Source organism: Prevotella sp. HJM029, assembly GCF_000599605.1.
Taxonomy (GTDB): Bacteria; Bacteroidota; Bacteroidia; order Bacteroidales; family Bacteroidaceae; genus Prevotella.
The window spans coordinates 81881-139551 of the sequence record NZ_KK082668.1 but is presented as its reverse complement, the minus strand read 5'-3'; the positions used below and the strand labels follow the sequence as shown (position 1 = coordinate 139551).

The window sequence follows — 57671 nt, the reverse complement described above, 5'->3', positions numbered from 1 at the left end:
CAGTTGCTTCCAAAAAGCCAAGAAAGAATATAACTTTCAGGCCGAGAATTTCATCATTTATCCTATTAAAGTAAACCAAATGCAACCCGTTGTTGAAGAGATTATCTCCCACGGACGCAAGTTTAATTTGGGATTGGAAGCTGGTTCTAAACCCGAACTCCATGCGGTTATTGCTGTGCAATGCCAAAGCGATTCGCTGATCATCTGCAATGGTTATAAGGATGACAGCTATATTGAGTTGGCTTTGTTGGCACAAAAAATGGGCAAAAGAATTTTTATTGTCGTTGAAAAGCTCAACGAATTAGAGGTCATTGCTAAAGCTGCCAAGAAGCTAAAAGTAAAGCCCAATCTTGGAATGCGCATCAAATTGGCCTCTTCAGGGTCAGGAAAATGGGAAGAAAGTGGCGGCGATGCTTCGAAATTTGGCCTCACCAGTGCTGAACTTTTAGAAGCGCTTCAACGGCTTGACGACATGGGGATGCACGATTGTTTACAGCTCATCCACTTTCATATCGGTAGCCAAATCACCAAAATCCGTCGCATTCAAACAGCTCTTCGTGAAGCAGCCCAGTTCTATATCAACCTCCACAAGATGGGCTATGATGTGCAATTTGTGGATTGTGGTGGCGGTTTGGGTGTGGATTATGATGGCACACGCTCCTCAAATAGTGAGAGCTCAGTGAACTATACCATACAAGAATATGTCAACGACTGCGTGTACACGTTTGTTGATGCTGCGGACAAAAATGGCATACAACACCCCAATATCATTACTGAAAGCGGGCGAAGCTTGGCAGCACACCATTCTGTTTTGGTCATTGATGTACTCGAAACGGCCAGCCTCCCCGAAATGAAAGAGGAGTTTGAGCCCAAAGAAACCGACCATCAGTTAGTAAAAGATCTCTACGATATATGGGACAATCTCAACTCACGCACGATGCTTGAGAACTGGCATGATGCCGAACAGATACGCGATGAGGCATTAGAACTCTTCTCACATGGTATTGTCGACCTTAAGACCCGCGCTGAAATCGAGGCCATGTATTGGAGCGTTTGCCACGAGGTGAACATGCTTTGCAAAACCATCAAGCACGTTCCCGAGGAACTTCGCAACTTAGATAAGACTTTAGCCGATAAATATTTCTGCAACTTTTCGCTTTTCCAAAGTCTTCCCGACAGCTGGGCTATTGACCAACTTTTCCCGATTATGCCCATACAACGGCTTGCAGAACGTCCTAATCGCCAAGCAACATTGCAGGATATCACCTGTGATAGCGATGGGAAGATTGCCAATTTTGTCACCGATGGACACGTGAGTCACGTACTCCCCCTGCACACCTTAAAGAAAAACGAACCCTATTACTTAGGCGTTTTCTTAGTCGGTGCTTATCAAGAAATCTTGGGAGACATGCACAATCTCTTTGGCGATACCAACGCTGCCCATATCTCTGTGAAGGATGGAAAATATCATATCGACCAGATTTTTGATGGAGAGACTGTCGAAGAGGTGCTCGATTATGTGCAATACAATCCCAAAAAGCTCGTCAGACAATTAGAACAATGGGTGACCAAGAGCGTCAAACAAGGGAAGATTTCGCTTGAAGAAGGTAAGGAATTCCTCAACAACTATCGTTCAGGTCTCTATGGTTACACCTATCTTGAATAGGATATGGTGATCCATCCCCGCCAACTATTTTAAGGATGTGCCGCATGTGCATCCTTAAAATAGTAACCCTTAGGGATAAAAGTCCATGCCATCTATCGCGGACGCACCTTTTTTTCGCCTCCTTCCCTATTTTTTTTCATACAGCTCACAATACCTTCTGATTTTAATAAGTGTTAATATTAAAATTAATCTGTAACTTCTCCCATTCCCAATCGTCATCCTTATAGCGCGCAAATGAAACATATCAGTTTTAAAAACGATATTCTTCCGCTGAAGAATCAGCTCTTTCGCCTTGCACTTCGCATCACAATGAATCGTGCAGAAGCAGAAGATATTGTGCAAGAAACGCTGATAAAAGTGTGGAATAAACGCGGTCAATGGGAAGAGATAGCATCAATGGAAGCTTTCTGTTTCACCATCTGTCGCAACAAAGCTTTAGATAGCATTAAGAAACAGAGTGCGCATGATGTGCCGCTCGAGGAGCAAACACACAGCACCTCGCCACAGCATTACAACCCCTACGATGACATTATTCACAAAAATCGCTTAGACCTTGTGAAGAAAATCGTAGCCGAACTGCCCGAGAGACAACGCAGTTGCATGCAACTACGCGACTTCGAAGGGAAGACTTATAAAGACATATCGCTGTTGCTTGAACTGACAGAAGAGCAAGTAAAAATAAACATCTATAGGGCAAGACAGACAGTGAAACAACGATTTTTAGAACTCGAAAATTATGGACTATAAATACATATCACAATTATTAGAACGCTACTGGAATGCGGAAACCACCCTGCAAGAAGAGGAAATCCTTAAGGCTTTCTTCCAACAGGACAATGTTCCCGCCGACTTGTTGCGCTATAAAGCCCTCTTTAGCTATGAAGCGCAAGAGGTAGAAGACGACCAATTGGGTGCCGACTTCGACGAGAAGATAATGTCCATGATTTGCGAACCTGAGACGGTGAAAGCTAAAATTATCACCTTCCAGCAAAAGCTTAAGCCACTATTCAAAGCGGCTGCCATTGTGGCAATCATGCTTACTTTGGGCAATGCTGCACAAGTTTCGCTCAAATCAAACTCCAACACTGTCCCCACTGCAGGCACTCCAGCCTTGCAACATGGACAATCGGTAGCGATAAGTGACTCCGCTGCTGTTGACACTTTACAACATAGTTGTATTGAAACGCCACAACAGCCCACACCATCGCTCATCAAATAAGAAGTATTTCTATGCTTTCTCTATAAATCATTTTACATTAAAACAAAAACCGAAGCTGGGAAGTTTCATTTCTCTCAAATGTTTCATAACAGACAACAAGAAAGGCTTGCACTCCACAATGAGTGCGAGCCTTTTGATTTTTTGTAGCTATCATTTTCCGTAAAAGTGTTAGAGCGCCCATAACATCCTATCAAACGCCTCACGATGTACAACCACGACTACAACATAGCACACAGACCGCTTCACAATAGCATGCAAATTAACCCATAAAAGCAATGGAATTAGCCCACAAAGTGGCTTACTTTGCGATGTAATCTCACAGCTTTTACACGATATACCCTTGCTAAAAGACACATAACCTCATCTCACTTCATCCCAATCCCCCATCAACCTCGCTCTCCATGCGCTTTATCTGGCAACGATAGGAACAACCATCTCACCGAAAACAGCGCAGGCTATGCCAAGAGATGAAAACAGACAAGATGCCAACATACACCAGAAGATTGGTAGGAAACGACAGGAACGACATAAAATGATGATAGCAACAAACTTTATCATCAGGCCAGAATAAAACTAATAGAATAACACCTAAAACCTCATTTTATTTACAAAAATCGTTATTTAAACCTCATTTTATTATTAAAATGATAGTTTTTCTTCAAAATGTTTGGTTATATTTTACACATTCATTAACTTTGCACTCTGGATAACGAAACTATCGTTAATAAGATTATAAAATTACTTTTTGAAAGAAGTGATGTTTGTTGATTTCTAAGTTAAATTTTAAAAGAGAAAGATTATGGGAAAAAGACTCTGCTTGTTTCTGGCAGTGCTATTCGTAAGTGTAGGAATAGCGTTCGCCCAAACACAGGTAAATGGAACCGTTGTCTCTGCTGAAGACAGAGAACCTGTTGTAGGTGCTTCGGTGATTGTGACAGGGACAAAAACAGGAACCGTGACAGATGTTGACGGGAAATTCAGCCTCAGCGTGCCCACAGGTGGCAAAATCACGGTGAACTACATTGGCATGCAACCCCAAACCGTTGTGGCAAAACCCAACATGAAGATTACAATGAAAGCTGAGGCCAAAGCCTTAGAAGAAGTCATTGTAACGGGTTATGGCAACGTAAAGAAATCGTCTTTTACGGGTTCCGCAGCGACAATGAACACCAAAGGGCTTGAAGATGTCCCTGTTGTATCAGTAGAAGATAAATTAGCCGGTGGTGTTTCGGGTGTAACCATTACGTCAAAATCGAGTTCTCCCGGCGGAACAAGCAGCATTCGCATTCGTGGAATGGGTTCTATCAATGCAGGAAACGATCCGCTTATCGTGATTGATGGTACACCTGTAAACTCGGGTAATCTCAGTGAATTTGACTATTCTTCTGCAGGAACAAACATTCTTTCGACCATCAATAGTAATGATATTGAGAGCATGACCGTCATTAAAGATGCTGCAGCTGCTTCACTTTATGGGTCGCGTGCAGCCAATGGTGTTATCGTTATCACGACCAAAAGTGGAAAAACGGGTAAGACTCAAGTTGACTTCCGCAGCGATTGGGGTTTCTCCAATATGGCTATCAACTATCGTCCTCAACTCAATGGCGATGACCGCCGAGCAGTATTACTCAAAGGTTTAGAAAACTATTATATCTATAACCAGGGGCAAACGGCAGCGCAAGCAGCAGCTTCTGCCGCTGGTGACATTGATGATTATGCGCCACTTCCTGGCAATGGACAGACCTGGACTGATTGGAAAAAGTTGCTTTTCCGCACAGGTCATCACCAAAACTATCAGGCAAGTGTCTCGGGAGGAAGTGAAAGCACGCGCTTTTATGCTTCATTGGCCTATACCAATCAAGATGGTATCGTAGCTAATACGGGGTTAAAACGTTATACAGGTAATGCCAACCTCTCACATAAGTTTGGCCATTTCAATGTAGATGTAACTACCTTGTTCTCAAAGATGAAACAAAGCTTATCCAATGAGGGTCTCTCTTACATTGCACCTATCATTAACTATGCTTTCCTTCAGAACCCATCTACAAGACCATTTAACAATGATGGGGGTTATAATTTGAAGATTGGCCGTGTACAACGTAATCCTCTTTACGAGCAATTACACACCAGCGACGTGAACAATGTTATTCGTGCATTGAACACTTTAAAGTTGACTTGGCACATTTGGGATGGCCTTAGTGCCAGTGGCAAATTGGCTTATGACTACACCGCAGGTACAGAAGATGTGCTTTGGGATCGCTATTCAGGTGATGGCGGAAGTGTGAATGGCTCGTTACAACGATTGAAGAATGAAGTTAGACAACTAAATTCGCAATTCCAATTGAACTACATCAAGTCGTTTGGCTTGCACAATGTGGATGCTTTAGTAGGCTACGAGACAGAAAACTATCAGTATGCTTATAACTATATGAAAGCTCAAGACTACCCTGGCGACTTGTATGAGATAGGAAATGCTGGTACGACAAATGCTGGTTCCAACACTCAACAATCTAAATTGCTTTCTTATTTAGGACGTGTGAATTACAACTATAACAACCGCTACTATGCAAGCGTCAGCTATCGCCGCGATGGTAGTTCTCGATTGAGTAAAGATAATCGCTGGGGTGATTTTTGGTCGTTATCGGGATCATGGCGTTTCGGCGAAGAAAAGTTCATGGAACCTGTGAATGGTGTAGTCACTGATGGAAAGCTTCGCTTGTCGTATGGTGTGAATGGTACACAACCTTCCTCATACTATGGCTATTTAAACACCTATAGTTATGGCGAATTTTATAATGGAGTATCAGGTATTGGTATCGTAGGCGTAGCTAACCCCGATTTGAAATGGGAGAAGAATAAGACCTTCAACGCAGGGTTAGATTTGACATTCTTAGAGAAATACAACCTAACGTTTGACTATTACACGCGTACAACATCAGATTTGATTTACAATATGCCTATCTCGGCTATCCCAGGCTATTATAGTAAGTCTTATCAAACCGTTATGCCCACCAACATAGGTTCGCTGAGAAACAATGGCTTTGAGCTTACCTTGTCGGCAAACTGGATGAACAAGAAAGATTTTTCTTGGACAACAACGCTCAATATGGCACACAATAGCAACAAAGTGGTTAAGCTCAATGGTTCTGACCGAGTAATGGATAATAGCAATAGCGTGTTGGTTCACCAGGTAGGCTCTCCTTATTATTCTTACTTTGGTTATGAATATGCTGGCGTTGATGCACAAACGGGTAAGGAGCTTTATTACATTAACGATGGTACGGCCAATGCCCGTAACACAACAACGAATGCAAGCCAAGCACAAAGAGTAGTTATAGGCAACAATCAAGCAACTTTACAAGGTGGCATTTCGAACACCATGCGCTGGAAATTTATCGATTTTGGCTTTACATTCACCTATCAACTTGGGGGTGATGCCTTTGATTATACCCGTTGGCAAGAGTCGAATGGTGGCTCAGATTTGTATTTAGGATCGGTTCCAGCCTACTATAAATTGAGTGACATGTGGACTGGCCCTGGTGATACACGTGCAAAATTGCCTAAGTTCCAATATGGAAGCGTATATCAATATTCATCACGTTGGCTGATGCCTTTGGACTATTTACGGTTGAAGAATCTATCATTAGGTTTCTCTGCTCCACAGCAATATCTCCGTTCATTAGGACTCAATAAGGCACGTATTTATTTCTCTGCAGCCAACCTCTTCACGCTCAAATCAGAGAAGTTACGGGTTGATCCAGAAGTACCTGTTACTGGTATTGCAATTTTCCAAACACCAAATTTGCGTACATTCACCTTTGGTGTAGAACTTGGTTTTTAAAAAAGAATGGTTATGAAGATTAGAACATTAATATATAATATAGGTATTGGTGCAGTTCTTACAACAGGATTGACTGCTTGTGGCAGCGACTGGTTAGACGTATCTCCAAGTGATGGTGTGCCCGCAGATGGGGCATTAAAGAACTCTGCTACATTAGAAAGTGCACGCGTAGGCTTGTATAAAGCACTCAAAGGCACTTCGGACATGTCTGACTATTATGGAAGAAACATGTTCGTGTATGGTGAAGTGCGTGGTGAAGATATGCAACATAGCATCTATGGTAGCAACAGAGCTGACTTTTATTATAAGATGGAATATAGCACAGCAAATGATTTCTCGCGTGCAAATTCTGTGTGGCAGTCTCCTTATGTTGTTGTAAGCCGTGCTAACCGAATCATAGAAGCAAACGATTTAAGTGATGCCTCGACAAATGCTGCTACCATCAACCGCATCAAAGCAGAAGCTCGTGTGTTACGTGCCTTAGCTATTTTCGATGTTACTCGTGTCTATGGTAAGCCTTATCTGCAAGACAATGGAGCTTCTTGGGGGGCAGCTTTACCCACGCAAACACTAAATCCTGCAGCAAAAGTCAAACGTAGTACTGTCGCAGAATGTTATACCTTTGTAGAGAATGAACTAAAGGCTGTCATTGCATCGGGCGCTTTGTCGACTGAAAAGACTGAGGGTTATGTGAATCAATGGTTTGCAAAGGGACTGTTATCACGTGTCTATTTAACAAAGGGAGATTATGCCAATGCATTGACATTAGCGAAAGATGTTATTGACAACTCGCCCTATCAGCTTTGGACTCGTGACCAATATGTGCATGCGTGGTATAAAGATGATGCGGCACATGGTAATGAAATGCTGTTTGAAATAGCAGTTAGTAATACGAATGACTGGAATGATCGCGAAGGCTATCCTTACTTAGTAACCGAAGATACGGACAGAGGACCTTCGGGTTATGGTGACATGGTTATCACCAAAGCCTTTTCAGATGCATTGCTTTCAGATGCTAACGACATTAGAAATAATATTGTTGTGGCTCCCACGTCACAAAAAATCATCACTGCAAACACATTCCTTGGCCGTAAAGTCTATTTGCGTAAGTTCGTTGGTTCGACCACACAAACCGACCCTCGCTATTCAAACGTCCCACTGATGCGCTTGTCTGAAATGTATTTAAATGCTGCTGAGGCTGCTTTTAAATTAGGTAACACGACAGATGCTGCAACCTATTTGAATGCAATTATCAGTCATAGAACGACCAGTGCAACAACGGTTACAGCAAGTTCTATCACGGCTGACCGCATTTATATGGAGCGCCGAAAAGAGTTAGTGGGCGAAGGTCATCGTTATTTTGATGCATTACGCAGAGGAGAGACCATCACTCGCTATACCAATGCAACAAATCAAGGATGGCACCAAGTATTAAATGCCGACGTACAATCTTTTAATACGTGGACATTTAAAAAGGAACTCCCTTTAATTCCTTCCATAGAACTGAATGGAAATGATATTCAACAGAATCCTTCCTATTAATTTTTTATGCACACAATAAGTCGTGTGCACCAGGAAGATATCATCAAAAGACTGCCTTTGCGGGCAGTCTTTTTTGTTGTTTTTGGCGACCTTATGACCCAGAACTAAAAAATTTTGGCGAAAAACTGTGTTTTTTCTGAATAAATAGCTATATTTGCAGCCGACAACTAAATACGAAGATAAGGACAAAGAGACTATGGAGCAGAGACAAGCTATACACGACTATACCACAAAACGATGGTTTGGAACGTTGTGGTTGGGTGCTATGTGCACTTTTATGTCAGCACAAGTGAACAATAGTGTTGCTATTTTGCCCACCGACACACCCGAAAAGATTGTTGAAAAGGCGGCCAACGTGCGCCCTTCTGACCGACAATTCCGCTGGCAACGGCAAGAATTGACGGCTTTTCTGCATTTCGGCATGAACACTTTCACTGGAAAGGAATGGGGAGATGGCAAGACTCCTGCCGCAACCTTTAACCCTTCGGGGCTTGATGCCGACCAATGGATTAAAGAGTTAAAGGCTGCTGGGTTTAAAAGTGCTATTCTTACCTGCAAGCACCACGATGGATTTTGCTTGTGGCCATCAGCCTATACTGACTACAGTGTGAAGCAATCGCCTTGGGAAAACGGGCAAGGTGACGTGGTGAAAGCCGTGAGTGATGCCTGCAAAAAATATGGAATGGGCTTTGGAGTGTATCTCTCTCCATGGGATAGGAACTCTGTTTTATATGGCACAGACGCTTACAATGATTACTTTGTAAACCAACTCACCGAACTGTTGACGCACTATGGTGCTGTGAACGAGGTGTGGTTTGATGGTGCCTGCGGTGAAGGTCCGAATGGAAAGAAACAAACTTATGACTTTGTTCGTTGGTATCGGCTCATTCGGAAGCTGCAACCCGAGGCCGTTATTGCAGTGATGGGACCTGATGTGCGCTGGGTTGGAACAGAAACAGGGCGTGGAAGAGACACCGAATGGAGTGTGGTTCCGATGAATAACCTTGACCAAACGGCGATTATGGCCAACTCACAACAGGAGCAATTGCATCAACCTGTGGGGGACATGCGTGGGCAAGATTTGGGCAGTAGGCATGTTATTAAGGATGCCAAGGCATTGGTTTGGTACCCCGCAGAGACGGATGTGTCGATTCGTCCGGGCTGGTTTTATCATCAAGATCAAGATAACAAGGTGAAGACAGCTAAAGAATTGATGGATATTTACTTCACTTCGGTGGGGAAAAACGGCGTGTTGTTGCTCAATGTTCCACCCAATAAGGCGGGGCGATTTGCTGAAGCCGATGTGAACAGTCTGCGTGGATTTGCACAACTTCAGCAACAGATTTTTGGGCATAACCTGCTGAAAGGAGCTACAGTAACGTGTAAGACGATTGCAGGAAAAGGCGCTGCTGTCATCGATAACAACTATGACACAGGCTGTGAACCGAAAGCCATTCAAGGTAAGGCTACCTTTATATTTACCACACCCCAACCAATTTCTTTTAATGTGTTGTCGGTGCAAGAGGATATTCGCAAAGGACAACGTGTGGAGAAATTCAGCTTATCTTACCTGGATGTGCAGGGAAAATGGCAAAAGATTGCTACAGGAACAACCGTCGGACATAAGCGATTGCTGTCGTTCCCGGAGGTAAAGGCGAAGAAAATAAAACTCACGATTGACGAAAGTCGTGGCATACCGACTATTGCTGAAATAGGACTTTATCGGCAACCCTAAAGAAAGTTTCTTGCATATTGATGTGAGAAAGAACAGGGTGTGTTATCAAATGGGGTTAAAGTAATCCCAGAAATACCCTGTAAACAAATATCATTCAAGGAAAAGGAATAAATCATTTACTGCTATACAATGAACAATTAAAATAAATAATGAGTACACATATACCTCAACATTAAATAAGATAATTTGTATTTTGGTAGGGGATAACAATCCATTGAATTTAAACTAAAATTTAAAGTAAATAAAAGTAAACATTAGAATGAAACAAGGGAAACTCTTTCCGTTGAGCGTTCTCTTCCTAACCTGCTGTAGTTTGCAAGCCGCAGCGGAGAGGAATCTGACGACAAACATGGCGCCTGCTGCCACCTTATCGGCGATGCAGAGCGTGAGAGCGCAACAAACAAGTGGTAATGTTAAGATTACCGGAACCGTTGTTGATAACACAGGAGAGCCAGCTATTGGTGCAACTGTACGCGTAAAGAATGGACAACATGGTGTAGTAACCGACATTGATGGTAAATTTACTATTGATGTTCCCAAAGGAAGTACACTCGTTGTGAGTTACATCGGTACGCAAACGCAAGAAGTGCAGGTAGGAAATACACACGATCTTCACATCACCATGCAACCCACAGCGCGCCAAATCGATGAGGTTGTGGTAACTGCTTTGGGTATTAAACGCTCGGAAAAAGCATTAAGTTACAACGTACAAAAGGTTGGAAGTGACCAGCTTACCAACGTGAAGAACGTGAACTTTGTGAACAGTTTGAATGGTGCTGTAGCCGGAGTGAATATCAATGCGTCGACAGCTGGCGTTGGAGGACCGACCCGTGTAGTTATGCGTGGTACGAAATCTATCACTGGTGGCAACAATGTTCTTTATGTGATTGATGGTGTTCCCATGCTCAATAAGAGTGGTGGTGATATTGGTGGCGGCCGCTATTCGAGCCAACCCAGTGGCGAAGGTATTGCGGATATTAACCCCGACGATATTGAAAGTATCAGCGTTTTGACAGGTCCTTCATCTGCAGCCCTTTATGGTTCTGCTGCCGCTAATGGTGTTATCATGATCAATACGAAGCGCGGCACGGAAGGAAAGGTGAAAGTTGCGGTATCAAGCAGCATGGAGTTTTCAAATCCTTTCATCTTGCCTAAGTTCCAAAACACTTATGGTAATAAGGCAGGGTCGTTCTATAGCTGGGGTAATCGGTTAGCAACCCCATCTTCATATGATCCAAAAGATTTCTTCAACACGGGGAATAACTACATCAATTCGGTGACGGTGACAACGGGAACCAAGACCAACAAAACCTATATTTCGGTTGCAACAACGAATGCTACGGGTATATTGCCCAACAATAAATACAATCGTTATAACTTCACTGCACGCAACACGAGTGATTTCCTCAACGACAAACTGCACTTAGATGTCAGTGGAAGCTATATTATCCAGAACACACAGAACATGTATCGCCCTGGAGAATACTACAATCCACTAACAGCTGCCTACCTTTTCCCACGTGGAGAGGACTGGTCTGCAGTAGAATTGTATAAGCGTTATGATGCTTCTCGTAAGCTTGCTACGCAGTATTGGCCCTATGGTGACCAAGGAATGCAGCTACAAAATCCTTACTTCATCGTGAATGATATGATGACACCAACGAACCGTAAGCGCTACATGTTTATGAGTAGTTTGAAATATGACATTCTTTCTTGGTTGAATGTAACGGGACGTGTGCGCGTTGATAACACCAATACAGAGTCAGAAAGCCGTTTCCATGCATCTGGGCAGGGACTCCTTTACGCAGGAACTCATGGCAATGGTATATACAATCATTCCATGGGTAGTGACCAACAGACCTACTTAGACTTTATGTTTAACCTCGATAAAAGTTTCGGAACAGACTATCGTTTGACCGCAAACTTTGGTGCAAGCTTAGAAGATTATCGTTCAAGCAGCGTTGGATTTGGTGGCCCGATATTGAAAGTTCCCAACCTTTTCTCATCGGCTGCACTCGATCCTGCTAACACACGTGCGAACGATTCAGAATTCCGTAAACGCGGAACAGCTATCTTTGCCAGTGCAGAGTTGTCGTGGAAGGACATGCTTTACTTGTCTTTGACGGGCCGTAATGACTGGAGTTCGCTCTTAGTGAATGCGAAAGAACCCTCGTTCTTCTATCCATCTGTAGGCTTATCGGCCATCGTTAGCAAAATGGTTAAATTGCCAGAGGCTATCTCTTTCATGAAGGTGAGAAGCTCTTTTACCGAAGTGGGCTCTCCTATTCCTGATCGTTATCGTGGTGTGACGCGTGGAACAATCACCTATCCTATCGTAGATGGTATTCCTTCTATTCGCACCATTCTGCCTTTCTACGACTTTAAGGCTGAGCGTACCCGTTCATATGAATTGGGTTTAGACTTGAGAATGTTCAATAGTAAGCTCAATTTTGACCTCACATGGTATCATTCAAATACTTATAATCAGACTTTCTTGGCAGAGCTTTCTGCAACATCTCCTTACACGGGTATGTATATTCAAGCAGGCGATATTGCGAACTCTGGTGTAGAAATGTCGTTGGCTTATAACGATAACATCGGCGGTGTTGATTTCGAATCACGCCTCATCTATAGCCGTAATGTGAACAAAGTGAAGAAGTTAGTGCACAACTATAACACGGGAATAGATGGTAAGATTATCAACTTCACAGAGACATCGGCCGGCGGAGGCTATATTCGTGAAGGCGATCGCATGGGTGATGTGTATATAACGAAAGTGTTAAAGCGCGATGCAACAGGTAACATTGCTGTTGGTGCTGATGGTAGTCTCTCGTCAATGGATTTGCCAAATGGTGAACGTTTGCGCATAGGTAATACCAATCCCGACTTTAATATGGGTTGGAGAAACAGCATTTCGTGGAAGGGAGTGAACCTTTCGTTCCTCATTAACGCACGTGTTGGCGGCATTGTTACTTCTGCAACGCAGGCTGTTCTCGACCAATTCGGTGTATCACAAGCGTCTGCTGAAGCACGTGATCGTGGTTATGTTGAGTTGGCTGGCGGCTTAAAAGTTGACCCACAGAAATATTATGAGGTCGTTGCCAACCAGCAATTGTTGGGCTATTACTATTATAATGCAACCAATGTGCGTTTGCAAAATATTAGTCTTAGCTACACCTTACCACGCACATTGCTGGGACAAGGTTGGCCAAGTGTTACCGTTGGTTTCATTGCCAATAATCTTTGGATGATTTATAACAAGGCTCCTTTCGACCCAGAGATTGCTTCTTCAACAGGAACATATGGTCAAGGAAGCGACTATTTCAGTGCACCAAGCTTAAGAAACATTGGTTTCAGCTTGAAGCTCAACTTCTAAAAAATGACAATTATGAAACAAAAAATTTATTCAATACTATGCGTGTCGGCATTAGCTACGACACTCTTCACTGCTTGTCAAGTTGACTTTGAGGACATTAATCGTGACCATCGTCAGCCCACGGAAGCACAATTAGAGCAAGACAACCTCAATGTTGGTGGCTTTGTAACGGCATTCGAAGAGAATATCTTCCCTGTAGGAGCCTCCGGTACAGGCTATGTGAACGACTATCAGATACCTTATACCCTCGGAGGAGCATGTTGGATTGGTTACATGGCGCCCGCAGCTAACAAGTGGGTTGGACGTGGTTTCCCCAGCTTTGCTTTGAAACCTTGGAGCCAATACACTTATAATGTAATGGCTGGAAACGCTTTTCGTAATTGGTTTGACGTGAAAAAGCGCACAACAAACGACCCCGAAGGTTTTGCTATTGCGCAGATTATCAAGATTGCTGCCGTGCATAAAGCTACAGATACCTTTGGTCCTATCCCTTATACCAAGGCAGGTCAAGAAGGGTCTACCGAAGCAGAATATGACGCTCAAGAGGATATTTACAAGGCAATGCTGAAAGAGTTGGACGAAGCGGTGCAGGCTTTGGCCAATGGTGGACATGATGTTTTCCCGAAATATGATATTATCTACGAAGGAAACTATACCAAATGGTGCAAATTTGCAAACGCTTTGATGCTGCGTTTAGCGATGCGTGTGGTCTATGCTAATCCCACATTGGCACAGCAATATGCAGAGAAAGCCATCAATAATCCATATGGTGTCATCGAATCAACACGCGATGCAGCTCAACTATCCAAGGGGGCAGGCGTATCTTTGCGCAATCCTTTGGTTATCATCAATGGCAGTTATAATGATGTTCGCATGGGTGCTGAGATTTCTTCTTACCTCAAAGGCTACAACGATCCACGCATTGCCAGCTACTTTGTGAAAGCAAAAAATAATGGCATTGAAGGATATTATGCCGTTCGAACAAATATTCCGACTACCGATGACTATTTGGATAAAGCCAAATCATCCTCACTTAAGGTGCAAGATGCTACACCTATCTATATCATGAAGGCATCAGAAGTCTATTTCCTTCGTGCTGAAGGTGCCCTCCGTGGTTGGAATATGGGTGGCGGAACGGCCCAATCTTATTACGAGAAGGGTATTGCAACTTCTTTCGAAGAGAATGATTTGAGTGCATCACAAGCAGCAGCCTATGCGGCAAACAGCACGGCTACTCCAGCAAATTTCGTTGATGCTTTGCACTCAGAATACGATACTCCTGCCACATCTACCATCACCATCAAGTGGGAAACAGGAGCAACAAACTTCGAACGCAACTTAGAACGTATCATCACGCAGAAGTATCTTGCCATCTATCCCGATGGACAAGAAGCATGGTCAGAGTATCGTCGCACGGGTTATCCTCGCATTTTCCCTGCCGTACTGACGGCTACAGATTGCGATGTTGATGGCGATCTTCGCCCAACGCGCATTCCTTATTCAAATGATGAGTACATTAAGAATCTGGCGAATGTGAAGAAAGCTGTTCAATTACTCCATGGAGCTGACAACGGTGCAACCCGTCTTTGGTGGGATAAAAAGGTTAAATAACAATTAAAGATTACGTCAATGAAGAAATATTTTATTTTTGGTTGTCTCGCATTGCTCTTCACTGCAACTGCTTGTAGCGATTGGACCGAGACCGAAGGCAAGAATATTGATAAGCTATTAGCTGATGCCGATGCTGCACAAGCTAAGGCTTATGAAGCCTATTTAGAGAACTTACGTGCTTATAAAAAGACCGACCATCCCGTCACCTTTGGATGGTTTGGTGGCTGGAATGGTGAAAGTCCTGCGTCACGTTGTCTCTATAATCTTCCCGATAGCACCGACTTCGTTTCACTATGGGATGGCTTTTCAAACTTAACGGCTGCACAACAAGCCGATTTGAAGCGTGCAAAAGAGGTAAAAGGCATTCGTGCTTTGGCTTGTGCTTTGCTCTTTGATATCGGCAAGGGGGTTACACCTGCACAGCCGGAAGCATCAAAAAATGCTGGCGAATCATGGGAAACCTACAATAAAAAGTATTGGGGTTGGGTCGATGGTGATGAGGCAAAAATTACCATTGCTATCCAAAAATATGCCAATGCCATTTGCGATACCATCTATAAGTACGACTTAGATGGCTTCGATCTCGATGCAGAGCCTAACTATGCACAGCCGTTCCACACGAACAAAGAGATGTGGCAAGGCGACCGCATGAATATCTTTATCCGCACAATGGGCAAGCGTATCGGTCCGAAAGCCGAAACGCCAGAGGGCAGAAAGAAATTGTTGGTTGTTGATGGTGAACCCTATTGGTTCTCTGCTGACATGGCTTTATACTTCAACTACTACATCCTTCAGGCCTACGATTGCCGTTCTTATGCTGACTTAGATAATCGCTTGGGCGGTCTTGTAGCACAATTCTCTTCAAAACAAAGCGAAGAAGAAATTGCCAAGAAACTCATTGTGACAGAGAATTTTGAAGCTCATTCAGGCACAGGCGGTGTGACTTTCACCACACGTGATGGCAAACAAGTGCCCTCTTACATTGGCATGGCTACCTGGCAACCGCTGAGAGGACGCAAAGGTGGTATAGGAAGCTACCACATGGAGAAGGACTATGCAGCTACTCCTGTTTACAAATACTTGCGTCAAGGCATTCAACTCATGAACCCTGCTGTTAAATAATAAAAATAACGAATATGAAACATATTATTAAAGTCTTTGGTATTGCTTCTTTAGCGTGTCTCACATGGGCATGTTCCAATGTTGATTATGACGATGTAGGCGATGAAAGCAAGTTACTCAATGCGGTTTATATTGACGGAGCGGATGTGGCTCCACTGACAAAACTCACAGTTGATGGCACTGGTGGGAAAGCTTCTTTCACCGCACGTGCAGCCAATAAGCTGAGTGGTTCCGTCACCTTGAAGTTTGCTATCGACGAGAATGCGTTGGCAGAATACAATGCAGCTAACGGCACCAACTACAAGTTGTTACCTGCAAACTATTATAGTTTGTCGGCAGAAAATCTCACTCTTGCAGCCAATAGCGTATCGAATGGGGCTATTGATGTCAATGTTCGTCCATTAGGAAACGATTTAGATGCCTCTACCAAATATGCTATCCCTGTAAAATTGGTATCAGCTGAAGGTACAACCTTTTTAGGGTCGAGTGCAACAAAGATATTTGCTATCGACCGAGTGCTTTATACAACCTCTATGCGTCAGCAGGGGTTCTACCTCAAAACAACATTTGCAACTCCTTATACGGGCTTGCAAGAGTGGACGATGTCGTATGCTATAAAGCTCGATCGTAACAAAGATAATCAGGCAGTGCTCTCACCTGACTTCTATTCTCGCGTCACTGCTGATGGCGCTTTGCAAATGAAGGTAGGTGAAACTGACGATCCTAAGGCGTTTGCTAAAACCAAACTCCAGCCCGGTAAGTGGTATTACATCGCATGGGTATATAATCGTCAACACGTGAAATGCTATCTCAATGGTGTGCTCGACAATGAGTTTGACGTGCCAAAGGTGGAAACTTTCACGAAGATGAATATGAGTTGGGGTGCATTTGAAGGTTATGTTCGCGAGATACGTCTCTACAACAAGGCACTCACCGCATTCCAAGTGATGGATAATCTCTATATTGAAACGCCCGAAAATCCTAATTTGTTGTTCTACGCGCCACTCAATCAGCAGACTGGTGTGAAGGATGTTTCCAAGAACCATCATGCTATTAAGGTGTATGTTGCAGGTTCTAACACGAACGAATACAATCAAAATTCGATTACTTGGCACAACGAACACTTTCCCGAATAATCCATATTTTTAAATAAAACAAAATGAAAACAAACATATATATCATCGCATTCGCATGCGTAGCTACAGCCTTTACGGGCTGTAGCCCCGACTATAACTACGATGGCGAATATGATGTTGCAGGCTATTTCAGTGGTTCTGACCCACGTAACAACCTCATCAGTTTCCCATCCAATGTGCAAGAATACGATAATGCGTTTACAGCAGGAATCCCTGTTGGGCAAGATAGCCACACCTTTACTTTCACTGCGCGCATTAGTCGCAACTTAACAGCACCCACAAAAGTGCAAGTTGCCTATGCTGCTGATGCTCCTTTGCTCACCACTACCTATAAAGACTATCAAGTAGTTGCAGCTAATCAATTGGCTATTCCTAACAATGGCGCTTTCGAATGGAACAAAGATAGCATACAACAACAAGTTTCTTTAACTGTAAATAGCCTTGGCACTTTAACAAAGCCTTCAGTAGTTCCTGTTCGCATCATGCCTACTACCGAAGCTCTGTCAAGTCCTTCTACAGTAAAGCAAGACTATGCTTACATTCTCATTCAACCTAAAGAGATGTGGTCTGCAGAACTCGATGGCGATGGAGCAACCGTGAGAATGACGGGCTTGGGTAATAGTTACACGGGCTCTACAGCACTCAATGTGTTGTTTGCTACCGAAAAAGTTGTGCGTGAGAACTGCAAAGTGGGACTCGAGCGCGACAATACGCTCTTCAAAAGCAATAGCGGTAAGGAGTTGGCTCCCGAGGGAATCTCTACCACTACGCAAGTAGATGCCACCAATCAAGAGTATGTTCAGGCTACCGTGCACCTACAACATGCCGAGAAATTCACTGCAGCAGGAGAGTATGTACTTCCTATGCGTGCCGTATTCTACGACAAAGATGGCAACAAACACAACATCGCAGGTGGCGAGGTGCTCATTCCTATTAATGTTGTTGATGTCGCTTTCGCAAACGCAGCAGCTACACCTTCAGGCACAATGATACCCAGTAGCAACTATCAGCTTTCACTGTCTACTCCGTTGCAGTATGGAACGATTGAAAATCTTACCGATGGCGATACCGATCAATATGGTTATTTACCAAATGGAACATCGACTTTGACCATTGATTTAAACCAAACGACAAATGTGAAGGGCATCAGAATCGGTATGTATATCCTCACAGGATTTGAATATTATACTGAAAAAGTACGTGTGTATGGTAGCACCAATGGCACCAAATGGTTGCCACTGTCCGAAGATATTCATTTGAATGGGACCACTTGGAATAACATCAACGCAACAAAACCTGTCAATGTGCGCTATTTGAAATTAGAATTTGGTGTTTCTGATTATCTCGGTTCATTATCTGAAATCGAGATCTATAAATAAACTTCATTCGTTATAACGACGAAAACAAAGCGAGCTACATCGCGGATACGTTCTATCCAAGATGCAGTTCGCTTTTTGTTTATACTGCGTGCCTAAACTTATTTCAATACCTTTACATACAGCGGCTGCTCATTGTAGCATGTGATAACATTGCAAAATAGTAGAGATTGATGTGTAAAAGCATATCAAGTTTGTCGTTGCAATATTACTCTTTTTCTGTGAAAATAGCAACTAAAAGGGATAGGAAAATGAAACCTATCCCTCAAAATGCACTTCTCTTTCAAAGAGAATGTCGCCATAGTGCGCGTTTGTGCATTGCATTTATTTTAAAAAGAACGTCTCGCGGGATTGCATAATACCATCCATGTTAGTTGAAGCCCACGACAGAAGGTTGTCGATAAGTGGTAAGAGACTCTTGCCACGTGACGTTAATTCATACTCAACCCGGGGTGGAATCTCGGGGTAGGCCTTACGAATGATGAGTCCATCCGCTTCTAAAGTCTTTAGCGTTGTGGTCAACATTTTTTGCGAAATGTCGGGGATATTGCGCTGAAGTTCCTTGAAACGAATGGTGGGTGTGCTCTCTAACGTGAACAAAACCAACATGGACCATTTGTCACCCACCCTATTCAACACGTTACGAACAGGGCATTTAGGATATAGAGAATCACGGATTTCACTACGTGTCATAACGATATATTTTGTATATTACACTACAAAAGTAACTATTGTAGATAGTCTTGTGAAATCTTTAAAGTTAAACAATGTAAAACCTCAGCCCACAAACGCCTCTTTTCATCCATTACTTACCTCCATGTAACCACCTCACTTTGGCGTGCCTACTTGTATTGCTTGCAAATAGCAGCTACCTTTGCAACCGAAATAAAATGAGCATTAAACAACCATTTAAACAAAAAAGCATAATGAAAAAAGTAGCAACAATTCAAAATGGCAAGAATTTCAGTGCCGTAAACGTAGGTAAACTTAGTGAGATCAAAGACTATGTACTGCAGCTTTCGCCCGAAGTAGCCATCCCGGGGAAGGTGTTTGTGGGACAGGATTTAGGCACAACGGGCTGTGAACTCTCATTTCAAAGTCTCGTTCCAGGCCAAGACAGTGGCTTTTTACACACCCATAAAACCCACGAGGAACTTTATTTCATTCTTAAAGGCGAAGGACAATATCAAGTAGACGGCAACATTTTCCCCGTGAGCGAAGGGAGTATTGTGCGTGTTTCTCCTGCTGGGAAGCGCGCTTTAAAAAACACAGGCAAGGACGAAATGCTCATGCTTTGTGTGCAATATAAGGCTAACAGCTTCACAAAGAGCGACGACATCAACGAAGACGGTACTATTTTGAATGATAAGTTGGCATGGTAGTTGCAGCCTACAAGCATCGCACTACAAAGGTATCGCGCCGTAGCAAATGGATAATGTAGATTAAAACAAAGGAGCAATATGCGGCCACTCCGTCACAATTTCCTTGAAGTTGTTTCGTGGGTGGCCGCATTTTTTTGTAGCGTATTGGGAAATGCTTGTTTCAAATCCATAGCAAATGCGAAGAAGCGAAACCTGTACCCGGTTTATTTCCCCCGCATCTCTCATTCCATGTTGGCACATTGCATTCACCAACGTGAGGCTATCGGAAACGCAACGCGCACCGAGTTGCCACCCCATCTCTCCTTGACTCTCTTGCTGCTCGGCCAACATCACAAAACAAGGTGATGGAGGTTGCCATCTCATCTCTCTCCTATCATCCTGCCACTCGGGTGGTATCATGCGACAATAGGATGAGGATTGCCGTACTATTTTTCCCTGATGGTTTTACTACTTGGTTGGTATGATGAAACAATGTGTTAGAGATTGTCGCACAATATAGCATAGATTAGGGCGTAATAAGGTGCAGATTACAACACAAAATAGTGCAGATTAGTGGGGCCTCTGTCGCACGTTCTGTTTCCATTGCCCTCGTCCTCGTGCAGATTGTGTTTGCTTATGTCATAGGGATTGCGTAATTTTGCACAACGATTATTTTCACAATGAGACAATTTATCATGGCAGCTTTGTTGCTGCTTTCTCTATCTGCTGCGGCACAGCAACTTGTTATTGACTGTCCCGATACGGTTTTGTTACACCAACACCGATTTACCGATGCCACAGGCCGTACCACAAAGTTATTGCTTACGCGCGAAGGCTTCGCTTTTTACAATGTGCCTCAGTTGAAACAACGCACGGCACTCACGCTACAACTGTCGTCGGGGCAGACACTTTGCATGGTGATTGAGCCAGGAAAAACACAGCAAGTGAAGCTCACCCGCGATAAAACACAACGTGTGCGTGCTGTTTATAAAGGCGCAAACGTTGCCTTAGCCGAACTACTCACAGCACAAAATGCTTTTGAAACGGCTACCAATCCGCGCTATGGACTCATCAACGACAAAGAAGCTCGTCACCATTTAGAGCATCAATACATGGCATTAAAGAAAATGATTGAGAAGCAAATCGACTTTTTGCCGAATGACCCCTCGCGGCAGCAACGCTTGATCAGCAACCAACAACGCTACCTCAATGCGGCATTGGCCAGCATTATTGCCGAAGCCTATCAACAACATAAGAACCCATCGCGCAACAGTCTTTATCAAACATTGATTGCACAGGTTGACTTAAACGACACAACGCTGCAAAACAGGCCGCTCATTGACTACTATGTGCGGGGGAAAATGCAGGCCGAAGTAGGTAAAGATACGCCCGTAAGCAACTATGCTGTGGCCTATTTGCAGACCGTAAACAGCCACCTTAAGAACGAAAAGCTGCGACAGGTGCTCACAGATTCCATCCTCAACCGAATGGTAAACGAAAGCACCGAAACACAGTTAGACTCGTTTTGGACGGCTGCCCAACCGCTTGTTGCGCCGCAACTGTTAAAGCGTTATCAAGAAAAAGTGAACACAAAGAAGCTCATGATGAACGGCATTGCTTGTCCCGACCTCACGTTTAGCGACCTAAAAGGCACATTGCACCATCTCAAAACTTTCTTTGGCAGTTATATATTGTTAGAATTATGGACCACATGGAGCGAGCAAAGCATGCGCGAACGCCCCTATATGGCACAGCAAGTGGCACGCTATCAAAACCAACCTCGACTGAAATGTATCAGCATCAGTTTAGATGAAAATCGGCGTGCATGGGAGCAACAGATTGCTCTTGAGAACCCTTCTTGGCCCCAATTCTATGCGGATAAAAAACAAAACGATGTGATATCTGACGGAATCTCGGTTGACGATGTCCCACGTTTTGTACTCATTCAACCCGATGGAAGGATTTATGATGCCAACATGTTGCGACCTTCTGACCCACTTTTCAGTCGAAAATTGGATCGCATTCTATCTGCACATTAAACGGATTAAGACGCCTGTACCACTGACGTACAGGTGTTTTTTGAATTGAATTTCTGCCACTTTGTTCCAAACAAAAGACATTTTTATGGTCGAAACGTGGTCAATATCGATGAAAAAGCCGTAACTTTGCCCCAGCTTTAAGGAAGTTTGAGTGAAAATAAAGATAAAAGAAACTTCCATCACACCGGAGGATTATCGCCCAATGTTATGGTTAGGAGGGGCGCAAAACCTTCGACATAACAAGAAATAATTTGAAAACATTTGAAGAATTAGGCGTGAACGAAAATATTCGTCGCGCGATTGAAGAATTAGGTTTCGAACATCCGATGCCTGTTCAAGAAGAAGTTATCCCCTATTTGTTGGGCAACAAAAACGACGTCATTGCTTTAGCACAAACGGGAACAGGTAAAACAGCAGCCTTTGGCTTACCCGTGTTGCAAAAAATTGACGCAGCAAACAAAGCTATTCAGGCCATCATTTTGAGCCCCACACGCGAGCTTTGTGTGCAAATTGCCGATGATTTAAAAGATTTCAGCAAATATATCGATGCCCTTCATGTGGTAGCGGTTTATGGAGGTGCTGACATTCGTCCACAAATTAAAGCTATTAAACATGGCGCACAGATCATCGTTGCTACGCCAGGACGCTTGGTTGACTTAATTAATCGTGGTGTAATGGTGCTTGATGCGGTGAACAATGTGGTGCTCGACGAAGCCGATGAAATGCTTAACATGGGTTTCTCGGATAGTATCAACGCCATTTTTGAGCAGCTTCCCGACAACCGCAACACCTTGCTCTTCTCTGCAACAATGAGTCGCGACGTAGAGAAAGTGGCGAAAAGCTATTTGCATGACTATAAGGAAATTGTGGTAGGGAGTCGCAATGAAGGAGCCGAACACGTCAATCACATCTATTATTTGGTGCATTCGAAGGACAAATACTTAGCACTCAAGCGTATTGTTGATTTCTATCCCCGCATTTTCGCCATCATTTTTTGTCGCACAAAGATTGAAACGCAAGAGATAGCCGATAAACTTATCAAAGATGGTTATAATGCAGAAGCCTTGCATGGCGACCTCAGTCAGCAGCAACGCGACCTCACTATGCAGAAGTTTCGGCAGCATCATGTGCAGTTTCTCGTGGCAACCGATGTGGCAGCACGTGGCTTAGATGTGAACGATTTAACGCATGTCATCAATTATGGCTTGCCCGATGATATCGAAAGTTACACACACCGCAGCGGAAGAACAGGACGTGCGGGAAAGAAAGGAACATCCATTAGCATCATCCATATCAAAGAAAAATGGAAGGTGAAGCAGATAGAGAAACAAATTGGAAAGGACTTTATTGACGGAGAGCTTCCCAAACCCGAAGAAATCTGCAAAAAACAACTTTTCAAAGTGATGGATGACCTCATGAAGACGGATGTGGATGAAGACCAGATTGCCCCCTATATGGACGACATCATGCGCCAATTTGAATATGTAGACAAGGAGGATTTAATCAAGAAAATGGTAACGGTTACTTTCGGACGTTTTCTGGATTACTATGAGCATGCGCCCGAAATCGAGAAGCCTGTGATGGGGAAAAACGCCCGAGGTGAACGCGATAGCCAAAAGATGCGTGGGAAAGTCAGCAACGGACGACGCAAACACGAGGCTGAAGCAGGCTATAAACGGCTGTTTATCAACCTCGGAAAGAGTGATGGATTCTATCCTGGTGAAATCATGCAATATATCAACAAGCACGTGCATGGACGCCAAGATGTTGGGCACATTGACCTACTTCAGAAGTTTGCTTATATCGAAGTGCCTGAAGAAGATGCACGAAAAGTGATGAAAGCCCTCAACGGAACAATCTATAAAGGACGGGAAGTGAGATGCAATGATGCAGATGAAGAGGGACACGGACGTAGCAACCGTAGTGCATCGCGCAATGAACGAGTAGGAAAAGTGGCACGAGGTGGAGGCCGAAAGGGAAAGGACTATGATCAGAAAGGCGGTCGAACAAAACCTAAACCCCAAACCGACGAAACGGATTGGCGTAGCCTCATCAATGGGAAAGACTTCAAACTGAAAGGCGAAGAGCCCGACTTTAGCGAAGAGGGATGGGCTCGACGCCGACCCAAAAAGAAATAACATGCAGTTCTAACAACGCATGATTACTCTCTAAAAGGCCTATAACAAATGACTCTCCAAACGAAAAAAACATTAAATCGCATAGGAGGTTGCTTGTTATAGGCTCTTTATTTTATAAATTTGCTCACATGGAAACCCATACTCTGTTAAATAAGATGCGGTTTCTACTATCATAAATATCAATCAATATTCAGCGATTATGAACAAAATGTTAATGGTTTCTGCCCTACTCGCAGCCACACAAATGGCTCACGCAGCAAAAGGAAACTTCACGATTAAGGCCAATTTAAAGAACTTTGGCGACTCAATTGTGGCCTTCATCCCACAAGGAGACGATTACAAACGCGACACCATCATTGCAAAGAACGATAAGTTTACGGCAACTTTTGACATCAAAGAACCTGCTCAAATTTATCTTCTTTCGATGCGAACCCTGCATCGTTTGGAGCGCAAGCAAATAGATTTGATAGCCATTCCCAATGAAACGGCTGAACTAACTGGTGATGCAACAACTCGTTTTGATATTGCAGGAAGCGCTTTTTACAAGCAGTATCAAGAGCTACATAAGGTCATAGAACAAGCTGAAACGCCTATAAAAGAGCTTGGAGAAGCGCTTAGCAAACGTTTACAAGCAGGCGAAGACCGCAATAAAGTCATGGACGAATATGAGGAAAAGTCTGTTGAACTCGAAAAGAAGGAACACGAGATGCTGACGCAATTCATCAAAACGCATGCGGATTGGGAGACCAGTGCTGTAGCCATTGCACACATGAGTGGCGAGAAAATGGAAGATGCTGTGGCGCTTTTGTCTAATCGTGTGAAGGCCGGTCGTATGAAAGCATTCTACGAAAAACAGGTCAAAGCCTACAAAGATAGGATGGAAGCTGAGAAAAAGGCAAAGACTGCACAGGCTTCAGGCGCAGTAGCTCCTACGTTTACACTCAACGATATTAATGGCAAACCGCTATCACTTGCAAGCCTGCAAGGCAAGTATGTCGTATTAGATTTCTGGGGATCGTGGTGTATTTGGTGCATCCGTGGTATCCCAGAGATGAAGAACTACTATCAGAAGTATTCGGGTAAATTTGAAATTTTGGGCATCGACTGCAATGATACCGAAGCAAAATGGAAAGAAGCTGTAAAGAAACATGAGATACCTTGGTTGCATGTTTACAACCCACGCGATAGCAAAGTGCTCTCAGACTATGCTATTCAAGGCTTCCCAACAAAGATTATTGTGGGACCAGATGGCAAAATTGTGAAGACTTTTGTGGGAGAAGACCCAAGCTTCTACCAATATTTAGACGAGTTATTTGGTAAGTAAGCAAACGGCTTTATCCAGCAAATATAAAACAACAGGCGAAGTTCTCGATAGAACTCCGCCTGTTATTCTTTATGCTATCTGCACATCAATCATACGATTTGCATCATTATTCGCTCACCTTACTGAAATAATATAGGCGCAAACCAACTGAGATATAAACGCCAATTACGCCAAACGTGTCCCCCTTCCGTTTGATAAAAACGATATGGATAGTGGTGTTCGTCAAAATATTTACGCAAATCTGCATTCATTTGCCATAGGAAATCATCACGACCTATCGCTATCCAATAACAACGTGGCTTACTTTTAAACAACTGTTCTAACTGAACTTGTATCAAAGAATCATGCTGTATTTGGTCATAAAGTGATGAGCTGTTTTGCTCGATTTTACCATTTAGATGCAATCCTGCAGAGAAAAGGCCATAAAAATCGAACAGCTTAGGATAGAGACGGCTCACATTAAACGTTTGACCTCCACCCATAGAGAGCCCGCAAATCGCACGTCCACAACGTTCCTTTATCGTTCTATAGTGGCTATCCACATAGTTTACTATGTCTAAAAAACTATTAGCCATATCGGTAACAGCAGGCTTTTTAGGTCCCGTCTCACCCATAAACGATGGTGTATACATGCCAAATGACCATTCTCCTGGTGCAGCTTGACAGTTAGTATTGCCATTAGGCATCACTACAATCATGGGCTTTGCCTTTCCTTCAGCAATGAGATTATCCATAATTTGTGCTGCTCGCCCTAATTCACTCCAAGCATTTTCATCGCCACCAGCACCATGAAGCAAATAAAGTACAGGGTAGTGGCCACCTTTTTCATAATTTGCAGGCGTATAAATAGTCATGCGTCGATTCATTTTTAACGATGGACTGGGATACCACACCTTCGAGATATTGCCATGGAGTACCTCATTAACACGATACAAATGGCCACAATCGTCTTTTGATTTCGAAACGATAAAGATATTACTATAGGTTGAAATGTCGCGATTCATATAGATGTTTGCAGGGTCATTCATCGTTACCCCATCTACTTGAAAGCAGTAACTATATAACTCCGCCCCTAATATTGATGTAGTATAGCTCCACAACCCTCTCTCATCTTTCACCATCTTTGCCCGCTGTTGTCCATCCTTTTCGGGCACAATACAATCACCCTGCACCACAACCTCATGGGCATTGGGAGCAAAGAGCTGAAAGGTTACACGCCCATCAGCATGGATGACAGGAGAGTCTACCTTGACATGATTAAATAATTTCTCTTGTGAAAATGCTACTATTGTTGTTATAATCGACAATAAAACAGCTGAAAAGATTCGTTTTCCCATTCTGATATATCTATAAATAATTTTATTTCTTCTACTTATTGCCATTCTTTTGAGCTATCACAGGCACACAAACGTTCTCGACACTCCTCTAAAATAGCCATTAAATCAGCCATTCTTGTTGCACGAAGCATTGCAATACGCGTTTGCTTAAAATCAGGAATACCCTTAAAAATAGGGCTGGCTGCCAAATGACGTCGCGTGTGTAGGATGCCTCTTACTTCATCTATACGTGCCACATTGATGCGCAATTGCTCTTCTAAAATATCAATCTTGTCATCTATCGTGAGGTGTTTGGCCTCTGATGTTCCATCCAACGCATCACGTATCTCTTTAAAAATCCAGGGACAACCAAATGTTGCACGCCCCACCATCACTGCATCTACCCCATAATCTTCAAAAGCACGCACCGCATCTGCACCCGAAGTAATGTCGCCATTCCCAATAATTGGGATATGGATGCGTGGGTTTTGCTTCACACGGCCTATCAAAGTCCAGTCGGCTTTGCCAGTATACATCTGTGCACGTGTACGCCCATGAATGGTTAATGCTTGTATGCCACAGTCCTGAAGCTGTTCACAAAGTGTCTCAATCACAAGGTTTTCTGCGTCCCAACCTAAGCGAGTCTTCACTGTTACGGGCGTTTTCACGGCCTGAACCACACGCTTTGTAATCTCTAAAAGCAAAGGAATGTTCTTCAACATGCCCGATCCAGCACCCTTACCTGCGACCTTTTTCACAGGACAACCAAAGTTAAGATCAATCACATCGGGGTGGATTTCCTCCACAACACGTGCTGCCTCGACCATAGAATCAACATCTCGTCCATAGATTTGCACACCAACAGGACGCTCCTCGGCATTAATTTTCATCTTATCCAGCGTCGATTGGATGTTACGAATAATAGCATCTGCCGATACAAACTCCGTATAAACCATGGCCGCACCATAGCGTTTGCACAACATTCTAAAACCAATATCTGTTACATCCTCCATAGGTGCGAGGAACAGGGGACGCTCATTAAATGTTAAAGAACCTATTTTCATGCGCGCAAAGTTACAACATTTTTCCGAAGTAAGCTGTTCTTAACCCTGTCAAGCACAGCAAAAGAGGATTAATACAACAAGTGATAACAGCCTCCAGGCAAAGCCTTAACGACACCTTTCAGTTCTAACTGGAAGAGCAAACTGATGAGATGTGCCACAGGCTGCCCACTTCTCACCGTCAAAACATTAATCTGTTGGTCGTTATCTTTTGCCAAAAGGGTGACCAATTGCTGCTCTTCGGCCGTCAAATCAGGAAAGAGTTGTCGTTCTATCCCTCGCTGTCTGGCATCTTGTATGCGCTGTTCCGTTCCCCAATCCATCGCCTGAACGAAGTCGAAAGCCGAAGTAATCAGTGCAGCTTTATTATCCCTTATTAAAGTATTACAGCCCATACTATAAGGCATATTCACAGCACCTGGAAAGGCAAACACATCTCGATTGTAATCGTTAGCCAAGCGTGTTGTGATGCGACCACCGCCATGTTCGGCACTTTCTACTAAAATACAAGCATCGCAAAGCCCTGCAACAATACGGTTACGACGAACGAAATTTTGCTTATCGGCATTGGTATGTGTAGCATATTCGGTTAGCAAACCACCCTGATGCAGCATGGCTTGTGCTGTTTCTTGGTGCACACGAGGATAAATTTGATCTAATCCATGTGCCAAAACAGCAATCGTTTCGAAACCATTCTGCAACGCTTGGCGATGCGCTTGAATATCGATTCCATAGGCTAATCCACTTACGACCAACGTATTGGGACACAAATGATGCAATTCTACCATAAAGTTTCGCACCAAATCTTGCCCATAGACCGTACAATGTCGTGTGCCAACCATGCTCACAATATGCATCTGATTGAGCGAAGCTGTTCCCTGATAGAACAGAACCAATGGCGCATCCGGACATTCTGCCAAGCGTTTTGGATAACGTTCATCATGCAAACACAGCACTTCTACTTGATTTTTAACTGCCCACTCCAATTCTTCCTCCGCCCATCGACGCACAGAATCGCTCTCTTGAAGCAATGCTATGAGCCGTGAAGGCGCATCAGGAAGGATTGAACGAATATCCTTTCTATGCTCCATAATCGCCGTAGCCGTCCCCATACGCCGATATAATTCGAGCATTCCAGCCAGACTATAGAAACCTATGCGTGAGAGAATAAGGGTGTTGAGCACCTCTTGTTGGTCGGCTATCATCGTACTATTCTCCGTCGTTAGCTTGAATAAAGGGAGCAAATGCGCGGTCATAATCCTCGCTCAGCCCCAATTTTCCATGGATTAGGCACACCAATTCAACCGTAGCATGGAAGCAAAGCCGTTCGTCACTCGCACGAAAAATGTCGTGCGTAAAGACATAACGGACACCATTCTTTTGCAAATTCATGCGCGAAATAAACTCATCATCGCAGCGAAGAGGTGTCTTATAAGCCAGATTCATACGAGCAACAACCGCGTCAACTCCCTTCTCATGCATCTGAACAAAGCTCAGTCCTGCATGTTTTAAAAAGCGATGACGCGTGTGTTCTGTGTAATGTAAGTAGTTGGCATTGTTCACAATCCCTTCAATGTCACACTCATAATCGCGCACTTCCATACGCGTTTCATAAACATATTTCTTCATTTTATTATTGTATGAGATGCTGTTTGCACAGCATTCGTTGTTACATGCTCTGTTAAAGTCGTGCGTTTAAGATACTCATATCCAATGCGACAACGCAGACACTCACGCTTATCGCAATATTCATTCTTCAATTGTATCAACGCTTGTGCGTCACCTGCGTGCTCAATAGTTAAGCCACAAGCTCGCCACAACCGCACAATGTGATTGTCCTCGGCTTTCAATTGCTCAAAAAAAGAGAAGCAACGGGTTACATATTCTTCCCTACCTAAATAGCGACCATAGGCAAAAAGTATGGGAATGGCTGTGTTTATAACCAGTAATAAGAGCGAATGGCGCGAAAGTTTCTTCTCACATTCCTTACTCAACACACCAAAAGTGTAATGCGTTTTCCAATAAGTTGTCACATCGGTTTGCAACAAATTACCGACCGATTCCACAGTAAGACAATCGGTCAACTGGCTCAATTCAGTGCGCCTTTGATAATAAAGATGTGCTAATTGTGCCAAGCGAATATGAGGAAAATTCTGAGGTCTTAGCCGCAGAAAACGCCATAAATGATGGTCCATGGGCACCAGATTAAACTTATGTTGCAAATAAAGAAACTCCTTTTTGAGTCTTAAAAAATAACCTTCTTCAAGCGCTTGTTGACGATAACGGTCAGGAATTGCCTCCTCACAAAGCAGTCCTGCTTGCCCTAAAAACAACGCTTCAAGCTGAAAAAGATCATCACGATGATGGGCTATCTGTTGCAAAGGAAGATGCAAAGCCCATGTTTCAAACGTATCACTATTCACACCAAAACCGAAATTTCGTGCTAAAGTAGCAAAATAAGCTACCTCCCATGCGCCATCATTTTGCGCTAAACGCTGCAAGATGGCACGCTCTTTTTGAGCCAATCGCTCTACTTGAAGTGCATTCATCCAGCCATGAAGCATCAGACTACTCAACTGAGGAATCACCCGATAGCAAGGTGGATATTCGGCTGTATGCCGCAACGTATCATAGGATTTCCGCAATAAGGGAGGTATAGGTAGCACAAATTGAGGTATCACACGCCCCTGATGGTCATACAATTCTGCATCCGTCATTTCACAAACATGCAAAACAACATTGTCATAATGCGCATCCTTATCATGGCCATGAGCATACCAATCGCTCGATTTCACATGCAATTCCACATTCCCCACCCACAAAATGCCATCAATTTTCACTTTAGCGTTGAAGAAATCGGGACCTGCATGCCGATTATGCAAGCCCACATCAATCACTTCTAACGCCTGTCCCTGATGGGTTCTCAGCGCAGATAGTGGAAACATCTTATGCTTCCAAGCATAATGAATCAACTCTTCCATGATGGTTTCTAAGGGTTATTGGTTGTCACAAAAATACAAAAAAAATGATAACATTCATGCTTTTTCAAGAGATTTGCTACAAAAGCCCACAAAAATCATTCAATAAATTCGTAACTTTGCCCCATATATCCTTATAGAAACAACTGATAAAAAGCATTTAAACATGAAGATAGCTTTGATTGGATATGGAAAAATGGGACACATGATTGAAGAGATTGCCCGGCAAAGGGGACATGAAATCGTGTGTATCATTGATGTTAATAATCCAGAAGACTTCGATTCTGAAGCCTTTTCAAGCGCTGATGTGGCCATTGAATTCACTAATCCCACTGCGGCCTATGGTAATTATTTGAAAGCTTTTAAGCATCATGTGAAAGTTGTAAGCGGCTCTACAGGTTGGATGAAAGACCATAAATCCGATGTAGAAGCGCTCACAAAAGATGGTCAGCAAACACTCTTTTGGGCTAGTAATTTCTCGATTGGAGTGGTTATCTTTGAGGCTGTGAACCGCTATTTGGCAAAAATCATGAATGGTTTTCCACAATATGATGTCACCATGGAGGAGGTTCATCATGTCCATAAGATTGATGCTCCTTCGGGAACGGCTATCACCTTAGCTGAAGAAATCATCGAAAATCTTGATAGAAAGACCGAGTGGGTGAAAGGATTTCAACACCATGCCGACGGAAAAGAAGAAGGAACAAATCATGTTTCTCCAGAGAAGCTCCCTATAGCTAGCATCCGTCGCGACGAAGTTCCGGGCATTCACAGCATTCAATACAACAGCGATGCCGATGCCATTACCATCACTCACGACGCACACAACCGCAAAGGATTTGCTTTGGGCGCTGTGCTTGCAGCAGAATATACAAAAGATCACACTGGATTGCTCACCACAAGCGACCTGTTTAAATTCTAAATCCTTATGATAGATAAAGAAAAAGCAAAGTTAAACCCACGGGTTCAGTGGACAAAATTCGTCATCGCCATCATTGCCTATCTACTCTTTTTATACTGGGTTGGTAGTTGGTGGGGGCTGCTTGTCGTCCCATTTATCTTCGATGTTTACATCACTAAGAAGATTAGATGGCAGTGGTGGAAAGACAGTGAAGGTCCCACACGCTTCATCATGAGTTGGGTTGATGCCCTTGTCTTTGCCTTAGTGGCGGTTTATTTCATCAACCTTTTCTTCTTTCAAAACTTCGTTATCCCCTCAAGCTCATTAGAAAAGAGCCTCCTCACGGGCGATTATCTCTTCGTGAGCAAGGTGAGTTATGGACCAAGAATTCCTGAAACGCCACTCACAATGCCACTCACTCAGCACACTTTACCGGTGATTAACACCAAAAGTTATATTGAATGGCCTCATTGGGACTACCGAAGAGTGAAGGGGTTGGGCAACGTAAAGCTTAACGATATTGTCGTGTTCAACTTCCCAGCCGGCGACACATTAGTTGCTGCCGAGCAGTATCAACAGAGCGATTACTACACTTTAATTCATAGTATCGGTCAACAACTTGCTGCATCGAATGGGGAATCAACTCCCGATTTGAAGTTGATGAACCCTGTAGAGCAGCGCAATTATCAGCTTCACATCGATGCGTTAGGCCGTCGTTATGTGTTAGCCCATCCTGAAGAATACGGCGAAGTGTTTACTCGTCCTACTGATAGACGTGAGAACTACGTCAAACGTTGCGTGGGATTACCTGGGCAAACCTTACAAATTAAAAATCGCATTGTCTACCTAAATGGTAAGGCCAACAAGGAACCCGACAATGTTCAATACACCTATTACGTGAAGTTAAAGCAACCATTACCCACGGAACTGACCGATGAATTGGGCATTTCTAACGAGGATATGGCTTCACTTTCGCAATATGGCTATCTGCCTTTAACGAAAAGAGCTGTGATGGCTTTAGCTAAGCGCAAAGACCTTGTGGCAAGCATTAAGCTCAACACCGATACACAAACGGGCGATTTATATCCACTTGATGGCTATACGGGTTGGACAAGAGATAATTATGGGCCGATATGGATACCGAAAAAGGGTGCTACAGTGGAACTGAATATGAAGAATATTGCCCTCTATGAGCGCCCTATTCGCGTGTATGAGCACAACGATTTAACGATAAAGAATGGACAAATCTACATCAATGGACGACTCGCTCACACCTATAAATTCAAGATGGATTACTATTGGATGATGGGCGATAACCGCCACAACAGTGCCGATTCGCGCTATTGGGGCTTCGTTCCCGAAGACCATATTGTCGGTAAGCCCATCTTCATTTGGTGGAGCAAGAACCCCGACTATTCGGGCTTTAAGGGCGTTCGATGGAGCCGTTTGTTCAATATTGTCGACCACATTAAGTAAAATCATTCATCCCACCACGCTGCATCTCTGTCCTTTCGCCTGCGAACAACGACACGATGCAGCGTGATTTTTTTAATATGCAGCAACTTCGTGCATGGTGTTTCAGTATCGGTGTGGGGCTTGTTCTGTCGCTCTTGGTCAGAGCCTTCATCTTCCCCATCTACCAAGTGTCTGCCCATGCGCTGTTGAAACAAGGCGATTGCATTGTCGTTAACAAGCTCGACAGAAAAGATTTTCAACGAGAACAACTCATTGTTTTCGGAAAAACACCCAACGAAATAGGGCGCATCAAAGCACTACCTGGTGATACCCTTCGTATCAAACAGCAACGTTATGTCATCCCTTCTGCCTGCTGCAAACGCTGTTTGTGTACTGATTGCCACACCTTCTTAGTGCAAACGGGCAACGGCTACCAGCTCATTCAGCAACATCAAATCATCGGTAAGGCCTATTGGCTTTATCATCTTCCATTCTAACACACCACAACCCACCACTTTTCAAACATAGCCTATGGTTCAGAACGACACAGTTCTTCTCAGTTCTACTTATTTTGGTCCCATTCAATGGTACCAAAAAATCAATCGCTATCCGCAGGTTTGGATAGAACAGCACGAGCACTTCGTGAAACAAACCTACCGCAATCGCTGCATCATCCCCACCACCAATGGGCTACAAGCATTGAGCATTCCTGTGACTTGCCCTGACAACCAGCAACTTTCCAAAACTCCTTTTCGCGATATTCGCATCACCGATCATGGGAATTGGCGACACATCCATTGGAATGCCCTATGCTCGGCATATGGTGAAAGCCCGTTTTTTGAATATTACCAAGACGACATCCGCCCATTTTTTGAAAAGAAATGGGATTTTCTCATCGACTTTAACCATGCCATTATGATGTGCATGCTCAACTTGTTAGACATCGAAAAACAACCCCAATACACCGCTTCATTCCAACCTTTACCACCCAAAGAGGCGGCAATAGCACCTGACTCCACCCCTGAAAAAACCGATTTCCGTAACAGCATCCGTCCTAAACACCCCGAAAACGACCCTACGTTTGTTGCAAAACCCTACTACCAAGTGTATCAACAAAAAATAGGTTTCCAACCCAACATGAGCATTCTCGACCTGCTTTTCAACGAAGGTAACGAGGCGGTGCTGTGGTTATAATGCCCATAGGGGGTAGAATGGATAGGCATGCACACCTCGTTTTTTACCCTTTCGTTTGCCTATTCGCCCCTTTTCCGTTACCTTTGCAGAAATTAAAACAGGCATGTCTGAAGATTTCGATATAAGAGAAGAGACGCTTTCCAACGCCGAACGCGACTTTGAAAACGCTTTGCGACCGCTGAAATTTAGCGATTTCAACGGGCAAAAGAAGGTGGTTGAGAACTTAGAGATATTTGTTGAGGCCGCCAAATACCGCAGAGAGCCACTCGACCATACCCTCCTTTATGGGCCACCTGGCTTGGGAAAAACCACGTTGAGCAACATCATTGCCAACGAATTGGGCGTGGGCTTCAAGCTGACCAGTGGTCCGGTGCTCGATAAACCGGGCGATTTGGCCGGCATTCTCACGTCGTTAGAACCCAACGATGTGCTGTTTATCGACGAGATTCATCGCCTCTCGCCCGTCGTAGAAGAGTACCTTTACTCGGCGATGGAGGACTATCGCATTGATATTATGATAGATAAAGGGCCTTCGGCACGCTCTATACAGTTAGATTTAAACCCCTTTACACTCATCGGAGCCACAACTCGAAGCGGCATGCTCACTGCCCCTTTACGTGCGCGTTTCGGCATCAATATGCACTTAGAATATTATGACCCCGACACGTTGCAGCGTATTATCCAGCGCTCGGCCATGCTCTTAAAAGTGCCGATTGAGAAAGAAGCCGCCATTGAAATCAGCCGAAGGAGCCGCGGGACGCCCCGTATTGCCAACGCTTTGCTACGCCGTGTGCGCGATTTTGCACAGGTAAAGGGCAACGGAACCATCACCCATGACATCGCACAATTAGGGCTTCAGTCACTCAACATCGACGAATATGGGCTCGATGAAATCGATAATAAGATTCTTTTAACCATCATCGATAAGTTCAAAGGTGGTCCTGTGGGCGTGAGTACCATTGCTACGGCCATTGGAGAAGATGCAGGAACGGTGGAAGATGTTTACGAACCCTTCCTCATCATGGAAGGCTTTATCAAACGAACACCACGTGGGCGCATGGCAACTACCTTAGCTTATGAGCACCTTGGACGCAATCGCTACGAAGGAAACCTCATGCATCCCGACCTCTTTGAATAGCCCTTTGACAGGAACCACCTAAAAGCGAGAAAAGAAAGTGGCATAGATTGCAGCAGAATAACATGCAAATTATGTACTAAAAGCAATGACTTTACGCCAGAATAGCATGCAAATTGCGACCTAAGACGATAGTCCTTGTGCCACCACAACCTTACAAACCCACAAACAGGAATAGTCCATGACATTATTTCCCCCACCCTTTTATCATCCTACTGCCCCCAGACAAACGCAACACCGCAGGGTTATTTCTTCCAATCCAACGCAAAATTATAACCGAAGTTCTTGCTTGTTTCCATATTATTGCGTAACTTTCGCCACGTAATTTAGGCAATGGTATTTCAACGAATACCATTGACAAACGCTTAAGAAAACATGCTTGCTGATGAGAAAATTCACCTTCATTGTAGCAATTACAGCCATTCTACTCACTTATAGTTGCTGTTCAAGTCAAGCAATGAGTGGAATTGCTGATGCAGACTCCATTTATGTTGAATATAGTGGTATGTTAGGAAAAACACGCTATGTGATTAATCATAGTGACACCCTCACAAGAATGGACGGAATCTTTTGGCGGGATACCAACAGAATAGAGTATGCAAAGCTCTCGGAACCCATCAAAAGGATTACCTCGAGCGATGTACCCATTATAAAACAATTAGCTCGTCGGCTCTTTGTTGAGCGCACAATACCCGACACGCTATGGACAAAGCCCTATGCACATGGCAAAACATGTTGGCCCATCTTCTCTGTCCACGTGTTTAAAAATGGGGAAGAAACCGTTTATTATTACGACACAGGCGAAGAAAAGAACGGGATAGTCTATTCCACTTCAGTGCAAATCAAGTTCTCGTCAGCATTCCTTGAATTCAGACATCGCTTGAACAAAATCTTCCATAAACAAGATTAAGGCATCAAAAGAGAGCCTTCCTCATCCACGTTTCGAAGAAAGCGTGCAAGAGGGAGGCTCTTTTTGGGGTTTTATTGCAGCCCAACAGGCTTACAAAGCGGTGAAAGCGGTGATTAAACCAAAGATGATACCTGGAGCATTGGCTAAGGCAAGAGGCAGATCGCGCTTCTCTTTAAAAAGACCATAGCACACCCAAAGTGTACAGTTGATGGCTGCCATAAGAGGCTGAATGAACGTGCCTTTTTGGCCTGAGAGGTTGTTTTGAATCTGTGCAATGTAGAAAACATACATCAACACGGAGGTAATCATACCAATCCAACCTAATTTTTCAAAAAACTTTTCTTTTGTCATTATCTTGAATATTGAATAAATGTTTGAATTTTATCTCCTTCTACAAGCTTGTTTCCAACGGCATTTACAGGCTACATGCAACCTTCCATAGCTACAAAAAACACACCAACGCATAGCCATCGTACGCTGCAAATATAGCGATTTCCACTTGTTCCTACAAAACATTGGTGCCATTTCTGTCATGTTTCCTTGTCTTCACGCCACAAAAACCGTAAATTTGTAAGCCAAGTAACAGGCCATCACGCCATCGTCCGCCACAAACAAGGCTCTGGTGCTAATGCTGTTTCCACAAGAAAGTGACTGACTGCACAACCTTAACATAACGATATGGAGCAAAAAGCAAAATCACAACAAGGAGTGTTGCGGCAAAACACGCCCTACACCGAATTGTTTATCTATCAAAAGGCCGATGCCATCTATCAACTCACCTATGTATTCTGCCGTCGATTTCTGCCCAAATATGGCGACCGCACCGTAGATCAGATGGTGCAAGCAGCCCGATCGGGCAAACAAAACATCGTGGAAGGCATTGAAGATGGTAGTACATCCAGTGAAATGGAACTGAAACTGCTCAACGTAGCACGTGCCTCTCTGCAGGAACTGCGCGAAGATTATGAAGATCATCTGCACACACGCCACCTTCTTCACTGGACAAACACGCACCCGCGCTATAACACTATGCTCGCCTTTTGCAAGCAACACAACAAGCCTCACGACTATTTGGTTTATGCAGATAAATGGACTGCTGAGGAATTTTGCAATACCCTCATCACGCTTTGCCACATCACCGACAAGATGCTTTGCAGCTATCTTGCCCGATTAGAGAAGTTGTTTGTGGAGCAAGGCGGCATCAAAGAACGCATGTATGCTGCCAGAACAGGCTACCGAAAAGAGCAAGATGCCTTGCTCAAAAGCCTGCAAACGGAGAACGAGCAGCTGAAAGCTGAAAACGAAAGGCTGAAAGCCGAGATAGAAAGAATGAGGAAGGAAAGAGGGTAGTTGATAGATTTTCTAGTCTCCCTAGGACTCCTAGGGGAACTAGGAACCCTAGAAAACTAGAAAAAACCATCAACAATGCAGCCCTAAAAAGCGGCAAGCCCGCGAAATATCGGGGCTTGCCTTAACCATTTCATTAGAGTTGAATGTTGAAAGCGGCACCAGCGACCACCCAACAACCGGGCTGTGGCACGTTGCCCACATCGAAATAATGCCGGTTGAGCAGATTGTTTCCCTCAACATAAGCTTGCCAACGTGGTGCTTGCCACAGGAATTTGGCATCTAAAAGGCCATAAGAACCATAGTGATGGGCCGCTCCTGAAGCATCCAAATATTGCCCCATGCGATGCTGGAAACGATAATTCACCTGCAAATTCAGCAGCGAAACGACATGAAACTGCGCAGCAGCCACAAACTTTTGCTTGAGATATTCCAACGCATAGCGGCTGCGAATGCCCGTAGGCTCGTGCTGATTTTGCTGGATAAAGCAATAACCCAACTGCAGTTGTTGCAACACCTGTTGTGCGGGAAGCAGCTGTTTGAAGTCGAAAGCCACATGGGTTTCAACGCCAAGAGCTTTAATCTTGCCGAAATTCACCGACCGCCAGAGCAACGAACCCGATGCATCGGTCTCGCCACTGTTAATCCAATCGATGAGATGGGTGTAGCGATTGTGGAACAGATGGGCACGCGCAGCCACCCCATTCGCCTCGTATTTCGCACCCAATTCCCACGCCGTCAGCTCCTCGGGGCGCAGATTTGGGTTGGCCTTATGTCCGCCAACCGAATAGAACAGCTCGGTGATTGAAGGCATTCTGAGCGACGAATTGAAGCTCGAATAGAGCTGCCAAGCCTGGCCAAGACGATAAGAAAGGTTGACATTGGGATAGAAACGCAACCCCATATCGGCATGGCTATTTTTCACACCCACGAGACCTAACGAGGCCGAAAAGCGGTCAATGGTGAGATTGTGCTCGGCAAAAAGCTGCACATTCGTGCGGAAACAACCCATCTTATAGGTGGCTCCCGTCACACCATGAATGGGTTTCGGAGCCGAAAGAGGTGTGCCCAAGTTGGTGCTTACCAACATTTCGCGCTGCCATTCTGCTCCAAAAGCCGTGCGACCCAACGCGGTATCGAAATAGGAATTGACGCTGGCACCTAAAACATTCGTGCGATGATAGTTGAAAGGATAGCGGTCGCTGCGTCCACGAAACAGCTCAAAACGGTCGTAAAAGCGGTTCCAATAGACCGACGAACGCAGCTTCAAAAAGCCACGTTTCGTAGCTGCCTGCAACGCCGTATAGCTGTTTAACGTGTGCTCAAACTGGTCATCATACTTCGCACTATAGTTGGTACTCGAACCAAAACGACGATTGCTCAGCCCGGCATGCCATTGCAACAGCAGCGCATCGGTGTCGTAATAGCCTTGATAGAGCGCCTTCACGCCACGATAATCGGTGTTGAGACCGCCCTGCTTATTGCGCTGATAGCCATCGCTTCGCACATAAGAAGCGGAGACTTGCTGGTTCCACGGTCCGCGAACAAGGTTCACACGGCCGCCCATTTCGCCATAACCAAAGCTTCCTCCCGACGCATAAACCGTGGCACTTGAAGCCAAAGGAGGAACCGATACCAAATGAATGGCACCCAAAAGCGAGGCGGTGCCATAGACACTTCCTGCCGGACCTTCGAGCACTTCGATGCGTGTCAGTTCGCGCTTTCCGATGGGAAAATCGAATGCATTGTGGGCGGTATGCGGATTTCCAACGGGTATGCCGTTGAAAAGGAGCGCCGTTTGCTCGCAGTTTCCACCCCGGATACCGATGTCAGCCTGTGCACCTAAGGGGCCTCTTTGCCGCACATCCACGCTGACAACGTGTTTCAATAGGTCGTTAACACTTTGCACTGGCGCAGCATTAACATCCTTCTGCGTCAGTACAGTTACCATTCTCGCTTGCTGATTGTGCATCAGCGGTGCCTTCGAAGCGGTCACTTCGACCCCCGCAAGACTATACTCCTTCATTGCTTTCTTGGCAATGGTGTCGACGACTGCACTATCATTGCTCATCCCCTCAGCCTTTGCATAGGTGAGCGATGCCACAGACAGTGTGCCAATCAGCACTTCTTTGCCAAGACAAGCAAACAGCGCATAGCCCTTGTTGGTGAAGTGTTTGAACACCATTCGTGGGCACGTGTTGAAAATTGTCTTGTACATTATAATAAATTCTTTTGTGGTTTGCATAATTTCAAACCGCCCGCAAAATTACAAAAAAACAGGCGTTTTTATCCAAAAGCACGCGAAACACACCCGTATCTCAGCCATTTTTCATGAAAACGAGCGAGAAACACCCGTTTCTCGGCTATTTTTTTCAAAAACAAATGAGATACACCCGTATCCCAATCATTTTTGATAAAAACAAGCGTTCGGCACCCGTTTCTCGACTATTTTTCTCAAAAACAGGCGGGAAACACCCGTATCTCGGCCTTTTTCTGCTAAAAACACGAGAACGGTGGCCGTGTTATGGTGGTTTCAATCAAAACAGAAGCATCCGTAGGGCGGTTTCCTTTGTTTTCCATAAAAACAGCTGAAACCGCCCTACGTTTTCGACCTTTTTCCTCAAAAACAAGGGAAAACGGTGGGCGTATTCCATGATTTTTACCAAAAACAGTACAGAACGGTGGCCGTTCTCGGTGGTTTTGCCCACCCGAAACAAAAAAAATATGCTACCTTCAGCAGGCAGCATATCTTTCAATGTGGTCCATTCCGTTGTCCTTCGCAAAGGAAATAGTCCTAAGACCATCATGCAACAAAATGAACACTTACACATCATAACTCTCTAAATACAAATTTTGAATGCGAAAAATGAAATAACTTAAACCCTCACGGGCTAATGTGATTTACAAAGTTGAGTACTTAATAGTCTAAAACTTAAACCTTCGATGCAAAGATATTGCGATTACATGAAAAAGCGTATCACAATCCTTCACTCCTTATCACGATTATTCATTATCTGCTGTTTTTGTGCATTTTTGTGAGATAAATGACGAAAATCAGCGGGCGTAACTCCAAATTTATCGGAGAAATTACGATAGAATGTTTGCGCTATGGGCATGCCACACTCCTCGCCTATGGCCTCAATCGTGTAGTCAGGACGGTCTCTTAACAGCTCGGCAGCATATTCTAAACGCAGTTCATTGATATATTTGGTGAACGACATGCCCGAAAATCGTGTGAAAAGTTGGGCAAATTTATTGTGCGGAACATACACCTCGTTGATGACATCCTCGCGCGAAAGTTTGGGTTGCAAGAACATCTTCTTGCGCATAATCACTTCAGAGAGCTTCGAAAAGAGGGCACGATCGGCATCTTCCTTCGCCTCATCGGTAGCCGTTTTCACGCTCTCTACATCGGTTTTTGCAACTTCAACGTGGGCTTCTGCTGCCGTTTTTGTTTGTTTTTCTTTTTCTTCGGCCACAGCTTCTTTGAGCAATTCATTCTGAAGGCGCTCGTTTTTCAACGCTTCCCGATATTGCAACAGGCGGTTAATGGTGTCGACAGCCGAAGCATTCTTGCGGGTGATGATGCGGTTATAGCGCACGATGCGGAACACGATGAAGCACAACAACACAAAGATTACGCCACCCATGATGAGGGCAATGCGTAGGGTTCGCAGCTCGGCTTCTTGCTGACGTTGCTGCATTTCGAAAATCATTGTCTCGCTCGACTTTGCCAATTTAAAGGCCGAACGGGGCATAAAACCATACGAATGATTGCCACTCTCCTTCAAACCCAACGTGTCTGGCGTCTCGGCCAATAAGCGAAGCGAACGATTTAAATCGGGCAACATGCGGATGGCATCGTCATATTTGCCTGCATTTTGCATCGCTTGCATGGTATTGAGCAACGTATAAACCTTTTGATAAAGCCCATTCCAAGGGTCTTTCGGCGTGCTCATGCCGTTATAAATATTGATGGTCCGTCGAAAATAGGGCATCGCTCCGTTATAATCTCCTACGTTGGCTTTGTTGATTCCGATAAGGAATGAGAGCGTGGCCTCATAGTGTTCAGACTGCTCTTCGATAGACCTTCCCAACGCAATGTAGGCATATTCCAGGCTCGATTTGGTCTCACCTTTGAGGTATTTGGCATAAGCAATCTTCGTAATGGCGCGGAAATAGGCATCTTTCGACGATGCTGTATCTTCAATAGCATCCGAAACTTTCTGCGGTGTGGGCTGCTTTGACCGACAGGAAAAGATGGTGGTAGCCATGAAAGCCCCTACCATCAGAATTAGAAAAAAACTTTTTCTCATGTGGAATAATACGATTCAGCGTGTTATACTAAGTGGCCTAATGCTGCTGAAACAGCACAATGGCCTTTTGAACAATAGGATTTGCCTCGTTCACCACTTGGAAATATTGGCTCATATCCCAAAGGTCTCGTGCCACAAGCGCCTTGAGTTGAAGGCGCAGTTGCGGCAGACTTTTCTTCCATTCTGCCTCATCTTTGGGCTTAACCTTGTCTTTTTCGGCCGTCTTTCGAATGTCGTCAAGCAACGATTGTGGCACTTCATAGCGTGCAAGGAAGGTGGCAAAGTCGGGATATTGCTGCTTCAATGTCTTGCGATGTGCATCTACATATTTCAAATTGGCATTGATGAGATAGCTCCGAGCGGCCAATTGTCGATGATAAGGCGTATAAAGTGTAGTATCAAGTGGCACGAAATAATCGGGCATAATGCCCCCACCACCATAGACAAGACGCTGTTTTCGCAGCGTTTTATACTTTAAAGAGTCGGCAAAATGAATGCTGTCGGCGCTATAAAGTTCGCCATGTTCGAAACGATTCTCAATGTCCAACGCATAACTCCGCGCATCACCCTTCGTATAAGGTTTCTGTATGCAGCGACCAGAAGGCGTGTAATAATGGGCAATCGTGAGACGAATCATGCTGCCATCAGGAAACTCTATCGGCCGTTGCACCAAGCCTTTGCCAAACGAACGACGCCCAACAACCTCGCCACGGTCTTGATCTTGCAATGCACCTGTAACGATTTCGGCTGCCGAAGCCGTAAATTCGTTGATGAGAACCACTACTTTTCCCGCGAGCAAACGGCCTTTTCCATCGGCCCGGAACTCCTGTTTCGGCACACTTCTCCCTAAAGTATAGACGATGAGGTCGTTGCGTTTAAGAAACTCATTGGCAATGTCTACCGCCGCATTTAAATAGCCTCCGCCATTCTCTTCGAGGTCAAGAATAAGGTCGTTCATGCCTTGTTGCTTCAAAACGGCTACGGCTTCCATAAACTCTTTGTAAGTGGTTAAGCCGAAGCTACCAATGCGAATGTAGCCTATTGTGGGGCGAATCATGTAGTAAGCATCCAAGGTTTTCACGGGAATTTTATCGCGAACCACGACAAAAGTGAGCACACCTTTGATGCCACGACGCACAATGCCTAAGCGAACCTTCGATCCTTTGGGGCCACGGAGACGACGCATAATCTCCTCTTTCGACATTTTTACACCCGCAATAGCACTGTCATTCACCATCACAATGCGGTCACCGGCTAAGATTCCCACACGCTCTGAAGGTCCATTCGAAACGGGTTGGATGACTAAAAGCGTATCTTGCACCACATTAAACTGCACACCAATACCCTCAAACGAGCCTTGAAGCGGTTCGTTCATCGCTTTGGTTTCCTGCGCGGTTGAATAAGATGAATGTGGATCGAGCTTCTCTATCATCCCCCGAATGCCGTCTTCTACGAGCTTATTTTGGTTCACTGAGTCGACATAGAAATTGTAAATAGCTATCTCTGCCAACTGCAATTTGCGCAAAGCGGCATCATCATCGCGACGAGAATGCTGTGCTTGGAGCGCCAAACAGCAGGTCAATCCTAACAAAAAGACCATCCCTACCCGCTTCAAATCATGGGTAGCGACAGAAAATATGTGTTGCATTTGTTTCATTATACCTTTTCTTTTATTCGTTCTTACATCGTCCTTTCCTTGCCTTTCAGCTTCATTCCATCGGCTCCGTATCGGCTTCGGGCAGGTCTTCTTCAATCACTAAGTTGTCGATGATGAAGTTTTGCCGCTCCATAGTGTTCTTACCCATGTAATATTCCAATAGCTTTCCCACCTGATCATTCTTGTGAAGTGTCACCTGTTCCAACCGCATATCGGCACCAATGAAATGCACAAACTCCTCAGGACTAATCTCTCCGAGCCCTTTAAAGCGTGTAATCTCGGGGTCGGGGCCTAAATCTTGAATGGCATTCAGACGCTCTTCGTCGGTGTAACAATAGCGTGTGATAAAATCATTCTTCTTCTCTTTCGGGTCTAAACGGGCGTCAGCTTCGGCTATCACCTGCTTATTTTTAATCTTTGTACGCTTGTTTCGCACACGGAAAAGCGGCGTCTGCAACACATAAACATGCCCTTTTTTAATCAATTCGGGAAAGAATTGCAAGAAAAAAGTAATGATAAGCAGCCGAATATGCATGCCATCGACATCGGCATCTGTCGCCACAATCACTTTATTATAGCGCAAACCGTCGAGCCCTTCCTCAATATCTAAGGCCGCTTGCAGCAAGTTAAATTCTTCGTTTTCATAGACCACTTTCTTCGTTAAGCCAAACGAATTGAGCGGTTTTCCACGCAAAGAGAAAACGGCCTGCGTGTTGACATCACGGCTTTTCGTGATGCTTCCGCTGGCCGAATCGCCCTCGGTGATGAAGATAGCACTCTCTTCTTTGCGACTGTTTTTGCTGTCACTAAAGTGAATGCGGCAGTCCCGCAGCTTACGATTGTGCAGGTTTGCCTTCTTTGCACGCTCTCTTGCCAACTTCGTTACGCCCGCCATAGCCTTTCTTTCGCGTTCGCTCTCCTTGATTTTGCTTTCTAAAACCTCGGCCACATCGGGATGAATGTGTAAGAAATTATCGACATTCTGCTTGATAAAGTCACCGACATATTTATTAATCGATTCGCCATCGGGCGACATTTGCGTCGAACCAAGCTTAATCTTCGTTTGACTTTCAAACACAGGCTCTTCCACATTCAGCGCAATCGCAGCCACAATGCCATTGCGAATATCGGTATACTCGTAGTTTTTATTGAAAAACTCCTTGATGGTTTTCGCAATATGTTCCTTAAAAGCACTCTGGTGTGTACCGCCTTGCGTAGTGTGTTGTCCGTTGACAAAGCTGTGATACTCTTCGCCATACTGATTGGCATGCGTGAAAGCAATCTCAATATCTTCGCCCACAATGTGGATAATGGGATACAAGCCATCATTGGTCATGGTGTCGTTGAGCAGGTCTTCCAAACCATTACGGCTCTTGATACGCCGACCATTATACATAATGGTGAGACCACTATTCAGATAAGTGTAGTTACGCAGCATGGTTTCAACGATGTCTTCGTGGAAACTATAGCCTTTAAAGAGTGTGTTGTCGGGCACAAAATAAATATAAGTGCCGTTTTCATCGTTGCTATCTTCTGTTTTATCCGATAGTAGATTACCCTTTTCGAACACCAATTCGCGCACCTTTCCATCGCGATAAGACTTCACTTCGAAGTGCGAACTCAAGGCGTTTACAGCCTTAACACCCACACCATTCAGGCCCACACTCTTCTTAAAAGCTTTCGAATCATATTTTCCACCCGTGTTCAACATGCTCACGGCTTCAACCAATTTGCCTTGCGGAATGCCCCGGCCATAGTCGCGGACCCGCACGCGAAGGTTCTCTTCAACGTCGATTTCAATGCGGTCGCCCGCGTGCATTTTAAACTCATCGATGCTGTTATCGATGACTTCTTTCAGCAAAACATAAATACCATCTTCAGGTAAATTGCCGTCACCCAAGCGCCCTATATACATTCCCGGGCGCGTTCTGACGTGCTCCATATCCGACAAATGCCGAATGTTGTCGTCGGTATAAGCCACGGTCTCTTGGGGCTTGTGATTGATTTCTTCGTTCTTTATTTCGTTTTCTGTCATATCTTTGCTGCTGTTATGCGAAAAATTACAACGTTTTATAAGTCCTTTCGGTAGCAACGGCGACGCTTATGCAACACCGTTTCCAAATATTGCCATTGGTTTTGCACCTTTTCATTGGTCTCCATCTCCACATGGGTCTCCCCCCATGCAATACCATATTTCTGATAGATGGGTATCAAATGCGAGAACAACAGAGCGTTAGCGCCTTTCACACGATATTCGGGAAGGACACCTATCAACAGTAAATCGACAATATTCGTTTGGTGAAACTTCAACACTTTCAGAATATGCCACCAACCAAAAGGCAGCAATCGTCCGTTATGGAGTTTCTGAAGGGCGCGTGACAGCGAAGGAATCGTGAGCCCTACGCCCACAATTTTATGGGGTTCGCAGTTCCAATCTTCCACAATCGGCATCCAGTTTAAATCGCCATACGGCAGATAGGTGTCAATATATTGATAGATTTGCTTCTCGGTAAGTTCGGAATAACCATACAAATCTTTAAAGGTTTCGTTGATGATTTCAAACACCTTATAGCCCAAACCACCTTGATAGACCTCCTTTTTTGTCATCGCACGCACATGAAGATTGTAGCGGCTTTCAATCATCTCGGCCACCTTGGTGTACTTCTCCGGAATTTCTTTCGGCACAATGAGCTTGTATTCCACATAGTCGTTATCCTTCCTCCAACCGCCAAGTCGCTCCATGTGCTGCGGATAATAGGGATAATTATAAATCGTTGCCATCGTGCCCAACTGGTCAAAGCCTTCGATAAGCATGCCCTCGGGGTCGAAATCGGTAAACCCTAACGGCCCAACCACGTTGTCCATGCCCTTGCTTCGGCCATAATCTTCTACGGCTTTGAGCAACGCTCTACTCACTTCTATGTCGTCAATAAAGTCAATCCAGCCAAAACGTACCGCCTTTGTGTGCCATTTTTCGTTGGCACGATAGTTGATGATGGCAGCCACACGCCCCACCAACTGCCCCTCCTTGTAAGCCAAGAAATAGGCTGCTTCGCAGAAATCAAAAGCCGCATTCTTGTTGGACGAGAGCGTATCTAACTCATCACGATAGAGGTTTGGCGCGTCGAAAGCATTCCCTTTGTAGAGCGTATAATGAAAATCTATAAATGTTGTGAGGTCAGCCTTACTGCTCACTGTCTTAATTTCTATTGCCGACATTAAATTATTGATTTAATTCTCAAACGCGCAAATGTAGCCAATTTTATGCAGAACGCAAAATTTACACTATTTTTTTGCAAATAATTAAGGCGTGCGTTGTACCAATGGTCGTGGCAAACAAATAGTGTTCCCCACCCTCTTTTAATTTTAACCGCTTACGCAATTCCACCACAGAAAGAGGAAAGTTGCGCACCGCAAGATTGGCTTTCTCTATTCCATGCAAGGCTGATTTCAAACTCTTTTTACTGAAAGGAGTCACAGCAAGCACCCGAAACTGCCGGCCAGGAAAATCGTTTACAGGTGTCATGGCTGCAAAAAGATGGGTGTTTGTAGCCAAGGCCTCCACCCCATAACGCGCCGACAAAGCGGCAAAACAACCTGCTTTCATCAACGAGGCATGGGGTTCAAACAGATAGTCGAAAGTGGATGTTCGAAGGAGGGGTACCCTTTGTTGCGCCTCCTCGGCTGAACAGGCAAACACCTTACCGTCATTCACGGCATAAAGTTGCAAGGAGTGCTCACCGACATGCCGCTGCATCACCAACAACAGTTCCTTGCATTCGCCGCCAACACTGACGATATGCACCTCGCAGACATGCTTCAACTGTGCCACAGCCGCATGCCAATCCAACATGGGCGACAGCTTAACCACCACCCATTGCGCCTTGTCAACCAACTCATCGGATAGCAAAGCCACATCGGGCGTGCAGTCTTCAATGGCATAGGTCTTGCTTCCTGTGGCATCGCGACGCGCAGGATCAAGATAAATAACCCCTGCTCGGTCAGACATACTTCGTAAGAAAGTGGTGCCATCGCCGCTAATCACCCGTGCAGAAGGCAGGCCTAAAAGTGGAAAATTGTGCTTTGCCAACGCGCACAACTCGGTTTGTTGCTCCACATAATAGACTTTCTTAAATCCCTGGGCCATGAAAGAAAAGTCGACACCTAAACCTCCTGTGAGGTCAACCAACGTGCTCTCGCCCAGGCCTTTGCCGCACAACCGCTGCACAAGTTGCTGCTTATAGCGCGCCGTTTGCTCGCTTGAACATTGCTCCATCGACAGCTGTTGCGGGTAAAGCAACTGCTCATGAGCTGCCCATGAGGGCAATTTCTTGCACGCTACCTGCCATCCTTTGATTTGATGAAGAGCAAACGAAAAGTCCATATCAGGATATTTGGCGGCTTGAAGCGCCAACCTTCGCACATCATCCTGACGGTGTTCGCGCACAAAAGTTTGCACTTTTTCTAAATTCTGTTTTGTTAACTCCATCTGATAAACAACGATTTCAACGCCATGCGGATAGAAAAAACACCCAATTCATCGTCATGACGGCACGCTTGAAAGGGTTATGGAATGACCTTATAATATTTCTTTGCCACCGCACGCGAACATTTATTGAAATGCCACCACTCGGTTCGCAACGGTATAAAACCGCCATGACGCATCACTTTCCGCAAAAGTTGCCGATTTCTTCGTGCTTCGGGCGAGATGATATGGGCAGTAACCAACGCCGCCTCATGGTCGATATGCGCCGCCTTGCCCATGTAATCAATCTTCGTTCCCATATCGAGCGTGTCGCCTTTTAGCGTACAAAGGGTGATGTCTACAGCCATTCCATAGTTGTGCATGCCGCCACCATGCGCAGGATTGGACACATAAATGGCTTTCGAAGTATGCTTCACTTCGTCCCACATGCGTTGCTGAATGTGCATGGGGCGTGCGGCATCGTAGACCTTTAAGCTGAGGTCGGGGCGCAGTTGTTTTAAATAGGACTGTGCTTTTTGCAGAGCTTTCATGGCCTCGGGATGTAAAAACGCCTCACGAAGGTCACTGTATAACACCACACCACAGAAGTTATCGGGACGTGCATACATCAAACTTACATGAATTGTTGGGTCGCATTGCTGCACCTGTTGATAGCCTTGCCGTGCTAACTGCTGTGCCGTAGCACTGCATTTCGTGGTTGAGGATTGAGTCAACTGTGCTGCAATGAGACTGCAATTAAAAGAGAAAAAAATGAGAGAGGCAAGAGCTTTATCCCACTTTTGCCGATGAAACCGATAAAATCTCAACATATAGTACTATCTTTCTATTATTCTTAAACACGCCTTTAGAACGCCATCGCAACACGAATGGGCCTAAGGAAAAGGTGAGAATGGAATAAGTTGTGGAAACCATCTTTACCGATAGCCACCAGAAGTGCACACCATAGCGCTCTACATCTCAGAACATACCGACGATATAGGGTGCGCCTTGGTGTGCTATTCACCTGGTCTTGATGTGGCATCTCCTCCCTTTTCTTCATCTGTGCCATGCAAACGATTGAGTTGTCGCAACACATAATTAAAGGCTTCCATACCCACTAACACCAAAATGGTTGAGACAGTAGCCAACAAATACATGCCGGCACCACACGCAAGACCGATTGCTGCAGTCACCCATACGCCTGCAGCAGTGGTTAACCCACGTACGGCATTCTTTTGAAAAATGATGGTTCCGGCACCGATGAAACCGATACCCGACACCACTTGCGCTGCAATGCGCGACACATCTAAACGCATATTGGGATCTTTCAAAACGCCCTCAAAACCGAAGGCCGAAACAATCATGAACAAAGCCGAACCTAAAGCCACCAAGAAATGGGTGCGAAGGCCTGCGGCTTTCTCGCGATATTCGCGTTCTAAACCGATGAAACCGCCCAAAAGTGCGGCTACAAAGATGCGTATAATAAATTCTAATGTGAGCATAATCCTGTCTTTTACAATCGTAGTTGCAAACTTACATAAAAAAAAAGAGGCTTGCAACCTCTCACGATATAAATTTAATCAGGGCACAAAGAAGGGGTCAAAACGAGCATATAACCCCACTATAGGATACCCATCATCCCCCATCGGCAGAACATTCCATCCATGGTCATTGCACAATGAGGAGCAAATGGTGGAACAATCTATGCGCTATTGGCTTGCAATCTCTATGAGATTATCGCGCAATATGCACCACTTTGCCGCACAATAGATATGCTTTTGAGGAGCGATTACCTGGCGGCTTGTTTGTGCTATGCCGGCAACAATTTGGCTAACAGGGCTAAAGCTTCGTTTTCATGGGCTTCCATCACTTCGCGTTCGCCGGGTCCTTTGTCGTTGATGCCACAGAGATGAAGGATGCCATGAATGATCACCCGGTGCAATTCGTCGGCATAAGCTTTATGGAACAAGTCGGCATTGGTGCGCACCGTGTCTAAACTAATCACCAAATCGCCACTAATAGTGTCGGCTTCATCGTAATCAAATGTGATGATATCGGTGTAGTAGTCGTGGCTAAGATAGGTGTTATTGACCTCTAAAATCCTGTCGTCGTTGACAAACATATAGCCAATATCGCCAACCTTTCGCCCATGACGGGCGGCAACTTGCCTAATCCATTGGTTGAGAATGCGCTTTTTAAGGTGCGGCATTTTTACACCTTCTGCACTATAGGTAATCATATCCTAAACTTGTTTTTTGTTGTGACTGTCGGCAGGGGTAGCCTGAATATCAGTATTGCGCATGGGCTTGGCCACCCATTTCGATACGTCTTTACCAAAGAATTGCAGTTCGCGCACCATCGTAGAGCTAAGGCTTGAGAGCTGAGGTTCGGCGAAAAGCAACACCGTTTCAACACCACTCAACTGCCGATTGATATCGGCTTGTTCGCGCTCGTATTCGAAATCGCGTACCGAACGCACACCACGCACGATGAAATGGGCACCTTCGCGCGCTGCCATCTCTACGGTGAGGTCGTCATAAGCCTTTACGGCTATAGCCGGATTTCCAGCATAGACCGCCTCAATGGCAGCCACACGTGCATTGATTTCGGCCTGCGTATGTTTGAGTTTGCTCACTGCCACGGCGATAATCAGCTGATCGAACAGGGGCAATGCGCGCGCAACAATCGACTGATGGCCAATGGTGAAAGGGTCGAAAGTGCCTGTGAAAAGTGCTATCCGCTTTGTTGTTTCCATCGTTACAAAATTACAATTTTCTGCGATGGCATGCAAATTTACGTTGCCCTTTCCGCATTTTTCATCAAAAGATGGGAAAGAAGGCCCTTAAAAGGCGTAGCCGATAGTTCAAATCCTTGAATACAAATGAGCCTATGCACGTCTTTTTCATTTCGTTATCTTGCCCATCAAGACCGCATTTCTATGCTGCCTTCATGAAAATAAAGGTGCGCACTCCTACCGATAAGGATTGGAATAGAGCAAACGCTTCCATTGTTTAGGCACAAAAAAGGCGGGAAGCCCGTGTGGACTTCCCGCCTTTTATAGAATCGTCTCCCCCGAAAAGGGAGCACATGTTCTGTTTAATCAGCCAATTTTGCTTTGATAAACTCGCGGTTTAAACGAGCGATATTGGCAATCTTCTCGTTCTTTGGACACACAGCTTCACAGGCACGTGTGTTGGTACAGTTACCAAAACCAAGCTCATCCATGCGCAAAACCATTGCCTTTGCACGCTTAGCGGCCTCGGGTTTACCTTGTGGAAGGAGTGCCAACTGGCTCACTTTTGAGCTGACAAAGAGCATGGCCGAACCATTTTTACATGCAGCTACGCAAGCACCACAGCCAATACAAGTGGCGCAATCCATCGCTTCGTCGGCAGCTTCTTTAGGAATAAGGATGGCATTGGCATCCTGAGCTTGCCCCGTTCTGATGGTAGTATAGCCGCCAGCCTGAATGATTTTATCGAAAGCTGAACGGTCAACCATGCAGTCTTTAATCACCGGAAAGCCGGCAGAACGCCAGGGTTCGACGGTGATAACATCACCCTCGTTGAAACGACGCATATAGAGTTGGCAGGTGGTTGCACCGCGTTCGGTCTTGCCATGCGGCGTACCATTGATGTAAAGTGAGCACATACCGCAGATACCCTCACGGCAGTCGTGGTCGAAAACGAAAGGTTCTTGACCGGCTGCGATAAGTTCTTCGTTGAGAATATCAAGCATCTCGAGGAATGAAGTGTCATCGGGGATGTTCTTCATCTCGTGTGTATCGAAATGACCTTGGTCTTTAGGACCATTCTGTTTCCAATATTTGATTGTGAAAGAAATTGCTTTTGCCATAATCTTTTTACTTCAACTTAGTTCTTATAATTACGTGTTTGTACCTTAATCGCCTCGTATTCGAGGGGCTCTTTGATGAGTTCTGGTGCTGTATTGTCGTTGCCTTGATACTCCCAGCAACCTACATAGAAGAAGTGTTCATCATCACGTTTTGCCTCACCTTCTTCTGTTTGATGCTCTTCGCGGAAGTGACCGCCACAGCTTTCCTCACGATGAAGTGCGTCATAAGCAACCAATTCACCCATTAAAATGAAGTCGCGTAAGTGAATAGCCTTATCTAATTCTACATTCAGACCTTCCTTTTTACCTGGGATAAAGAGGTTGGTGTTGAACTCTTCACGCAGTTCTTTCAACAGCTTTAAGCCGGTTTCGAGTCCTTCTTTGGTGCGTCCCATACCCACATGTTCCCACATGATGTGACCCAACTCTTTGTGAATAGAATCTACAGAACGCTTACCTTGGATGCCCATCAAACGATTTATCTCTTTCTCTACGCCTTCTTCAGCAGCCTGGAACTCTGGAGAATCGGTAGAAACCTTCCCCCAAAGCGACTGGTCGGCTAAGTAGTTCTGAATCGTATAAGGCAGAACAAAGTAACCATCAGCTAAACCTTGCATCAAAGCGGATGCGCCTAAGCGGTTCGCTCCGTGGTCAGAGAAGTTGCATTCTCCAATGGCAAACAATCCAGGAACGGTGGTCATGAGTTCGTAATCAACCCAAATACCACCCATCGTATAGTGGATAGCCGGGAAAATCATCATGGGGTTGTAATACTTCACGCCGTTAATCTCCTTAGCAAACTCGCCCGGATTAACATCGGTAATCTCTTCATACATGTCGAAAAGGTTGCCATAACGCTGAAGAATGGTGTCGATACCGAGACGATTAATAGACTCGGAAAAGTCGAGGAACACGGCTAAACCGGTGTTATTCACGCCATAACCCTTGTCACAACGCTCCTTAGCAGCACGTGAAGCAACGTCACGTGGTACAAGGTTTCCAAATGCAGGATAACGACGTTCCAAATAATAGTCGCGGTCTTCTTCTGGAATATCTGAACCTTTCTTCGTACCTTCTTGCAGAGCTTTGGCATCTTCAAGCTTCTTTGGAACCCAAATACGGCCATCATTACGCAAAGACTCAGACATTAAAGTGAGCTTAGATTGCTTATCACCATGCACTGGAATACAAGTTGGATGGATTTGAACATAAGAAGGATTTGCCATATATGCACCCTTACGATAGCATTGAATAGCCGCCGTACAGTTACATCCCATAGCATTGGTTGACAAGAAATAGGTGTTACCATAGCCGCCTGTTGCGATAACAACGGCATTGGCCGAGAAACGTTCTAACGCACCTGTTACGAGATTCTTAGCGATAATGCCACGTGCATGACCGTCTACAATAACGACATCCTCCATCTCATAACGCGTGAAAAGCTTCACTTTGCCTGCTTGAATCTGTGCACTTAATGAAGAATAAGCACCCAAAAGCAACTGCTGTCCGGTCTGACCTTTAGCATAAAAGGTACGACTTACCTGCGCACCACCAAATGAACGATTGGCCAACATGCCACCATATTCACGTGCAAAAGGTACACCTTGAGCCACACATTGGTCGATAATATCGTTGGATACTTCGGCTAAGCGATAGACATTTGCTTCACGTGCACGATAGTCTCCGCCCTTAACGGTGTCATAAAACAAACGATAAATGGAGTCACCATCGTTTTGATAGTTCTTAGCTGCATTAATTCCGCCTTGCGCTGCAATAGAGTGTGCGCGACGAGGTGAGTCTTGAATACAGAAGTTTAGCACATTAAAGCCCATCTCTCCCAATGAAGCTGCAGCACTGGCACCTGCTAAACCTGTACCAACCACGATGACATCTAACTTTAATTTGTTCTTAGGATTAACCAAACGCTGATGTGCTTTGTAGTTAGTCCATTTCTCTGCAACGGGTCCTGCGGGTATTTTTGAATCTAATATCTTCGTCATAATGATCTTCAATTAAATAATTTCATCTTACCTTATTATATAGATGCCCTTAATGAAGGCTTGGTGCGCATCCAAAAGCAAATGCTAAAACAACAACAAGGAATGCTAACATCAATAAGGTTACATAAACAACACCTATTGTCTTCCAACGGTTAAACCAAACTTTTCCATTCACTCCAATGGTCTGAAGCGCACTCCAAAAGCCATGAGAAAGATGGAACCATAAAGCAACAATCCACAAAATGTAAAGTACAACATAAAGTTTATTGCTGAAAGTAGCTTTAATCAACTCAAAACCATTCGCGGGGTCAATAGCCGTTTCCATACCTGTTAATTCTGCAAACATCATGTTATACCAGAAATTAAACAAGTGAAGAAGCAAACCTAAGCACACGATAAGGCCTAAAACAAGCATGTTTTGACTCGCCCACTCTACAGAGTCTGGTTTAGAAGTCACCGCATAACGCTCTGAACCACGTGCTCTTCGGTTCTGAGCAGTAAGGATAAATGCATAAACAATGTGACACACGGCCAATGCTCCCAATGCAATTGTTGCAACAACAGCATACCAATTAGCACCCAAAAGCTTGCAAATCATGTTGTAAGCATCTCCTGAAAAGAGGGCAACAACATTCATGCTGGCATGGAAAGTCATGAATAGAACAAGCGCAATACCTGTTAAAGACATCACAACTTTTCTACCAATAGATGAATTTATTAACCACATAAATGATTGATTTTTAAATATTTAATGATTGAATTATATCAATTTATTTTACAAAGTTAAGTGCAAAATGTAAAAAATGAAATCCTTTAAATACCTAATTTTAGGTAGGGAACTCTCCTTTTAATGCGATTTATCCCTAAAAATACGGTGCAAAAATACTATATTTTGGTGATAATTCAAAGCAATTCCACAAAAAATCGGATTTTATTTCTTACTTTTGCGAAAAATATTAGAACACAAAATGCACTTCAATTACGACGTGATTGTTATCGGAGGTGGACATGCTGGCGCGGAAGCTGCTACAGCTTCGGCCAACATGGGTGCTAAGACTTGCCTGATAACAATGGACATGAACAAGATAGCTCAAATGAGTTGCAATCCCGCAGTGGGTGGAATTGCCAAGGGACAAATCGTAAGAGAGATCGATGCTTTGGGCGGAAATATGGGACTTATCACGGATAAAACAGCCATACAGTTTCGCATGTTGAATATCGGAAAAGGCCCTGCTGTGTGGAGTCCCCGTGCACAATGCGACCGAGAGAAGTTTATTTGGGCATGGAGAACTACACTTGATGCGACTGAAAATCTCGACATTTGGCAAGATCAAGCCGACGAATTGCTCGTTGAAAACGGTGAAGCTGTGGGTGTAAGAACCATTTGGGGTGCAGAATTCAAAGCCAAAAGCGTAATCATTACCGCAGGAACTTTCCTCAATGGGCTGATGCATATTGGCCGAAAAATGGTGGAAGGCGGTCGCTGTGCAGAACCTTCTGTGCACCATTTCACCGAGAGTATCACCCGTTTTGGCATTCGATCGGCTCGCATGAAAACGGGAACTCCTGTCAGAATTGATAAGCGAAGCGTGCATTTTGAAGCCATGGATGTGCAACAAGGTGATAGCGATTTTCACCAATTTAGTTATATAGGTTCACATAGAATGCTAAGACAATTGCCTTGTTGGACAACCTACACAAATCGCGAAGTGCATGAAACTTTGCAAAAAGGCCTTGCAGATTCTCCTCTTTTCAACGGACAAATTCAAAGCACCGGGCCACGCTATTGTCCTTCGATAGAAACAAAATTGGTGACATTCCCCGATAAAGAGCAGCATCCTTTATTCTTAGAACCTGAAGGAGAAGATACGAATGAAATGTATTTAAATGGCTTTTCATCGAGTATGCCAATGGATATTCAGTTAGAAGCCCTACGCCATATCCCAGCTTTTCGCGACATTAAGATCTACAGACCTGGCTATGCTATTGAGTATGATTACTTCGACCCTACACAATTACAGCAGTCTTTAGAATCAAAAGTCATCGCAGGTTTGTTCTTTGCCGGACAAGTTAACGGCACAACAGGCTATGAAGAAGCCGGTGGTCAAGGCCTTGTTGCGGGAATAAATGCTGCTATTCGTTGCGCAGGCGGACAGCCTTTCGTGATGAAAAGGGACGAAAGTTACATCGGAGTACTCATCGATGATCTCACAACTAAAGGTGTAGACGAACCCTATCGCATGTTTACTTCTCGGGCAGAATATCGCATATTACTCCGCCAAGACGATGCAGATGCGCGCTTAACCGAACGCGCTTATGAATTAGGTATAGCCAAACGTGATCGCTATGACTGGTGGATAGAGAAAAAAGAAGCCATCCAACGTCTCGTTACATTCTGCGAAGAGTTCCCAATTAAAGCGCAAGAAATCAATCCACTCCTTGCAAAGTTTGACACAACACCTTTGCGAGCAGGCTGCAAATTAGCCGACCTTATCGCACGTCCACAACTAAATCTCCAAAATCTTTCAACCATTATCCCGGAACTTAAAGCTGTAATCGAAGCCCCTTTAAATCGAAAAGAAGAGATTATTGAGGCCGCAGAGATTCGCATTAAATATAAAGGTTATATTGAAAGAGAACGTATTATCGCAGACAAAATGCACCGATTGGAACATATAAAGATTAAAAATAGATTCCATTATGACGAACTTCATGAGATTTCTACTGAAGGAAGACAGAAATTATCGGCCATAAATCCTGAAACTTTAGCGCAAGCTAGTCGCATACCTGGCGTATCTCCCAGCGACATCAATGTTCTTTTAGTCCTTTTAGGACGATAATATCCTCACCGTTTGTAACAACATACTTCCTTAAAATAAATGTTTCACATGAAACAATAGTACAAGTAAGGTACTATTCCTCTGGAAGTTAATAATAAAATAGAGAAAAGATTACACGTTCATATCGAACAAAATCAATGCAACAGAATTCTCTATTCTGCAACACAACAATAAAAGAAAGGGCTCATATAATAAGGTATTTAAAGATAACAATCAACTAATAAAGATATGAATAATCAATTATTATTAGACAATCTGCGCTGCATTCCAGATTGGCCTATTAAAGGTGTGAACTTTAGAGATGTCACAACACTATTCAAAAACCCAGAAGCGCTGAAAGAAATCACGCGAGAGATGTGTGCGTTGTATGCTGACAAAGGGATTACTAAAATTGTAGGTATCGAAAGTAGAGGCTTTGTCATGTCCTCTGCCGTAGCCACATCGTTAGGTGCCGGCGTAGTGTTATGCCGAAAACCCGGCAAACTTCCGTGCGAAACAGTGCAAGAAAGCTACGCCAAAGAATATGGCATTGACACCATAGAGATTCACAAAGACGCTATCAACGAAAATGATATCATTCTGCTTCATGACGACCTTTTAGCAACAGGGGGTACCATGAAGGCCGCATGTGATTTGGTAAAGAAGTTCAATCCCAAAAAGATTTATTGCAACTTCATTATCGAATTGGCAAGCGAATTCCCCGAAAGCCGCTCCCGTTTCGACCAAGATATTGAGATAACCTCGCTTTTAAAGTT

Annotated in this window: 44 protein-coding genes (2 of these 44 running past the window's edge); 24 read left to right on the top strand and 20 right to left on the bottom strand. The window is 44.4% G+C overall.

Translation table 11 applies throughout. The annotated features are described in order from the left end of the window. From speA to X919_RS0109305, 11 genes are all read left to right on the top strand, one after another. Window positions 1-1666: the 3' portion of a biosynthetic arginine decarboxylase gene (speA, locus tag X919_RS0109355; protein WP_028899887.1), read on the top strand. Its footprint begins 227 nt before the window's first position; the window shows 1666 of its 1893 coding nt (coding positions 228-1893); the start codon falls outside the window, past its left edge; its stop codon occupies window positions 1664-1666. Between the two features lie 234 nt (window positions 1667-1900). Further along, a complete protein-coding gene (locus X919_RS0109350) occupies window positions 1901-2413 on the top strand; it encodes an RNA polymerase sigma factor (RefSeq protein WP_028899886.1) in 513 nt (170 codons plus the stop codon). After that, a complete protein-coding gene (locus X919_RS0109345; RefSeq protein WP_028899885.1) occupies window positions 2403-2885 on the top strand; it encodes a hypothetical protein in 483 nt (160 codons plus the stop codon). The genes X919_RS0109350 and X919_RS0109345 overlap by 11 nt, the downstream gene beginning before the upstream one ends. A 799-nt stretch (window positions 2886-3684) precedes the next feature. Next, entirely contained in the window at window positions 3685-6726 is a 3042-nt protein-coding gene (locus tag X919_RS0109340; protein ID WP_028899884.1) for a SusC/RagA family TonB-linked outer membrane protein, read from the top strand. Between the two features lie 12 nt (window positions 6727-6738). Then, window positions 6739-8268: a RagB/SusD family nutrient uptake outer membrane protein gene (locus X919_RS0109335; RefSeq protein WP_028899883.1), complete on the top strand. Its 1530-nt coding sequence runs from the start codon at window positions 6739-6741 to the stop codon at window positions 8266-8268. A 196-nt stretch (window positions 8269-8464) separates the two neighbouring features. Then, complete coding sequence (locus X919_RS0109330; RefSeq protein WP_028899882.1) at window positions 8465-10003, top strand: alpha-L-fucosidase; 1539 nt, start codon at window positions 8465-8467, stop codon at window positions 10001-10003. A 259-nt stretch (window positions 10004-10262) separates the two neighbouring features. Then, window positions 10263-13379 (top strand): SusC/RagA family TonB-linked outer membrane protein, encoded by a 3117-nt coding sequence (locus X919_RS0109325; protein WP_028899881.1) that lies wholly within the window; start codon window positions 10263-10265, stop codon window positions 13377-13379. A gap of 12 nt (window positions 13380-13391) precedes the next feature. After that, window positions 13392-14990 carry a SusD/RagB family nutrient-binding outer membrane lipoprotein gene (locus tag X919_RS0109320; RefSeq protein ID WP_028899880.1) on the top strand — a complete coding sequence of 533 codons (1599 nt, stop codon included), beginning with the start codon at window positions 13392-13394 and terminating at the stop codon, window positions 14988-14990. A gap of 18 nt (window positions 14991-15008) precedes the next feature. Beyond that, window positions 15009-16112, top strand: coding sequence for a glycoside hydrolase family 18 (locus X919_RS0109315; RefSeq protein ID WP_028899879.1), 1104 nt, complete (start codon window positions 15009-15011; stop codon window positions 16110-16112). 14 nt (window positions 16113-16126) lie between these two features. Continuing rightward, on the top strand, window positions 16127-17248 hold the full coding sequence (locus tag X919_RS0109310) for a DUF1735 and LamG domain-containing protein (RefSeq protein ID WP_028899878.1): 1122 nt from the start codon (window positions 16127-16129) through the stop codon (window positions 17246-17248). Between the two features lie 23 nt (window positions 17249-17271). Then, window positions 17272-18627 carry a discoidin domain-containing protein gene (locus tag X919_RS0109305; RefSeq protein ID WP_028899877.1) on the top strand — a complete coding sequence of 452 codons (1356 nt, stop codon included), beginning with the start codon at window positions 17272-17274 and terminating at the stop codon, window positions 18625-18627. Between the two features lie 321 nt (window positions 18628-18948). Here X919_RS0109305 and X919_RS0109300 read toward each other — a convergent pair whose 3' ends face one another. Continuing rightward, on the bottom strand, window positions 18949-19317 hold the full coding sequence (locus X919_RS0109300; RefSeq protein WP_025069708.1) for a winged helix-turn-helix transcriptional regulator: 369 nt from the start codon (window positions 19315-19317) through the stop codon (window positions 18949-18951). Between the two features lie 233 nt (window positions 19318-19550). Here X919_RS0109300 and X919_RS0109295 point away from each other — a divergent pair, with 233 nt between their 5' ends. The 4 genes from X919_RS0109295 (at window position 19551) to X919_RS0109275 (ending at window position 25486) form a co-directional block, all read left to right on the top strand. Further along, on the top strand, window positions 19551-20006 hold the full coding sequence (locus X919_RS0109295; RefSeq protein WP_025069707.1) for a cupin domain-containing protein: 456 nt from the start codon (window positions 19551-19553) through the stop codon (window positions 20004-20006). Window positions 20007-20665: 659 nt separating this feature from the next. After that, on the top strand, window positions 20666-22024 hold the full coding sequence (locus tag X919_RS0109285) for a TlpA family protein disulfide reductase (protein ID WP_028899875.1): 1359 nt from the start codon (window positions 20666-20668) through the stop codon (window positions 22022-22024). Between the two features lie 251 nt (window positions 22025-22275). Then, the gene (locus tag X919_RS0109280) at window positions 22276-24162 is read left to right on the top strand and encodes a DEAD/DEAH box helicase (protein WP_028899874.1); all 1887 of its coding nucleotides are present in this window, start codon (window positions 22276-22278) and stop codon (window positions 24160-24162) included. 199 nt (window positions 24163-24361) lie between these two features. Continuing rightward, window positions 24362-25486, top strand: a complete 1125-nt coding sequence (locus X919_RS0109275; protein WP_028899873.1) for a TlpA disulfide reductase family protein — start codon at window positions 24362-24364, stop codon at window positions 25484-25486. A gap of 119 nt (window positions 25487-25605) precedes the next feature. Here X919_RS0109275 and X919_RS0109270 read toward each other — a convergent pair whose 3' ends face one another. The 5 genes from X919_RS0109270 to X919_RS15205 all read right to left on the bottom strand — a co-directional run bounded on the left by X919_RS0109270 (window position 25606) and on the right by X919_RS15205 (window position 30844). Further along, window positions 25606-26823, bottom strand: a complete 1218-nt coding sequence (locus X919_RS0109270; RefSeq protein ID WP_036917780.1) for an esterase — start codon at window positions 26821-26823, stop codon at window positions 25606-25608. A gap of 35 nt (window positions 26824-26858) precedes the next feature. Then, on the bottom strand, window positions 26859-27866 hold the full coding sequence (gene dusB, locus X919_RS0109265; protein ID WP_028899871.1) for a tRNA dihydrouridine synthase DusB: 1008 nt from the start codon (window positions 27864-27866) through the stop codon (window positions 26859-26861). Between the two features lie 68 nt (window positions 27867-27934). Next, window positions 27935-29068: a DNA-processing protein DprA gene (gene dprA, locus X919_RS0109260; RefSeq protein WP_036917776.1), complete on the bottom strand. Its 1134-nt coding sequence runs from the start codon at window positions 29066-29068 to the stop codon at window positions 27935-27937. 4 nt (window positions 29069-29072) lie between these two features. Then, window positions 29073-29492, bottom strand: a complete 420-nt coding sequence (locus tag X919_RS0109255; protein ID WP_028899869.1) for an acyl-CoA thioesterase — start codon at window positions 29490-29492, stop codon at window positions 29073-29075. Beyond that, window positions 29489-30844: a DUF2851 family protein gene (locus tag X919_RS15205; protein WP_036917773.1), complete on the bottom strand. Its 1356-nt coding sequence runs from the start codon at window positions 30842-30844 to the stop codon at window positions 29489-29491. Before X919_RS15205 ends, X919_RS0109255 begins: the two co-directional genes overlap by 4 nt. Before the next feature lie 163 nt (window positions 30845-31007). Between X919_RS15205 and dapB the strand changes: the two genes are divergently transcribed. The 6 genes from dapB to X919_RS0109215 all read left to right on the top strand — a co-directional run bounded on the left by dapB (window position 31008) and on the right by X919_RS0109215 (window position 36436). Beyond that, complete coding sequence (gene dapB / locus X919_RS0109240) at window positions 31008-31763, top strand: 4-hydroxy-tetrahydrodipicolinate reductase (protein ID WP_028899868.1); 756 nt, start codon at window positions 31008-31010, stop codon at window positions 31761-31763. Window positions 31764-31769: 6 nt separating this feature from the next. After that, a complete protein-coding gene (gene lepB / locus X919_RS0109235; protein WP_028899867.1) occupies window positions 31770-33218 on the top strand; it encodes a signal peptidase I in 1449 nt (482 codons plus the stop codon). A gap of 56 nt (window positions 33219-33274) precedes the next feature. Next, on the top strand, window positions 33275-33694 hold the full coding sequence (locus X919_RS0109230) for a S26 family signal peptidase (RefSeq protein ID WP_028899866.1): 420 nt from the start codon (window positions 33275-33277) through the stop codon (window positions 33692-33694). 34 nt (window positions 33695-33728) lie between these two features. After that, entirely contained in the window at window positions 33729-34391 is a 663-nt protein-coding gene (locus tag X919_RS0109225; protein WP_028899865.1) for a WbqC family protein, read from the top strand. Between the two features lie 103 nt (window positions 34392-34494). Then, window positions 34495-35529, top strand: a complete 1035-nt coding sequence (ruvB, locus tag X919_RS0109220) for a Holliday junction branch migration DNA helicase RuvB (protein ID WP_028899864.1) — start codon at window positions 34495-34497, stop codon at window positions 35527-35529. Between the two features lie 382 nt (window positions 35530-35911). Beyond that, window positions 35912-36436, top strand: a complete 525-nt coding sequence (locus tag X919_RS0109215; protein ID WP_036917769.1) for a hypothetical protein — start codon at window positions 35912-35914, stop codon at window positions 36434-36436. 90 nt (window positions 36437-36526) lie between these two features. Here the strand turns inward: X919_RS0109215 and X919_RS0109210 are convergent, their stop codons facing one another. Beyond that, the gene (locus tag X919_RS0109210) at window positions 36527-36787 is read right to left on the bottom strand and encodes a SemiSWEET family transporter (RefSeq protein ID WP_025069714.1); all 261 of its coding nucleotides are present in this window, start codon (window positions 36785-36787) and stop codon (window positions 36527-36529) included. A gap of 327 nt (window positions 36788-37114) precedes the next feature. Here X919_RS0109210 and X919_RS0109205 point away from each other — a divergent pair, with 327 nt between their 5' ends. Continuing rightward, window positions 37115-37786, top strand: a complete 672-nt coding sequence (locus tag X919_RS0109205) for a four helix bundle suffix domain-containing protein (RefSeq protein ID WP_028899862.1) — start codon at window positions 37115-37117, stop codon at window positions 37784-37786. Window positions 37787-37919: 133 nt separating this feature from the next. Here X919_RS0109205 and X919_RS0109200 read toward each other — a convergent pair whose 3' ends face one another. From X919_RS0109200 to X919_RS0109135, 13 genes are all read right to left on the bottom strand, one after another. Continuing rightward, window positions 37920-40001 (bottom strand): TonB-dependent receptor, encoded by a 2082-nt coding sequence (locus X919_RS0109200; RefSeq protein ID WP_028899861.1) that lies wholly within the window; start codon window positions 39999-40001, stop codon window positions 37920-37922. Window positions 40002-40770: 769 nt separating this feature from the next. Continuing rightward, the gene (locus tag X919_RS0109190) at window positions 40771-42099 is read right to left on the bottom strand and encodes a helix-turn-helix transcriptional regulator (RefSeq protein WP_036917766.1); all 1329 of its coding nucleotides are present in this window, start codon (window positions 42097-42099) and stop codon (window positions 40771-40773) included. 37 nt (window positions 42100-42136) lie between these two features. Next, window positions 42137-43756, bottom strand: a complete 1620-nt coding sequence (locus X919_RS0109185) for a S41 family peptidase (RefSeq protein WP_081759454.1) — start codon at window positions 43754-43756, stop codon at window positions 42137-42139. Between the two features lie 52 nt (window positions 43757-43808). Then, window positions 43809-45791 (bottom strand): DNA topoisomerase IV subunit B, encoded by a 1983-nt coding sequence (locus X919_RS0109180; RefSeq protein ID WP_028899857.1) that lies wholly within the window; start codon window positions 45789-45791, stop codon window positions 43809-43811. 35 nt (window positions 45792-45826) lie between these two features. Further along, entirely contained in the window at window positions 45827-46975 is a 1149-nt protein-coding gene (locus X919_RS0109175) for a hypothetical protein (protein ID WP_028899856.1), read from the bottom strand. A 61-nt stretch (window positions 46976-47036) separates the two neighbouring features. Next, complete coding sequence (locus X919_RS0109170; protein ID WP_081759453.1) at window positions 47037-48245, bottom strand: THUMP-like domain-containing protein; 1209 nt, start codon at window positions 48243-48245, stop codon at window positions 47037-47039. Window positions 48246-48322: 77 nt separating this feature from the next. Then, window positions 48323-49051, bottom strand: a complete 729-nt coding sequence (locus X919_RS0109165) for a M15 family metallopeptidase (RefSeq protein WP_028899854.1) — start codon at window positions 49049-49051, stop codon at window positions 48323-48325. 186 nt (window positions 49052-49237) lie between these two features. Then, the gene (locus X919_RS15200; RefSeq protein WP_036917763.1) at window positions 49238-49723 is read right to left on the bottom strand and encodes an MgtC/SapB family protein; all 486 of its coding nucleotides are present in this window, start codon (window positions 49721-49723) and stop codon (window positions 49238-49240) included. Between the two features lie 308 nt (window positions 49724-50031). After that, window positions 50032-50460, bottom strand: coding sequence for an rRNA maturation RNase YbeY (ybeY, locus tag X919_RS0109155; RefSeq protein ID WP_028899853.1), 429 nt, complete (start codon window positions 50458-50460; stop codon window positions 50032-50034). Between the two features lie 3 nt (window positions 50461-50463). Beyond that, window positions 50464-50976: a pantetheine-phosphate adenylyltransferase gene (gene coaD, locus X919_RS0109150; protein ID WP_028899852.1), complete on the bottom strand. Its 513-nt coding sequence runs from the start codon at window positions 50974-50976 to the stop codon at window positions 50464-50466. A gap of 341 nt (window positions 50977-51317) precedes the next feature. Continuing rightward, window positions 51318-52076: a succinate dehydrogenase/fumarate reductase iron-sulfur subunit gene (locus X919_RS0109145; RefSeq protein WP_004380527.1), complete on the bottom strand. Its 759-nt coding sequence runs from the start codon at window positions 52074-52076 to the stop codon at window positions 51318-51320. A gap of 17 nt (window positions 52077-52093) precedes the next feature. Then, window positions 52094-54076 (bottom strand): fumarate reductase/succinate dehydrogenase flavoprotein subunit, encoded by a 1983-nt coding sequence (locus X919_RS0109140; protein ID WP_028899851.1) that lies wholly within the window; start codon window positions 54074-54076, stop codon window positions 52094-52096. Window positions 54077-54125: 49 nt separating this feature from the next. Continuing rightward, the gene (locus tag X919_RS0109135) at window positions 54126-54803 is read right to left on the bottom strand and encodes a fumarate reductase (protein WP_028899850.1); all 678 of its coding nucleotides are present in this window, start codon (window positions 54801-54803) and stop codon (window positions 54126-54128) included. Window positions 54804-55044: 241 nt separating this feature from the next. On the opposite strand from X919_RS0109135, the gene mnmG reads away from it, so the two are divergent. Together mnmG and X919_RS0109125 are read left to right on the top strand one after the other, a co-directional pair. Beyond that, window positions 55045-56916 carry a tRNA uridine-5-carboxymethylaminomethyl(34) synthesis enzyme MnmG gene (mnmG, locus tag X919_RS0109130; protein ID WP_028899849.1) on the top strand — a complete coding sequence of 624 codons (1872 nt, stop codon included), beginning with the start codon at window positions 55045-55047 and terminating at the stop codon, window positions 56914-56916. A gap of 228 nt (window positions 56917-57144) precedes the next feature. After that, window positions 57145-57671 carry the 5' portion of an adenine phosphoribosyltransferase gene (locus X919_RS0109125; protein WP_028899848.1) on the top strand. 4 nt of this gene lie beyond the right edge of the window, so 527 of the gene's 531 nt are visible here — the first part of the coding sequence; its start codon is at window positions 57145-57147; its stop codon lies beyond the right edge, outside the window.

Excerpts from the sequence above, each read along its gene's own strand:
- X919_RS0109350 (WP_028899886.1), top strand. The coding sequence starts at position 1,901 with ATGAAACATATCAGTTTTAAAAACGATATTCTTCCGCTGAAGAATCAG.
- X919_RS0109345 (WP_028899885.1), top strand. The coding sequence starts at position 2,403 with ATGGACTATAAATACATATCACAATTATTAGAACGCTACTGGAATGCG.
- X919_RS0109340 (WP_028899884.1), top strand. The coding sequence starts at position 3,685 with ATGGGAAAAAGACTCTGCTTGTTTCTGGCAGTGCTATTCGTAAGTGTA.
- X919_RS0109335 (WP_028899883.1), top strand. The coding sequence starts at position 6,739 with ATGAAGATTAGAACATTAATATATAATATAGGTATTGGTGCAGTTCTT.
- X919_RS0109330 (WP_028899882.1), top strand. The coding sequence starts at position 8,465 with ATGGAGCAGAGACAAGCTATACACGACTATACCACAAAACGATGGTTT.
- X919_RS0109325 (WP_028899881.1), top strand. The coding sequence starts at position 10,263 with ATGAAACAAGGGAAACTCTTTCCGTTGAGCGTTCTCTTCCTAACCTGC.
- X919_RS0109320 (WP_028899880.1), top strand. The coding sequence starts at position 13,392 with ATGAAACAAAAAATTTATTCAATACTATGCGTGTCGGCATTAGCTACG.
- X919_RS0109315 (WP_028899879.1), top strand. The coding sequence starts at position 15,009 with ATGAAGAAATATTTTATTTTTGGTTGTCTCGCATTGCTCTTCACTGCA.
- X919_RS0109310 (WP_028899878.1), top strand. The coding sequence starts at position 16,127 with ATGAAACATATTATTAAAGTCTTTGGTATTGCTTCTTTAGCGTGTCTC.
- X919_RS0109305 (WP_028899877.1), top strand. The coding sequence starts at position 17,272 with ATGAAAACAAACATATATATCATCGCATTCGCATGCGTAGCTACAGCC.
- X919_RS0109300 (WP_025069708.1), bottom strand. The coding sequence starts at position 19,317 with ATGACACGTAGTGAAATCCGTGATTCTCTATATCCTAAATGCCCTGTT.
- X919_RS0109295 (WP_025069707.1), top strand. The coding sequence starts at position 19,551 with ATGAAAAAAGTAGCAACAATTCAAAATGGCAAGAATTTCAGTGCCGTA.
- X919_RS0109285 (WP_028899875.1), top strand. The coding sequence starts at position 20,666 with ATGAGACAATTTATCATGGCAGCTTTGTTGCTGCTTTCTCTATCTGCT.
- X919_RS0109275 (WP_028899873.1), top strand. The coding sequence starts at position 24,362 with ATGAACAAAATGTTAATGGTTTCTGCCCTACTCGCAGCCACACAAATG.
- X919_RS0109270 (WP_036917780.1), bottom strand. The coding sequence starts at position 26,823 with ATGGGAAAACGAATCTTTTCAGCTGTTTTATTGTCGATTATAACAACA.
- dusB (WP_028899871.1), bottom strand. The coding sequence starts at position 27,866 with ATGAAAATAGGTTCTTTAACATTTAATGAGCGTCCCCTGTTCCTCGCA.
- dprA (WP_036917776.1), bottom strand. The coding sequence starts at position 29,068 with ATGATAGCCGACCAACAAGAGGTGCTCAACACCCTTATTCTCTCACGC.
- X919_RS0109255 (WP_028899869.1), bottom strand. The coding sequence starts at position 29,492 with ATGAAGAAATATGTTTATGAAACGCGTATGGAAGTGCGCGATTATGAG.
- X919_RS15205 (WP_036917773.1), bottom strand. The coding sequence starts at position 30,844 with ATGGAAGAGTTGATTCATTATGCTTGGAAGCATAAGATGTTTCCACTA.
- dapB (WP_028899868.1), top strand. The coding sequence starts at position 31,008 with ATGAAGATAGCTTTGATTGGATATGGAAAAATGGGACACATGATTGAA.
- lepB (WP_028899867.1), top strand. The coding sequence starts at position 31,770 with ATGATAGATAAAGAAAAAGCAAAGTTAAACCCACGGGTTCAGTGGACA.
- X919_RS0109230 (WP_028899866.1), top strand. The coding sequence starts at position 33,275 with ATGCAGCGTGATTTTTTTAATATGCAGCAACTTCGTGCATGGTGTTTC.
- X919_RS0109225 (WP_028899865.1), top strand. The coding sequence starts at position 33,729 with ATGGTTCAGAACGACACAGTTCTTCTCAGTTCTACTTATTTTGGTCCC.
- ruvB (WP_028899864.1), top strand. The coding sequence starts at position 34,495 with ATGTCTGAAGATTTCGATATAAGAGAAGAGACGCTTTCCAACGCCGAA.
- X919_RS0109215 (WP_036917769.1), top strand. The coding sequence starts at position 35,912 with ATGAGAAAATTCACCTTCATTGTAGCAATTACAGCCATTCTACTCACT.
- X919_RS0109210 (WP_025069714.1), bottom strand. The coding sequence starts at position 36,787 with ATGACAAAAGAAAAGTTTTTTGAAAAATTAGGTTGGATTGGTATGATT.
- X919_RS0109205 (WP_028899862.1), top strand. The coding sequence starts at position 37,115 with ATGGAGCAAAAAGCAAAATCACAACAAGGAGTGTTGCGGCAAAACACG.
- X919_RS0109200 (WP_028899861.1), bottom strand. The coding sequence starts at position 40,001 with ATGTACAAGACAATTTTCAACACGTGCCCACGAATGGTGTTCAAACAC.
- X919_RS0109190 (WP_036917766.1), bottom strand. The coding sequence starts at position 42,099 with ATGAGAAAAAGTTTTTTTCTAATTCTGATGGTAGGGGCTTTCATGGCT.
- X919_RS0109185 (WP_081759454.1), bottom strand. The coding sequence starts at position 43,756 with ATGAAACAAATGCAACACATATTTTCTGTCGCTACCCATGATTTGAAG.
- X919_RS0109180 (WP_028899857.1), bottom strand. The coding sequence starts at position 45,791 with ATGACAGAAAACGAAATAAAGAACGAAGAAATCAATCACAAGCCCCAA.
- X919_RS0109175 (WP_028899856.1), bottom strand. The coding sequence starts at position 46,975 with ATGTCGGCAATAGAAATTAAGACAGTGAGCAGTAAGGCTGACCTCACA.
- X919_RS0109170 (WP_081759453.1), bottom strand. The coding sequence starts at position 48,245 with ATGGAGTTAACAAAACAGAATTTAGAAAAAGTGCAAACTTTTGTGCGC.
- X919_RS0109165 (WP_028899854.1), bottom strand. The coding sequence starts at position 49,051 with ATGTTGAGATTTTATCGGTTTCATCGGCAAAAGTGGGATAAAGCTCTT.
- X919_RS15200 (WP_036917763.1), bottom strand. The coding sequence starts at position 49,723 with ATGCTCACATTAGAATTTATTATACGCATCTTTGTAGCCGCACTTTTG.
- ybeY (WP_028899853.1), bottom strand. The coding sequence starts at position 50,460 with ATGATTACCTATAGTGCAGAAGGTGTAAAAATGCCGCACCTTAAAAAG.
- coaD (WP_028899852.1), bottom strand. The coding sequence starts at position 50,976 with ATGGAAACAACAAAGCGGATAGCACTTTTCACAGGCACTTTCGACCCT.
- X919_RS0109145 (WP_004380527.1), bottom strand. The coding sequence starts at position 52,076 with ATGGCAAAAGCAATTTCTTTCACAATCAAATATTGGAAACAGAATGGT.
- X919_RS0109140 (WP_028899851.1), bottom strand. The coding sequence starts at position 54,076 with ATGACGAAGATATTAGATTCAAAAATACCCGCAGGACCCGTTGCAGAG.
- X919_RS0109135 (WP_028899850.1), bottom strand. The coding sequence starts at position 54,803 with ATGTGGTTAATAAATTCATCTATTGGTAGAAAAGTTGTGATGTCTTTA.
- mnmG (WP_028899849.1), top strand. The coding sequence starts at position 55,045 with ATGCACTTCAATTACGACGTGATTGTTATCGGAGGTGGACATGCTGGC.